The organism is Streptomyces sp. NPDC057137, assembly GCF_042670825.1.
Lineage (GTDB): Bacteria > Actinomycetota > Actinomycetes > Streptomycetales > Streptomycetaceae > Streptomyces.
Map to the genome: position 1 here is coordinate 1 of NZ_JBHUUW010000032.1, position 55,194 is coordinate 55,194.

At 71.3% G+C, this 55,194-nt stretch carries 54 protein-coding genes (1 of these 54 only partly in view); 29 read left to right on the forward strand and 25 right to left on the reverse strand.

Annotation, left to right across the window (positions count from 1 at the left end):
- Positions 1 to 38: 38 nt before the first annotated feature.
- Positions 39 to 317, reverse strand: a complete 279-nt coding sequence (locus ACFT9I_RS23685) for a GlsB/YeaQ/YmgE family stress response membrane protein (RefSeq protein WP_382567192.1) — start codon at positions 315 to 317, stop codon at positions 39 to 41.
- 138 nt (positions 318 to 455) lie between these two features.
- Positions 456 to 3,131 carry a SpoIIE family protein phosphatase gene (locus ACFT9I_RS23690; RefSeq protein ID WP_382567194.1) on the reverse strand — a complete coding sequence of 892 codons (2,676 nt, stop codon included), beginning with the start codon at positions 3,129 to 3,131 and terminating at the stop codon, positions 456 to 458.
- A 179-nt stretch (positions 3,132 to 3,310) separates the two neighbouring features.
- On the opposite strand from ACFT9I_RS23690, the gene ACFT9I_RS23695 reads away from it, so the two are divergent.
- From ACFT9I_RS23695 to ACFT9I_RS23710, 4 genes are all read left to right on the forward strand, one after another.
- Positions 3,311 to 5,500, forward strand: coding sequence for a DUF6351 family protein (locus ACFT9I_RS23695; RefSeq protein ID WP_382567197.1), 2,190 nt, complete (start codon positions 3,311 to 3,313; stop codon positions 5,498 to 5,500).
- Positions 5,497 to 6,354 (forward strand): SMP-30/gluconolactonase/LRE family protein, encoded by an 858-nt coding sequence (locus ACFT9I_RS23700; RefSeq protein ID WP_382567198.1) that lies wholly within the window; start codon positions 5,497 to 5,499, stop codon positions 6,352 to 6,354. Before ACFT9I_RS23695 ends, ACFT9I_RS23700 begins: the two co-directional genes overlap by 4 nt.
- 13 nt (positions 6,355 to 6,367) lie before the next feature.
- Positions 6,368 to 7,036 (forward strand): ThuA domain-containing protein, encoded by a 669-nt coding sequence (locus ACFT9I_RS23705; RefSeq protein ID WP_382567199.1) that lies wholly within the window; start codon positions 6,368 to 6,370, stop codon positions 7,034 to 7,036.
- A 132-nt stretch (positions 7,037 to 7,168) separates the two neighbouring features.
- A complete protein-coding gene (locus ACFT9I_RS23710; RefSeq protein WP_382567201.1) occupies positions 7,169 to 8,956 on the forward strand; it encodes an ABC transporter ATP-binding protein in 1,788 nt (595 codons plus the stop codon).
- A gap of 159 nt (positions 8,957 to 9,115) precedes the next feature.
- Here the strand turns inward: ACFT9I_RS23710 and ACFT9I_RS23715 are convergent, their stop codons facing one another.
- From ACFT9I_RS23715 to ACFT9I_RS23725, 3 genes are all read right to left on the reverse strand, one after another.
- Positions 9,116 to 9,937, reverse strand: coding sequence for an integrase (locus ACFT9I_RS23715; RefSeq protein WP_382567203.1), 822 nt, complete (start codon positions 9,935 to 9,937; stop codon positions 9,116 to 9,118).
- A gap of 81 nt (positions 9,938 to 10,018) precedes the next feature.
- On the reverse strand, positions 10,019 to 10,885 hold the full coding sequence (locus ACFT9I_RS23720; RefSeq protein WP_382567205.1) for an ABC transporter permease: 867 nt from the start codon (positions 10,883 to 10,885) through the stop codon (positions 10,019 to 10,021).
- The gene (locus tag ACFT9I_RS23725; RefSeq protein WP_382567206.1) at positions 10,882 to 11,805 is read right to left on the reverse strand and encodes an ATP-binding cassette domain-containing protein; all 924 of its coding nucleotides are present in this window, start codon (positions 11,803 to 11,805) and stop codon (positions 10,882 to 10,884) included. The genes ACFT9I_RS23720 and ACFT9I_RS23725 overlap by 4 nt, the downstream gene beginning before the upstream one ends.
- A gap of 133 nt (positions 11,806 to 11,938) precedes the next feature.
- Between ACFT9I_RS23725 and ACFT9I_RS23730 the strand changes: the two genes are divergently transcribed.
- The 4 genes from ACFT9I_RS23730 (at position 11,939) to ACFT9I_RS23745 (ending at position 15,829) form a co-directional block, all read left to right on the forward strand.
- Entirely contained in the window at positions 11,939 to 13,156 is a 1,218-nt protein-coding gene (locus ACFT9I_RS23730) for a sensor histidine kinase (protein WP_382567208.1), read from the forward strand.
- A 95-nt stretch (positions 13,157 to 13,251) separates the two neighbouring features.
- Positions 13,252 to 13,893, forward strand: coding sequence for a response regulator (locus ACFT9I_RS23735; protein ID WP_382567210.1), 642 nt, complete (start codon positions 13,252 to 13,254; stop codon positions 13,891 to 13,893).
- 402 nt (positions 13,894 to 14,295) lie between these two features.
- Positions 14,296 to 15,303, forward strand: coding sequence for a non-homologous end-joining DNA ligase (gene ligD / locus ACFT9I_RS23740; RefSeq protein WP_382567212.1), 1,008 nt, complete (start codon positions 14,296 to 14,298; stop codon positions 15,301 to 15,303).
- A gap of 94 nt (positions 15,304 to 15,397) precedes the next feature.
- On the forward strand, positions 15,398 to 15,829 hold the full coding sequence (locus ACFT9I_RS23745; RefSeq protein ID WP_382567317.1) for a VOC family protein: 432 nt from the start codon (positions 15,398 to 15,400) through the stop codon (positions 15,827 to 15,829).
- A gap of 101 nt (positions 15,830 to 15,930) precedes the next feature.
- On the opposite strand, the gene msrA is transcribed toward ACFT9I_RS23745, so the two are convergent.
- Positions 15,931 to 16,458 (reverse strand): peptide-methionine (S)-S-oxide reductase MsrA, encoded by a 528-nt coding sequence (msrA, locus tag ACFT9I_RS23750; RefSeq protein ID WP_382567213.1) that lies wholly within the window; start codon positions 16,456 to 16,458, stop codon positions 15,931 to 15,933.
- Positions 16,459 to 16,561: 103 nt separating this feature from the next.
- Positions 16,562 to 17,542: a helix-turn-helix domain-containing protein gene (locus ACFT9I_RS23755; RefSeq protein ID WP_382567214.1), complete on the reverse strand. Its 981-nt coding sequence runs from the start codon at positions 17,540 to 17,542 to the stop codon at positions 16,562 to 16,564.
- Positions 17,543 to 17,766: 224 nt separating this feature from the next.
- Between ACFT9I_RS23755 and ACFT9I_RS23760 the strand changes: the two genes are divergently transcribed.
- Positions 17,767 to 18,972 carry an MFS transporter gene (locus ACFT9I_RS23760; protein ID WP_382567319.1) on the forward strand — a complete coding sequence of 402 codons (1,206 nt, stop codon included), beginning with the start codon at positions 17,767 to 17,769 and terminating at the stop codon, positions 18,970 to 18,972.
- Here ACFT9I_RS23760 and ACFT9I_RS23765 read toward each other — a convergent pair.
- Complete coding sequence (locus tag ACFT9I_RS23765) at positions 18,918 to 19,544, reverse strand: NADPH-dependent F420 reductase (protein ID WP_382567216.1); 627 nt, start codon at positions 19,542 to 19,544, stop codon at positions 18,918 to 18,920. The two genes, ACFT9I_RS23760 and ACFT9I_RS23765, sit on opposite strands and share 55 nt — an antisense overlap.
- A gap of 282 nt (positions 19,545 to 19,826) precedes the next feature.
- On the opposite strand from ACFT9I_RS23765, the gene ACFT9I_RS23770 reads away from it, so the two are divergent.
- Both ACFT9I_RS23770 and ACFT9I_RS23775 read left to right on the forward strand, forming a co-directional pair.
- Entirely contained in the window at positions 19,827 to 20,255 is a 429-nt protein-coding gene (locus ACFT9I_RS23770; protein ID WP_382567219.1) for a DUF2267 domain-containing protein, read from the forward strand.
- Between the two features lie 57 nt (positions 20,256 to 20,312).
- Positions 20,313 to 21,437, forward strand: coding sequence for an acetate/propionate family kinase (locus ACFT9I_RS23775; RefSeq protein ID WP_382567220.1), 1,125 nt, complete (start codon positions 20,313 to 20,315; stop codon positions 21,435 to 21,437).
- Positions 21,438 to 21,512: 75 nt separating this feature from the next.
- Here the strand turns inward: ACFT9I_RS23775 and aztA are convergent, their stop codons facing one another.
- Positions 21,513 to 22,238 (reverse strand): zinc ABC transporter ATP-binding protein AztA, encoded by a 726-nt coding sequence (gene aztA / locus ACFT9I_RS23780; protein WP_382567221.1) that lies wholly within the window; start codon positions 22,236 to 22,238, stop codon positions 21,513 to 21,515.
- Positions 22,239 to 22,313: 75 nt separating this feature from the next.
- Here aztA and aztB point away from each other — a divergent pair, with 75 nt between their 5' ends.
- The 4 genes from aztB to aztD are packed head-to-tail and all read left to right on the forward strand — an operon-like array spanning position 22,314 to position 26,615.
- On the forward strand, positions 22,314 to 23,192 hold the full coding sequence (gene aztB / locus ACFT9I_RS23785) for a zinc ABC transporter permease AztB (protein WP_382567222.1): 879 nt from the start codon (positions 22,314 to 22,316) through the stop codon (positions 23,190 to 23,192).
- Entirely contained in the window at positions 23,189 to 24,448 is a 1,260-nt protein-coding gene (locus ACFT9I_RS23790) for a hypothetical protein (RefSeq protein WP_382567224.1), read from the forward strand. The genes aztB and ACFT9I_RS23790 overlap by 4 nt, the downstream gene beginning before the upstream one ends.
- Positions 24,445 to 25,386, forward strand: coding sequence for a zinc ABC transporter substrate-binding protein AztC (gene aztC, locus ACFT9I_RS23795; protein ID WP_382567226.1), 942 nt, complete (start codon positions 24,445 to 24,447; stop codon positions 25,384 to 25,386). The genes ACFT9I_RS23790 and aztC overlap by 4 nt, the downstream gene beginning before the upstream one ends.
- Positions 25,387 to 25,418: 32 nt before the next feature.
- Positions 25,419 to 26,615, forward strand: coding sequence for a zinc metallochaperone AztD (gene aztD / locus ACFT9I_RS23800; protein ID WP_382567228.1), 1,197 nt, complete (start codon positions 25,419 to 25,421; stop codon positions 26,613 to 26,615).
- Positions 26,616 to 26,699: 84 nt separating this feature from the next.
- On the opposite strand, the gene ACFT9I_RS23805 is transcribed toward aztD, so the two are convergent.
- From ACFT9I_RS23805 to ACFT9I_RS23835, 7 genes are all read right to left on the reverse strand, one after another.
- Positions 26,700 to 26,882: a hypothetical protein gene (locus tag ACFT9I_RS23805; RefSeq protein WP_382567230.1), complete on the reverse strand. Its 183-nt coding sequence runs from the start codon at positions 26,880 to 26,882 to the stop codon at positions 26,700 to 26,702.
- A gap of 57 nt (positions 26,883 to 26,939) precedes the next feature.
- Positions 26,940 to 27,437, reverse strand: coding sequence for a hypothetical protein (locus ACFT9I_RS23810; RefSeq protein WP_382567232.1), 498 nt, complete (start codon positions 27,435 to 27,437; stop codon positions 26,940 to 26,942).
- Positions 27,421 to 27,912 carry an RNA polymerase sigma factor gene (locus ACFT9I_RS23815; RefSeq protein WP_382567234.1) on the reverse strand — a complete coding sequence of 164 codons (492 nt, stop codon included), beginning with the start codon at positions 27,910 to 27,912 and terminating at the stop codon, positions 27,421 to 27,423. Before ACFT9I_RS23815 ends, ACFT9I_RS23810 begins: the two co-directional genes overlap by 17 nt.
- 156 nt (positions 27,913 to 28,068) lie before the next feature.
- The gene (locus ACFT9I_RS23820; protein ID WP_382567235.1) at positions 28,069 to 28,695 is read right to left on the reverse strand and encodes a class F sortase; all 627 of its coding nucleotides are present in this window, start codon (positions 28,693 to 28,695) and stop codon (positions 28,069 to 28,071) included.
- Positions 28,692 to 29,072, reverse strand: coding sequence for a sortase-dependent protein (locus tag ACFT9I_RS23825; RefSeq protein ID WP_382567236.1), 381 nt, complete (start codon positions 29,070 to 29,072; stop codon positions 28,692 to 28,694). The genes ACFT9I_RS23820 and ACFT9I_RS23825 overlap by 4 nt, the downstream gene beginning before the upstream one ends.
- A gap of 232 nt (positions 29,073 to 29,304) precedes the next feature.
- Positions 29,305 to 30,453 carry an RNA polymerase sigma factor gene (locus ACFT9I_RS23830; RefSeq protein WP_382567321.1) on the reverse strand — a complete coding sequence of 383 codons (1,149 nt, stop codon included), beginning with the start codon at positions 30,451 to 30,453 and terminating at the stop codon, positions 29,305 to 29,307.
- Between the two features lie 8 nt (positions 30,454 to 30,461).
- Positions 30,462 to 30,869, reverse strand: a complete 408-nt coding sequence (locus tag ACFT9I_RS23835) for a YciI family protein (protein ID WP_382567238.1) — start codon at positions 30,867 to 30,869, stop codon at positions 30,462 to 30,464.
- Between the two features lie 188 nt (positions 30,870 to 31,057).
- On the opposite strand from ACFT9I_RS23835, the gene ACFT9I_RS23840 reads away from it, so the two are divergent.
- The 3 genes from ACFT9I_RS23840 (at position 31,058) to ACFT9I_RS23850 (ending at position 36,526) form a co-directional block, all read left to right on the forward strand.
- Positions 31,058 to 31,597, forward strand: a complete 540-nt coding sequence (locus tag ACFT9I_RS23840) for a GNAT family N-acetyltransferase (protein WP_382567239.1) — start codon at positions 31,058 to 31,060, stop codon at positions 31,595 to 31,597.
- A gap of 172 nt (positions 31,598 to 31,769) precedes the next feature.
- A complete protein-coding gene (locus ACFT9I_RS23845) occupies positions 31,770 to 35,837 on the forward strand; it encodes a discoidin domain-containing protein (RefSeq protein WP_382567241.1) in 4,068 nt (1,355 codons plus the stop codon).
- Positions 35,838 to 35,956: 119 nt separating this feature from the next.
- Positions 35,957 to 36,526, forward strand: coding sequence for a DinB family protein (locus ACFT9I_RS23850; protein WP_382567243.1), 570 nt, complete (start codon positions 35,957 to 35,959; stop codon positions 36,524 to 36,526).
- A gap of 107 nt (positions 36,527 to 36,633) precedes the next feature.
- Here the strand turns inward: ACFT9I_RS23850 and ACFT9I_RS23855 are convergent, their stop codons facing one another.
- On the reverse strand, positions 36,634 to 37,269 hold the full coding sequence (locus ACFT9I_RS23855) for a TetR/AcrR family transcriptional regulator (protein WP_382567244.1): 636 nt from the start codon (positions 37,267 to 37,269) through the stop codon (positions 36,634 to 36,636).
- A 90-nt stretch (positions 37,270 to 37,359) separates the two neighbouring features.
- Between ACFT9I_RS23855 and ACFT9I_RS23860 the strand changes: the two genes are divergently transcribed.
- The 7 genes from ACFT9I_RS23860 (at position 37,360) to manD (ending at position 44,398) form a co-directional block, all read left to right on the forward strand.
- The gene (locus tag ACFT9I_RS23860; RefSeq protein WP_382567246.1) at positions 37,360 to 38,328 is read left to right on the forward strand and encodes a zinc-dependent alcohol dehydrogenase family protein; all 969 of its coding nucleotides are present in this window, start codon (positions 37,360 to 37,362) and stop codon (positions 38,326 to 38,328) included.
- Between the two features lie 64 nt (positions 38,329 to 38,392).
- Positions 38,393 to 38,836 (forward strand): SgcJ/EcaC family oxidoreductase, encoded by a 444-nt coding sequence (locus ACFT9I_RS23865; protein WP_382567248.1) that lies wholly within the window; start codon positions 38,393 to 38,395, stop codon positions 38,834 to 38,836.
- 127 nt (positions 38,837 to 38,963) lie between these two features.
- Positions 38,964 to 39,788, forward strand: a complete 825-nt coding sequence (locus ACFT9I_RS23870) for a FadR/GntR family transcriptional regulator (RefSeq protein ID WP_382567249.1) — start codon at positions 38,964 to 38,966, stop codon at positions 39,786 to 39,788.
- 162 nt (positions 39,789 to 39,950) lie between these two features.
- Complete coding sequence (locus ACFT9I_RS23875) at positions 39,951 to 41,267, forward strand: ABC transporter substrate-binding protein (protein WP_382567251.1); 1,317 nt, start codon at positions 39,951 to 39,953, stop codon at positions 41,265 to 41,267.
- The gene (locus tag ACFT9I_RS23880; RefSeq protein ID WP_382567253.1) at positions 41,267 to 42,229 is read left to right on the forward strand and encodes a carbohydrate ABC transporter permease; all 963 of its coding nucleotides are present in this window, start codon (positions 41,267 to 41,269) and stop codon (positions 42,227 to 42,229) included. The genes ACFT9I_RS23875 and ACFT9I_RS23880 overlap by 1 nt, the downstream gene beginning before the upstream one ends.
- Positions 42,226 to 43,089: a carbohydrate ABC transporter permease gene (locus ACFT9I_RS23885; RefSeq protein ID WP_382567256.1), complete on the forward strand. Its 864-nt coding sequence runs from the start codon at positions 42,226 to 42,228 to the stop codon at positions 43,087 to 43,089. Before ACFT9I_RS23880 ends, ACFT9I_RS23885 begins: the two co-directional genes overlap by 4 nt.
- A gap of 94 nt (positions 43,090 to 43,183) precedes the next feature.
- Positions 43,184 to 44,398 carry a D-mannonate dehydratase ManD gene (gene manD, locus ACFT9I_RS23890; RefSeq protein WP_382567257.1) on the forward strand — a complete coding sequence of 405 codons (1,215 nt, stop codon included), beginning with the start codon at positions 43,184 to 43,186 and terminating at the stop codon, positions 44,396 to 44,398.
- Positions 44,399 to 44,452: 54 nt separating this feature from the next.
- Here manD and ACFT9I_RS23895 read toward each other — a convergent pair whose 3' ends face one another.
- The 4 genes from ACFT9I_RS23895 to ACFT9I_RS23910 all read right to left on the reverse strand — a co-directional run bounded on the left by ACFT9I_RS23895 (position 44,453) and on the right by ACFT9I_RS23910 (position 47,680).
- Positions 44,453 to 44,752, reverse strand: coding sequence for a hypothetical protein (locus ACFT9I_RS23895; protein WP_382567258.1), 300 nt, complete (start codon positions 44,750 to 44,752; stop codon positions 44,453 to 44,455).
- Positions 44,753 to 44,814: 62 nt separating this feature from the next.
- A complete protein-coding gene (locus ACFT9I_RS23900; RefSeq protein ID WP_382567259.1) occupies positions 44,815 to 45,504 on the reverse strand; it encodes a DJ-1/PfpI family protein in 690 nt (229 codons plus the stop codon).
- 140 nt (positions 45,505 to 45,644) lie between these two features.
- Positions 45,645 to 46,739: a FecCD family ABC transporter permease gene (locus tag ACFT9I_RS23905; RefSeq protein ID WP_382567261.1), complete on the reverse strand. Its 1,095-nt coding sequence runs from the start codon at positions 46,737 to 46,739 to the stop codon at positions 45,645 to 45,647.
- Positions 46,736 to 47,680 carry a FecCD family ABC transporter permease gene (locus ACFT9I_RS23910; protein ID WP_382567263.1) on the reverse strand — a complete coding sequence of 315 codons (945 nt, stop codon included), beginning with the start codon at positions 47,678 to 47,680 and terminating at the stop codon, positions 46,736 to 46,738. Before ACFT9I_RS23910 ends, ACFT9I_RS23905 begins: the two co-directional genes overlap by 4 nt.
- A gap of 214 nt (positions 47,681 to 47,894) precedes the next feature.
- On the opposite strand from ACFT9I_RS23910, the gene ACFT9I_RS23915 reads away from it, so the two are divergent.
- The 3 genes from ACFT9I_RS23915 to ACFT9I_RS23925 are packed head-to-tail and all read left to right on the forward strand — an operon-like array spanning position 47,895 to position 50,683.
- Complete coding sequence (locus tag ACFT9I_RS23915; protein WP_382567264.1) at positions 47,895 to 48,944, forward strand: ABC transporter substrate-binding protein; 1,050 nt, start codon at positions 47,895 to 47,897, stop codon at positions 48,942 to 48,944.
- A 60-nt stretch (positions 48,945 to 49,004) separates the two neighbouring features.
- Positions 49,005 to 49,925: a hypothetical protein gene (locus tag ACFT9I_RS23920; RefSeq protein WP_382567265.1), complete on the forward strand. Its 921-nt coding sequence runs from the start codon at positions 49,005 to 49,007 to the stop codon at positions 49,923 to 49,925.
- The gene (locus ACFT9I_RS23925) at positions 49,922 to 50,683 is read left to right on the forward strand and encodes a hypothetical protein (RefSeq protein WP_382567267.1); all 762 of its coding nucleotides are present in this window, start codon (positions 49,922 to 49,924) and stop codon (positions 50,681 to 50,683) included. The genes ACFT9I_RS23920 and ACFT9I_RS23925 overlap by 4 nt, the downstream gene beginning before the upstream one ends.
- A 39-nt stretch (positions 50,684 to 50,722) precedes the next feature.
- Here ACFT9I_RS23925 and ACFT9I_RS23930 read toward each other — a convergent pair whose 3' ends face one another.
- Positions 50,723 to 51,769 carry a saccharopine dehydrogenase family protein gene (locus ACFT9I_RS23930; RefSeq protein ID WP_382567269.1) on the reverse strand — a complete coding sequence of 349 codons (1,047 nt, stop codon included), beginning with the start codon at positions 51,767 to 51,769 and terminating at the stop codon, positions 50,723 to 50,725.
- A 102-nt stretch (positions 51,770 to 51,871) separates the two neighbouring features.
- Here ACFT9I_RS23930 and ACFT9I_RS23935 point away from each other — a divergent pair, with 102 nt between their 5' ends.
- A complete protein-coding gene (locus ACFT9I_RS23935; protein ID WP_382567271.1) occupies positions 51,872 to 52,837 on the forward strand; it encodes a helix-turn-helix domain-containing protein in 966 nt (321 codons plus the stop codon).
- A gap of 76 nt (positions 52,838 to 52,913) precedes the next feature.
- On the opposite strand, the gene ACFT9I_RS23940 is transcribed toward ACFT9I_RS23935, so the two are convergent.
- The 3 genes from ACFT9I_RS23940 to ACFT9I_RS23950 all read right to left on the reverse strand — a co-directional run.
- The gene (locus ACFT9I_RS23940) at positions 52,914 to 53,060 is read right to left on the reverse strand and encodes a hypothetical protein (protein ID WP_382567272.1); all 147 of its coding nucleotides are present in this window, start codon (positions 53,058 to 53,060) and stop codon (positions 52,914 to 52,916) included.
- 256 nt (positions 53,061 to 53,316) lie between these two features.
- Positions 53,317 to 54,336: an NADPH:quinone reductase gene (locus tag ACFT9I_RS23945; RefSeq protein ID WP_382567274.1), complete on the reverse strand. Its 1,020-nt coding sequence runs from the start codon at positions 54,334 to 54,336 to the stop codon at positions 53,317 to 53,319.
- Between the two features lie 107 nt (positions 54,337 to 54,443).
- Positions 54,444 to 55,194, reverse strand: partial view of an aldo/keto reductase gene (locus tag ACFT9I_RS23950; protein WP_382567276.1) — the 3' portion only. Its footprint extends 143 nt past the window's final position; only the last 751 of its 894 coding nucleotides appear in the window; its start codon lies off the right edge, out of view; the stop codon is at positions 54,444 to 54,446.

A 55,194-nucleotide genomic window follows, 5' to 3' on the forward strand; every position in this document is an offset into this window, starting at 1 on the left:
GCGGGTGATCCGCCGGCCGCCGCGTACGTGGCCAGGTGTCAGGCGCGCCGGCGGCTCGATGTGCGCCCCGAGACGAGGCGGAACAGTACGAGGAGGATCAGCGAGCCGACAACGGCGGCGATCCAGGTGGAGAGGTCGAAGAATCCGTCGATGGAATCGACTCCGAACATCACCTTGCCGAGCCAGCCGCCGAGAAGTCCACCGGCGATTCCGATGAGCATGGTGATGATGAGGCCACCGGGGTCCTTGCCCGGCAGCAGTACCTTCGCCACGATTCCCGCGAGAAGTCCGATAAAGATCCACGCGATGATGCCCACGAGGCACCTCCCTGTCTTCGGATCGACGACTTCGGTCACGACATCGGGTCACGACTGCGTCTGTTCGAATGACCGGGTTCTCCGTGCGGGGGTTTTCAAACGCCGTGGTTTTCCCAAGAGGCCGTCAAGAAAGGGGAATCAGCCGTCCGCGAGCGGCTGTTCGGTCCAGATGACCTTGCCCTGGGCGCTGTAGCGGGTCCCCCAGCGCTCCGCGAACTGGGCGACGAGGAAGAGCCCGCGGCCCCCCTCGTCGGTGCCGGCCGCCTGCCGCAGATGCGGTGAGGTGCTGCTGTGGTCGGAGACCTCGCAGATCAGGCTGCGGTCGCGGATCAGTCGTACGCGGATGGGTCCGGAGGCGTACCGGATCGCGTTGGTGACCAGTTCGCTGAGGATCAGCTCGGTGGTGAACGCCTCCTCGACCAGGCCCCAGTCCGTCAGTTTGCGCGTGACGTCGGCCCGCAGCCTGCCTACGGCGGCGGGGTCGGCGGGAATCTCCCAGTCCGCGACGTGCGCGCCGTCCAGCACCCGCGTGCGGGCGACCAGCAGGGCGATGTCGTCACGGGGGTGCTCGGGCAGCAGTGCCTGGAGGACGGCGTCGCACGCCTGCTCCGGGGTCCGGTCGGCCTGCGCGGCGAGCGTACGGCGCAGCAGCGACAGGCCGTCGTCGATGTCCCGGTGCCGGTCCTCGACGAGTCCGTCGGTGTACAACACCAGCCTGCTGTTCTCCGGCAGATGGACCTCAAGGGTTTCGAAGGGCAGCCCGCCGAGGCCGAGCGGTGGGCCGCCGGGGACGTCCGCGAAGGCCGCCGTGCCGTCCTCGTGGATGAGGACGGGCTGGAGGTGGCCGGCGCGGGCCATGGTGCAGTTCCCGGACACCGGGTCGTAGATCGCGTACAGACAGGTGGCGCCGGTGACTCCGGCGTCGGCTCCGTCGACGGCCTCGTCCTGGTCGATGCGGGCGACCAGTTCGTCCAGGTGCCACAGGAGTTCGTCGGGCGGCAGGTCCAGGGTGGAGAAGTTGTGGACGGCGGTACGGAGCCGGCCCATGGTGGCGGCGGCGTGAAGGCCGTGGCCGACGACGTCCCCGACGACGAGCGCCACACGGGCGCCGGGCAGCGGGATGATGTCGAACCAGTCGCCGCCGACGCCGCCGAGCCCGCCGAGACCTGCCTGGGCGGGCAGATAGCGGTACGCGACGTCGATGGCGTTCTGGTCGGGGAGACCGCGCGGCAGCAGGCTGCGCTGGAGTGTGACGGCCATGGTGTGCTCGCGGGTGTAGCGGCGGGCGTTGTCGACGCTGACCGCCGCCCTGGCGACCATCTCCTCGGCGACGGTCAGATCCTCGCCCTCGAACGCCTCGGGCTGCACGGACCGCCAGAAGGTGGCGACGCCGAGGATGACGCCCCGCGCCCGCATCGGAACGGTGATCATCGAGTGGAAGCCCTCTTCGTCGACCAGCTTCCTGGCGCGCTGGGGGTGCTGCTTGTGCCAGCCGGCGAACGCGGCGAGATCCGGGACCAGGATCGATTCGCCGTTGGCGACGGCGTCGCTCACGGGAGTCGACGGGGGCAGCTGGATCAGCTCGCCGACCGGGTAGAGCGAGGTGTCCTCGTCCCGGCCGCTGGAGGCGGTACGGCGCATGTCCAGCACCACGGCGGTCGGCTCCTCGCCCCGCAGGACGGCCTCGATCACATCGACGGTGGCGAAGTCGGCGAAGTGGGCGGCACCGAACTCGGCCAGTTCCTCGCAGGTGCGGACCACGTCCAGGGTCGTACCGATCTCCGTACCGGCGTCGTACAGCAGCCGCAGGCGCCCCCGGGCCACGTCGGCCTTTCCGGTGAGCGCCTGGAGTTCGGTGGTGTCCCGCAGAGTGGTCACGCTGCCGGGCGGGCCGCCGTCCTGGTCCGTGGGCCGCTGGCTGATGGCGAGCAGCCGCTCGCCGACGGGATGGACCTCGTCGGTCGCGGTCCGGCCGGAGCCCAGCAGTTTCCCGGTGCTCGGGTCCAGGCCCAGATCGGTGACGGGGCGGCCTTCCACGTCCGCCGGCAGGTCGAGCAGTCTGCGGGCCTCGTCGTTGGCGAGCAGCAGCCTGCCGTCGCCGCCGGCGATGAGCACCCCCTCGCGTACGGCGTGCAGAACCGCGTCGTGGTGCTCGTACATCCGGGTCATCTCGGCGGGTCCGAGCCCGTGGGTCTGGCGGCGCAGGCGTCTGCTCACCAGAGCCGTACCGCCCATGGTCAGGACGAGCACACCGGCCGCGGCGCCGAACAGGAGCGGGAACTCGTCCTCCACGACCGCGCTCACGCGTTTGATGGTGATGCCCGCGGAGACCATCCCGACCACCTTGCCGCGCGCGTCGAAGACGGGGACGACCGCCTGCACGAGCGGGCCGATGGTGCCGGTGATCCGCTCGGTGATCACATGCCCTTCGAGGGCGGGCTTCAGATTGCCGACGAATTTCTTGCCGACCCGGTTGGGAATCGGGTGGGTGTAGCGGATTCCGTCGGTGTTGAGTACGACGATGAAGTCCACGCCCGAGCGCGCTCTGGCCAGCTCGGCGGGTCTGCGCAGGACCTCGGCGGGATCGGGGTTCTTGAGCGCCGCCTGGATGCCCGGCGAGTTCGCGAAGGTCTCGGCCACGGCGACGGAGCGGTTGCGCGCCTCGCGGTCGCTGTCCGTACGGCCCTGGAGTACGAGCGCGGCGGAGGCGGCGGCGACGAGCAGTACGACGATCGCCACCTGAAGGAGAAAGACCTGGCCTGCGACAGTTCTCATCTTCAGAACGGAGCGCCGGCGGCCGTCGCGTCCGGCCATGACCCCTTTCTACACCCCTCTCAGGGGGTGGGCGAGCCGCCGGTGCCGGTACGGGGTCTTGACCCGGCACTTCGCCGCATGAACCATTCTGCGGGTCCGGGAGTGATGGGGAGTGAAGCGGAGTGGGACGAGTGTTCGCCGGCCGGTGCGGCCGGTCGACTGATCTTGGGGGTTCATCGGTGTCCCGTCGGCCCGTCCTCGCCGTCGCGCTCGCCGCCGGCGCGTTGCTGCTGACCTGTCTGCCCAGCGCCGCCGCGCAGCGGCCGGGCGGGGGTGACGCGCGGCTCTCCATCGTTACGCTGTCGACCCGGCCCGACGTGGTCACCGGCGGTGACGTGCTGGTGTGTGTCGGGGTCCCGCGCGGCCTCGACCCCGACGACGTACGCGTCACCCGCGACGGCACGGACGTGACGTCGGCGTTCACGGCCACGGGCGCCACGCCCGGGACCCTGACCGGTCTGGTGACAGCCCTGCGCGAGGGCGGCAACCGGCTCGTCGCGGCCGTCCCCGGCCGGCCAGGCGCGCGGGCCGTGCTCCAGGTGCGCGACCATCCGTCGACCGGCCCGGTCATCAGCGGTCCGCACGAGCGGCCCTTCGTGTGCGGTACGGAGTCGTTCAAGCTGGTCGACGGCTCGACGCTGGGGCCGCCGCTGGACGAGGACTGCTCGATCGCGACACGGGTCGACCACGCGTACCGCTCCACCGACGGGACCGTGAAGCCGCTGGCCGATCCGGCGGGCCGCCCGGCGGACCTCGCGACGACCACGACGACGACCGGCGCCCGGGTGCCGTTCCTCATCCGTATCGAGACGGGCACGCTCAACCGGGGCGTCTACCAGATCTCCATGCTGGCCGACCCCGTCGCGCCCGAGCCGACCCGGACGCGGCCCGCCGAGGGGTGGAACGGGCGGCTCGTGTACACGTTCGGCGGCGGCTGCCGGGGCGGCTGGTACACGCAGGGCGCGGACACCGGCGGCGTACTGGACACCGAGATGCTGGGGCGCGGGTACGCCGTGGCCTCCTCGTCCCTCAACGTCTTCGGCAACAACTGCAACGACCTGCTGGCGTCCGAGACCACGATGATGGTCAAGGAGCACTTCGTGGAGCGGTACGGCGTCCCGCGCTTCACCATCGGCTGGGGGTGCTCCGGAGGCTCGTACCAGAGCTATCAGACCGCCGACAACTACCCCGGTCTGCTCGACGGCATCATCGTCGGGTGCAGCTTCCCCGACGTGACGTCGGCGACCAACACCACGCTGCTGGACTCCCGGCTGCTCGACCACTACTTCACCGCGACGGCGCCGGACGAGTTCAGCGCCGGGCAGCAGACGGCGGTCGCCGGTTTCCGCGAGCGGGCGAGCATCCCGAATCTGAGCGACGGCGCGAAGCGCCTCGACCCGGACGCGGAGTTCCCCGCCGCCCTGCCCGCGGACCAGCGGTACGACGCGCGCACCAACCCCGACGGGGCGCGGGGCACGGTCTTCGACCACACCGTGAACGTGTACGGCACCGACCGGCGCACCGGCGCCGCGCTGCGCCCGCTGGACAACGTCGGTGTGCAGTACGGCCTCGACGCGCTGAACGCGGGCGCGATCGACAAGAAGCAGTTCATCGACCTCAACTCCCGTGTCGGGGGCATCGACCGCGACGCCGAGTTCACCGCGGGGCGGACGGCCGCCGACGCCGAGGCGACCGAGGCGGCGTACGGTACGGGCCGCATCCTGTGGGGCGGCGCCGGTCTGGCGAGCACAGCCGTCATCGACCACCGCTCCTACACCGACGATCTGCCCGGCGGCGACATCCACATGGCGGTGCACGGGTTCTCCACCCGAGCGCGGCTGATCGCGGCGAACGGGCACGCGGACAACCAGGTGATGCTCGCGGAGGACAACCGCCACGGGTTCAGTCTCAGGAGTCCCGCGCTGCGGTACGCCCTCACGGAGATGGACGCGTGGTTGACGTCGCTGACGTCGGACGCCGCGCGGCCGGAGTGGACCGAGTGGACCGCGCGGGACGTCGTCGCGCACAAGCCGGCGGGGCTGACCGACGCGTGCTGGACCAAGGACGCGGAGCCCAAGAAGATCGAGCAGCGGCTCGGTTACGACAACCCCGGCGAGTGCGGCGCGCTGTACCCGGCCTTCCCGACGCCGAGGCTGGTCGCCGGCGCCCCGCTCGCGGACGACGTGATCGCGTGCGCGCGCGAGGCGATCGATCCGGCCGACTACGCGGTGACATTCACCGGCGACGAACTGCGGCAGTTGCGCGCGGCGTTCCCGAGCGGGGTCTGCGACTGGAGCAGTCGCGGTCAGGGGCAGCGGCCGCCCGTGGACACCTGGCAGTCGGTCGAGGACAGGGGTGCGGCTCGATGATCGAGGTCGCCGTACGGGCGCGGGCGAAGTTGGGCGAGGGTCCCACCTGGGATCCCGCGACCGGCCGACTGGTGTGGGTGGACATTCTTTCCTCGCGGATCCACACCTTCGACCCGGCGGACGGCCGTCGTACGGTCATGGCGACCGAGCAGCACGTCGGCGCCGCGCTCCCCCGGGCCGGGGGCGGGCTGGTGGTCAACCTCCGTGACGGCATCGGTCTGTACGGCCCCGGCGGCGACTTCGAGTGGCTGGTGCACGACCCGGTGCCCGGCCGCCGGGGCAACGACGCGGCCGTCGCGCCCGACGGCGCGCTGTGGGCGGGCAGCATGCGCTACGACGAGGCGCCGGGCGGCGGGACGCTGATCCGGGTGGCGCCCGGTCTGTCCGGCGGAGCCGTCACCGACACGCGGCCCGTGACCGTCGGCAACGGCACCGGCTGGAGTCCGGACGGGCGGACGATGTACTACGTCGACACGCCCACCGGCCGTATCGACCGGTTCCGCGCCGACGCGCACTCCCCCGGCGAACCGCTCCTCGACCAGGGCCCGTTGGCGACGATCGAGCCCGGCGCCGGTCACCCGGACGGGCTGACCGTGGACGCGGACGGCTGTGTCTGGGTCGCGCTCTGGGACGGCGCCGCGATCCGCCGCTACACGCCGGACGGCGAGTTGGACCGTACCGTCGAACTGCCCGTAACTCGGCCCACGTCCTGCGCGTTCGGCGGCCCGGAGCTGCGCGACCTGTACATCACCACCGCCCGCGTCGGTGTCGTCGCCCCGCACCCCCTCACCGGCTCGCTCCTGGTCCTGCCGGACGCGGGGCAGGGCGTTCCCGACACCCCGTTCGCCGGCTGAGGTGGGTGCCCCGATGTCCCAACAGGCCGCACGGCTGGTCGTGTTCACCCGGACCGCCGACTACCGGCACGAGTCGATCCCCGCCGGGACCGAGGCTCTTCGGCGCGTCGGCGCCGAGGACGGATTCGAGGTCACCGCCACCGAGGACCCGGCCGTGCTGGAGCGTGAGGTCGCCCGGTCCGGCGTCGCGGTCGTCGTCTTCCTCTCCACCAGCGGGGACGTCCTCACCCCCGGCGCGCGCGAGGCGCTGCGGCTCCATGTGGCGGGCGGCGGCGGGTTCGTGGGCATTCACGCGGCGGCCTGTACGGAGTACGACTGGCCGTACTTCGGCGACCTGCTCGGGGCGCGCTTCGACCGGCACCCCCAACTCCAGCCGGGCACGGTCACGGTGGCCGACCACGACCACCCGGCGACCCGCCATCTCGGCGCGCGCTGGCGGTTCACGGACGAGTGGTACGACTTCCGGAGCGCACCGCGCGGCGTACGGATCCTGGCCCGCGCCGACGAATCCTCCTACAAAGGCGGCGGCATGGGCGAGGACCACCCGCTCGTCTGGTGCCACGAACGCCTCGGCGGCCGGGTGTTCTACACCGCCCTGGGGCATACGGCGGAGGCGTTCGCGGACCGGGACTTCCTCGCGCATCTGCGGGGCGGTATCCGGTACGCCGCGGGGTGGGAGTAGCGCGCGGCCAGGGCGTGTCCGAGCATCGCGGGCCAGGCGGGACTTTGCGGACACGCCCTGGCACCAGGAGTTGGTAAACCCGCAGGAAACAAGGGGGTTGCGGGCCCACGAGGCGCGGGATTTGCTTGGCCCATGCAGCGACCGGTCTCCACCACCCCGTCATCGGCGGCGCTCGACCACCGCTACCGGGGTGAGCATCCCGTACGGACCCTCGGCTATCTCTTCCGTCCCGACCGCCCCCGGCTCGCGGTGGCCGTCCTCGCCTTCATCGGAAAGCACAGCCCGATCTGGCTGCTTCCCCTCATCACCGCGAACATCATCGACACCGTCGTACAACACGGCCCGGAGTCCGACATCTGGATCAACGCGGGCGTGCTGCTCGTGGTCCTGCTGCTCAACTTCCCGCTGCATCTGCTCTATGTGCGATGTCTGGCCGGGAGCGTACGGCGTGTGGGCATGGCGCTGCGCGACGCGCTGTGCCGCCGGATGCAGCAGCTCTCGATCGGCTACCACTCGCGGGTGAGCGCGGGTGTGCTCCAGGCCAAGGTGGTCAGGGACGTGGAGACGGTGGAGCAGATGGTGCAGCAGTCCTCGGACATGGGGCTGGCCGCCGTCATCACGCTCGTCGGCGGACTCGTCGTGATCGGGGTGCGGGTGCCGTCGTTCCTCCCCGTCTTCCTGCTCGTCGTCCCCGCCGCCGGTTTTCTGATCGTGCGGCTGCGCGGCCGGCTCCAGAGCCACAACGCGGCGTTCCGCCACGAGGTGGAGCGCATGTCGTCACGGGTCAGTGAGATGACGTCGCTGATCCCGATCACCCGCGCGCACGGACTGGAGGGCGCGGCGATGGTCCGTATCGACGGCTCGCTGCGCCAGGTACTCGCGGCGGGGGTGCGGCTCGATCTGCTCAACGGACGCTTCGGCGCGCTCGCGTGGATCCTGCTCAACTCCCTTGGTGTGGCGTGTCTCGCGGGCTCGGCGCTCGTCGCGTATCACGGTCTGCTGCCCATCACGGCGGGCGACGTCGTCATGCTGAGCGCGTTCTTCACCACCCTGACCAGTTCCATGGTGACGCTGCTCGGTCTGGCGCCCGTCATCAGCAAGGGACTTGAGTCCGTACGGTCGGCGGGCGAGGTCCTGCAGGCTCCCGACCTGGAGAGCAACGCGGGCAAGGAGCAGGTCGGCTCGGTCGCCGGGCGCATCGACTTCCAGGATGTGGGCTTCCAGTACGACAGTTCGCCCGATCCCGCCGTGGAGGGCTTCACCCTGTCCGCGCGTCCCGGCCAGACCATCGCCCTGGTCGGCGCGTCCGGCGCGGGCAAGTCGACGGTGCTCAACCTCCTGATCGGCTTCATCCGCCCCACCTCCGGCCGCATCCTGCTGGACGGCACGGACATGGCCACGCTCGACCTGCGCAGCTACCGCCGGTTCCTGTCCGTCGTCCCGCAGGAGTCGATCCTCTTCGAGGGCACGATCCGCGAGAACGTCACGTACGGGCTGGACGACACGGACGAGACGACCGTACGGGGGGCGCTCCGGGACGCGAACGCCCTCGAATTCGTCGACCGGCTGCCGGACGGTCTCGACACCGTCGTCGGGGAGCGCGGCGCGCGCCTCTCGGGCGGCCAGAAGCAGCGGCTCGCGATCGCCCGCGCGCTCATACGCGACCCCAGGGTGCTTGTCCTGGACGAGGCCACGTCCGCGCTCGACACCCGCTCGGAGGCACTGGTGCAGGAGGCGCTGGCGCGACTGGTCGACGGCCGCACGGTCTTCGTCGTCGCCCACCGGCTGTCCACGATCCGGGGCGCGGACCGCATCGTGGTGATGGAGCACGGCCGGATCGCCGAGGTCGGCACGCACGACGCGCTGATGACGAGCGGCGGGGTGTACGCCGGCCTCCAGCCGGCGCACCGTGCCTCCTAGGTCCTGTCCGGGCGATCTTGTCGGATAGCCCGGGGCGTCTGGTGCGGTGCATCGCAAGGCGCCGAAGTGCCCTCAGGGTGGTTTCCTGTGGGCATTTCGGCAACGCGGCGAGGTGCCGTGCCAGGCGTTCCGGGCCCGGCAAGATCGCCCGGACAGGGCCTAGTACGGGCCGGGTGTCGAGTACGGACCGGCTGACGGCCGGGCCTCGCGGAGTTCGGTGCAGTGGGCGATCGTCGCGTCGTCCGCCGCCACGGCGTGGCGGGCCTCCGCCCGCCGGACACGCCGGATGATCTCGGCGGGTCCGTCCGACGCCAGGAGGGCCATGACCCCCGGCCAGTCGGTGAGTCCGAACCGGTCGACGATACGGCCGGCCCCGTTGCTGAGCAGGGCGGCGCCGGTCAGCTCGGAGACCGGGCAGCTTCCGGTGATCGCCTCGTCCGCCGCGCGTGGGTCGTCCTTGGCCACCCAGAAGCCGCCCGGTCCGTTCCGGTTGGCGCGCAGGTCGCGGAGGATTCGGTGGTATTCGTCGCTGCCCTCCGCGACGGCCTTGAGCGCGGCCTCGTACCGTCGGCTGATGATCACCTCCCGGGGGTCGGTCACGACGAGCGGAGCACCGTCCGCCCGGTCGAGTACGAGGGCCGAGTCGCCGAGCACCAGGTACTCGGCGAGGCCGTCGGACAGGCGCAGGACGGCCACGGTCGCCGACGGGCTGATGGGGTCGGTGACGGCACAGGTGTCCCGGTGATCGTCCGTCACGCGCTCGATGCCCGCGGCGAGCAGCGCCGCGAGGCCGCGGTCCGCCTCCAGTGCCAGGAGACCGAGGAGGGTGCCTCCCAGACGGGAGGCGTACCAGGCGACGCCGTGCCGGCAGGTCGATTCGGCGCCGGGGATGCCGGCGCCGTCGATGAGCACCGCTGCGGTCGGTACGGCGCCGGTGAAGTCCTCGTTCACGCGGCCGGGCCGCTTCGGAACGCTCGCCATCGACACCCGCATGCCCTACCGCCGCCTCTCCAGCGGTCAAGACGTCGAGGGTAGAACAACCCCGGCGCGCCCCCTGCGTGACTAGGGCGCGGGGTCGCGGTGGTGGACGAGCAGCATCGCGATCGCCAGCGCCATGATCGACCAGAGCCCGTACACCGCCCACGAGCCGGCGATCGTCGCCGGATAGAGCTCGCGGACCGGGGATTCGCCCACCTCCACCAGTTCGGACCAGGCTCCCTGGGGCAGGGCGTGCTGGATGGAGGCGGCCATGTGGTTGCGCTCGTTGAGGAGGGACGGCAGGACCAGAAGGATGAAGGTGAGGGTGACGATCGTCGTCGCGGTGTGCCGGATGAGGGCTCCGACGCCCATACCGACGAGCGCGCACACCGGGGCGAGCAGCGCCGACGCCACCATGACGCGTGCGGCGCCCGGGTAGTCGAAGGGCAGGCCGACGTGCCGGCCGGACAGGATCGCCTGGGTCACGGCGAACGAGGTCACGGCGGCGACGGCGCCGAGGGCGGTGGTGACCGCCGTGACGACGACGGTCTTGGCCGCCAGTACCGAGCGGCGGGCCGGGACGGCGGCGAACGTCGTGCGGATCTGGCCGGTGCTGTACTCCCCCACCAGCGTCAGCGCGCCGATGCTCGCGGCGGCGAGCATGAGGACCATCGCCCCGCCGATGGTGAAGGCGTCCCGCATGGCCCAGATCGGGACGAACAGCTCCCGGATCCCCTCGGGGTAGCCCGGCCAGTTGTTGTGGTCGGCGACAGCGGCGTTCGTGTTGATCAGGATGACGAGCAGCGCGCTCACCGCGAAGGCCCAGGGCGTGGAGCGGAGCGACCACATCTTGATCCACTCGGCGGCGACCAGGTCGTGGAACCTGGCGCGGGGCTCGGGCGCGGGTTCGCTCCGGTCGGCGGTGACGGGTGTCCTGGTCTGCGTGGTCATCGTGGGTCCCCCGCGCCGTATTCGACGCTGTCGGCGGTGAGTTCCATGAACGCCTCTTCGAGCGAGGCGGAGCTGGTCGTCAACTCGTTGATCCTGATGCGGTGTTGGTGGGCGAGTTCACCGATGCGCGCCGCGTCGGGGCCGGTTACGGCGAGCTGGTCGCCCGGCCCGCCGGCGGCGGGCGGTCGTACGTCCGCGCCTTCGGCCGTCAGCAGCGCGGTGAGCGCCGCGGCGTCCGGTGTACGGACGGTCACGCTCGACCGGGTGCCTCGGGCGGCGAAGTCCACCAGGCTCTCGGCCGCGATGAGTTCGCCCCTGCCGATGACGACGAGATGGTCCGCGGTGTTCGCCATCTCGCTCATGAGATGGCTGGAGACGAATACCGTGCGCCCTTCGGCCGCGAGCCGCCGGAACAGCCCGCGTACCCACAACACCCCTTCCGGATCAAGGCCGTTGATCGGCTCGTCGAACAGCAGCACCGGCGGATCGCCGAGCAGCGCGGCGGCGATCCCCAGCCGCTGCTTCATCCCGAGCGAGAACCCGCCGATCCGGCGCCGGGCGGCGGCGGCAAGTCCCACCTCCTGGAGGACGTGGTCCACCCGGCTCTTCGGCAGGGCGTTGCCGCGCGCGAGGGCGGCGAGATGAGCGCGCGCGGTGCGCCCGCCGTGGATGTCGTGGGCGTCGAGCAGCGCGCCGACGTGCCGCAGCCCGCGCGGGTGGTGGTGGAAGGGGCGGCCGTCGATGGTGGCGGTGCCGGCGGTGGGCCGGTTCAGGCCGATGAGCAGCCGAAGCGTGGTGCTCTTGCCGGCGCCGTTGGGGCCGAGGAATCCGGTGACCCGGCCGGGGTGGACGGTGAAGCTGAGGTCCTTGACGGCGGTGGTGCCGCCGTAGCGCTTGGTCAGTTCGTTGACTTCGATCACCCGGCCAACAGTGGCCGGGCACCCGGCCGTTCGGCATCGGGCGGTCGGCCACATCGGCGGCGGCGGGGGTGGCCCGTGGGCGTACGTCTCCCGGCCAATACCCCTGCACGGAGGCGGCGGTTACGATCGGCGTATGTCGGCCACTCCGCTCTTTCCGCAGCTCAGACGCCTGGACGAGCTCTGGCGCCCGCTCGCGGCCTGGTGTGGGGGCGTCGCCTATCCGTACGCGCTGCTGCTCGCGGTGCGGAGCGGTCCCGACAACTCCACCAATCTGCGGTTCGCCCTCTGCGCGGTCGCCACCGTGCTCCCGGTGGCTCTGCTGCGACGCCACCCCCTGCCCGCCACGGCACTGATGCTGATCGGCACGTTCGCCGTCCTGGCGCAGCGGCCTTCGTGGGAGGTCGTGTATCTGCTGGTGCTGGTGAACGATCTCGCCGTCCTGTCCGTCGTGGCCTCCCGTGCTCGCCGTGTCGCGCTCGCCGCCGCCGTGCCGACGCTCCTCGTGCAGATCGCGTCGGCCGGTTACTTCACGTCCGGGTCGGACGTCTACCTCCGGACGCTCGTCGTCCTCGGTCTGGCGCTGGTCGCCGCCTGGATGATCGGGCTGTCGATCCGGGAGCGCCGCGAGCACGCCGTGGTGCAGCGCACCCAGGCGGCGGCCCAGGCGGTCGCCGCCGAACGGCTGCGCATCGCGAGGGAGTTGCACGACATGATCGCCCACAGCATCGGCGTCATCGCCATCCAGGCGGGGGTGGGCAGCCGGGTGATCGGCACCCAGCCGGACGAGGCCCGCAAGGCGCTCGTCAGCATCGAGGCCACCAGCAGGGAGACGCTCGCCGGTCTGCGGCGGACGCTCGGGACGCTGCGCCGTACGGAACCGGTTCCCGGCGCGGAGCCCGTATCCCTCGATCCCGCACCGGGGCTGGCGGATGTCGAACGGCTGGCGGCGTCGACATCGGCGGGGGCGGGTGTCCGGGTCGAGCTGCGATGGCGTGGCGTCCGCCGGGCGATTCCGGCGGACATCGACCTGTCCGCGTACCGCATCGTCCAGGAGGCGGTCACCAATGTCGTACGCCACGCGGGAACCCGGTCCTGCCGGGTGACTGTCGAGTACGGGGCCGAGGAGGTGTCCGTCGAGGTCGTCGACGACGGGTGCGGGTGCGAGCCCGCCGACATCGACCGGGCCGGGGGCTGGGGGCTGGTCGGCATGCGGGAGCGGGTGGGGCTGCTGGACGGGCGGCTGACCGCCGGGCCGCGCGCGGAGGGCGGCTTCCGTGTGGCGGCGTGGCTGCCGGTGCCGGTGCCGGTCACGGGGACGGACGTACTCGTGCGGACGGATGTGGCCCGGTGACGGCCGGAACGCCGGCCGGCGACGCGGCTCCGACTCCCGCCCCGGCTCCTACCCCGGCTCCCATCCCAGCTCCGGTTCGCGCTCCGGTTCGCGTCGTGCTCGCCGACGACCAGCCGCTGATCCGCTCCGGGCTGCGCGTCCTGATCGCCGACCACCCCGACCTGGATGTCGTCGGTGAGGCCGGGACCGGCGCCCAGGCGGTCCAACTGGTAAGGGAGTTGCGGCCGGACGTCGTCGTGATGGACATCCGGATGCCCGGCATGGACGGTATCGAGGCGACGGGACTGATCACCGCCGGTGCCGGGTCGTCACGTGTCGTCGTCCTCACGACGTTCGACGACGACGAGTACGTGTACGCGGCGCTGCGCGCCGGGGCGAGCGGCTTCCTCATCAAGGACATGTCCCTCGAAGACATCCTCTCGGCGATCCGGGTGGTGGCCGCCGGTGAAGCGCTCATCGCGCCGAGCGTCACACGCCGGTTGATCGAGGAGTTCGCCGCCCGGCCCGAACCGGCCCCGCCCGCACGGGCGGTGGCCGGCATCACCGGGCGGGAGCGCGAGGTGCTGGTCCTCGTCGGACGCGGCATGTCGAACGGGGAGATCGCCGACCATCTCTTCATCAGCGTGGCGACCGCCAAGGCGCATGTGGCCCGGCTGTTCAGCAAGCTCGGCGCGCGTGACCGCGTCCAACTCGTCATCATGGCCTACGAGATGGGGCTGGTGTCGCCGCCCCGGTGAGGCCGCCCGCCCGCCAGGGCGCCCGTCAAGGCGCCCGTCAAGGCGCCCGTCAGGTTTCGGCCAGGGCCCGTAACGCCTTCTCCTCCGGCGTCCCCGGCGCCGCCGTGCGGACAAGGAGACTCAGTCGCACCGCGAGCGTGGCGGGCGGCCACGCGTTCGCGGGCGGCGCAGCGACGGGAACAGTAGCGGCGCGGCGGGGCCGCTCCCCCGGGCGAGGTGGACGTTGCGGCAGCTCGTACGGCTGCCTCGTCCGCCCCTAACGGGTGATCAGCCGTGCCCGCAGGCGCACCCCGCGCCCCTTCCCGGGGAGCCTCCTTCCATGGCCGCTGACGCTGCTGAAGCCCCTGAAGACGACACCGGAGGCCCTGACGTGACAGACCCGACAGAAGGAGGCGAGGACCGATGAGCGGCCTCCTGGACACGCTGCCCCCCGACGAGCGGGGCAGACTGGGCCACACCCGGTCGGGCGCCGTTCTGGCGTCCGCGCCGATGCTCGCCACCCTGAGCGACCGGCGGATCTTCGGCGACGGCTGGATCTTCGAACGCAAACTGGACGGCGTCCGGGTACTCGCCGTGCGGGACGCCTCGGGAGTACGGCTGCTGTCGCGCACCGGACGGCGGCTGAACGCCACGTATCCGGAGATCGTGGATGCCCTCGCCGCACAGGACTGCCCCGACTTCACGGTGGACGGCGAGGTCGTCGCGTACTCCCACGGCCGTACCGACTTCGCCCGGCTCCAGCGGCGGATGGGGATCAGCGACGCCCGCCGGGCGCGCGCCAGCGGGGTGGCCGTCACGTACTACCTGTTCGATCTGCTGCGGCTCGACGGTGCCGATCTCACCGCGATCTCGCTGCGCTCGCGCAAGTCGCTGCTGCGCAGGGCGCTGTCCTTCCGGGCGCCGCTGCGTTTCACGCCGCACCGCAACGCGGGCGGTGAGGAACTGCTGGAGCGGGCGTGCGCCGACGGCTGGGAGGGGCTGATCGCGAAACGCGCGGCGGGCCGGTACGAGCCCCGGCGCTCATCGGGCTGGCTGAAGCTCAAGTGCGAGCGGGGGCAGGAGTTCGTCATCGGCGGTTACACGGAGCCGTCCGGTTCCCGCGTCGGTTTCGGCGCGCTGCTCCTCGGTCACTACGAGGGCGGACGGCTGCGGTACGCGGGCAAGGTGGGTACGGGGTACGACCACGCGACGCTGGTGGACATCCACCGGCGTCTGGACGAGGCCGCGACGCCCCGGTCGCCGTTCGCCGACGTGGTCAAGGAGCGGGCTCCGCACTGGTCGGAGCCCCGGCTCGTCGCCCAGATCGCGTTCACCGAGTGGACGCGGGACGGGATGCTGCGTCACCCGCGTTTCGTGGGGCTGCGGGACGACAAGGACCCGACGGATGTGGTGCGGGAGAGACCGGCCTGACGGGGCAGTACTCGTAGGGCGGCCGTACGCACTGTCTCGCACCATCCGTACGGCGCCCGTGAACCCGACCGCGACGAAGGGCGGCGACACCCCCATGACCACCCCCGACTCCCGTATACCGCGCTTCCACCTGGCCGTGCCCGTCGACGACCTCGCCGCCGCGCGCCGCTTCTACGGCGACGTACTCGGCCTGTCGGAGGGCCGCAGCTCGGACACCTGGGTGGACTGGAATCTGCGCGGTCACCAGTTCGTGACGCATCTGGCGCCGCGCCGGAGCGAAGGCGTACGCAACGCCGTCGACGGGCACGACGTGCCGGTACCGCACTTCGGCCTGCTGCTGACCCCAGCGGAGTTCCACGAGCTGGCGGACCGGCTGCGGGCGGCCGGGACGACGTTCGTCATCGAGCCCTACGTCCGTTTCGAGGGGCTGCCGGGCGAACAGTGGACGATGTTCCTGCTCGATCCGGCGGGCAACGCGCTGGAGTTCAAGGCGTTCGCGGACGACGCGCAGGTCTTCGCGACCTGACGTGTGTGACGTGTCTGGCCTGTCCGACCTGTCTGACGTGTCGGATCGCCGGCCGGGCCGCGGTCTGCGGCCCGCCCGGCGATCGAGGACTCAAGCGTCCGTCAGTGCGCCTGTCGCTCGCTGCGGGCGGGCAGTTTCCAGCCCGGCCGGATGAAGTGGCAGGTGTACCCGTCGGGGTAGCGGATCAGATAGTCCTGGTGCTCGGGCTCCGCCTCCCAGAAGGCGCCCGCCTCGGCCACCTCCGTGACGACCTTCCCCGGCCACAGGCCGGAGGCCTCGACGTCGGCGATGGTGTCCTCGGCGATCCGCTTCTGCTCGTCGCCGATGTAGTAGATGGCCGAGCGGTAGCTGAGGCCGATGTCGTTGCCCTGACGGTTGAGCGTCGTGGGGTCGTGGATCTGGAAGAAGTACTCGAGGATCTGGCGGTAGCTGGTCTTCTCGGGGTCGAAGACGATCTCGATCCCCTCGGCGTGCGTTCCGTGATTGCGGTACGTCGCGTTGGCGACGTCACCACCGGTGTAACCGACCCTGGTGGAGACCACCCCCGGCAGACCGCGAATCAGATCCTGCATGCCCCAGAAGCAGCCGCCCGCGAGGACCGCCTTCTCCGTTGCCGTATCTGTGCTCATGTATAACTCCCTCCTCTGTTACACACGGTACTGCGCCGACACCGCCGAAGGGCCTCGGCCGGGGGCGGCCCAGCTCGTGGGCCGGACAGCGGATCATCACTGGTCAGCCAGTCAGCCGGTCACCGAGCGGACTGCGGCGGTACAGGACCTGACGACCGTCGCGCGCCCTGGTCACCAGCCCGGTCGCGTGCAGCACCCGCAGATGCTGGGAGACGGCACTCGGAGTCACCCGGAAACGGCGGGCGATCTCGATCGTAGGCAGCGGTTCGCCGAGGAGGTCGAGCAGCCGTGCGCGCGACGCGCCCAGGAGCGAGACGAGAGCGGTTGCGTCGGCGGTGGGCGCCGGGGTCCAGAGCGTGGCCACGCCCCGGCTGGGATAGACCAGCAGCGGCGGCTCCTCGGCGCTGACCGGCGGCGCCGGCTTGTGGGCGAAGGCGGACGGCACCAGCAGCAGTCCCCGGCCGGATGCCGCGGCGTGGTACCGGCTGATCATCTTGTCGATGCGCAGGACGCCGTCCCGCCAGCGGAGATTCGGATGCATGTCGGCGAACAGCAGGCGCGCGCCGCCCACGGCCAACTGCCGTGCGCGGTAGGTCATGTCGGCTTCCAGCAGCAGTCGCATCCGCGTCCACGCGGGCTCGACCGCGAGGTGCCAGTACTCCCGCAGGAGCGCGCAGAGCGCGTCGCGGAGTGCGGCGACGGGCGCGTCGTCGGCGGCGGTGCCGTCCCGCAGGGCGTCGGGGAGCGGGCCGGGCGCGTGGACGGCCGTCAGGTCACGGCGGACCAGGGCGGGCGAGGTCCGCCGTACGACGGCCAGCTCCTCGTCGAAGGACGGGGCGAACGTCGTCGGGCGCGGGGTCAGGAAATCGGGGAGGGTCAGCCGGTCACCGACCAGGGACATCAGCAGGTCGGTATCGAGTGCCGCCCCGCCCAGGCTTTCGAGCACCGATCTGCGCCACGGCAGGTGCAGCGCCGACAGCCCGGGATCGCGCAGCACCCGCAGGCTGCACACCGTCTCGTGCAGGGGCGAGAGCGCGAACCGGGTGTCCGCCAGGTCCTCGACGCCGAGCTCGTAGTGGATCATTTAGCCATACGCTACATCTGTTGGCCGCCGGGTGGCGATGCCGTGGACTGCCCGCATGACATCAACAGCGAACGGGCGGGGCGGCACGGCGCACGGACAACCCACGGCACCGGCGACGGCCGTGGGCGCGGACACCAGCGGGGACGTCACCGGCGGGCCGGTCGACTGAGGTGGCTGCCGAGCTGAACCGTCGTACGGTCCTGATCCTCGCCGTCACCTGCGGCATGGCCGTGGGCAACATCTACTTCCCGCAGGCGATCGGCCCACTGATCGCCGCCGGTCTCGACGCCTCCCCCGAGTCCGCCGCGCTCGTGGTGACCGCCACCCAGGTCGGCTACACGGCCGGCATCTTCCTGCTGGTGCCGCTCGGCGACCGGCTCCCGCACCGTCCGTTCCTCGTCACGCTGCTCGCGCTCACCGGCGTCGGCCTGCTCGTGGCGGGCTGCGCGCCCGCGCTGCCGCCGCTGGTCGCCGCGGGCGCGCTCGTCGGCGTCACCTCGGTGGCCGCCCAGATCATCGCGCCACTGGCGGCGGGGCTGGTGGCGCCCGAGCGTCGCGGGGCGGTGATGGGCACGTTGCTGAGCGGTTCGATCGGCGGCATGCTGCTGGCCCGCACCTTCAGCGGGTCGCTCGGCGAGTGGCTGGGGTGGCGTGCTCCGTATCTGGTGGCCGCCGTCCTGGTACTGCTGCTCGCCGTGGTCCTGGCCCACACGCTGCCGACCACGGCACCGTCCTCGCGGGAGCCGTATCCGGCGCTCCTCGCCGCGTCGGTACGGCTGCTGCGTACGGAACCCGAGCTGCGCCGCTCCTGCCTCTACCAGGCGACCGTCTTCGCCGGCTTCTCCGCCGTCTGGACCTGCGTGGCGCTTCTCCTCAGCGGCCCGGCCTACGGCATGGGCGGGCAGGCGGTCGGGGTGCTCGCCCTGATCGGCGCGGCGACGATGGTCTGCACCCCGCTGGCCGGCCGGCTGGTGGACCGCCGGGGGCCGGACCCGGTGAGCCTCGTCTGTCTGCTCGGGGTCCTGGTCTCGGCCGCGCTCCTCGTACCGGGCGACCGGGGCGGTACGGCGGGGCTGACCGCCCTGGTCGTCGGGACGCTGGTGCTCGACGTCGCGATGCAGTCGGGCATGGTGGCCAACCAGGCCCGGGTCCTGGCCTTGCGCCCCGATGCCCGCAGCAGGCTCAACACGGCGTACATGACGTGTACCTACCTCGGCGGCAGCGCCGGCTCCTGGCTCGGGGTGCAGACCTACGGCCGGGCCGGGTGGCGGGGGGTGTGCGCGCTCGTGGCGCTGCTCGCGGCGGTCGCGCTCGTACGTCACCTGAGGACGCTGTACGTCCGCAAGGGTCCGCGCCCGCGCTCCGAGGCGGCGTCTCAGGAGGGGTGCAGCCGGGCGTCCAGCTCGTGGGCGGACAGCTCCACGACGTAGGCGTCGGAGCCGGGCTGGTGCTTGCGTCCTCCCCCGCCGAGGTGGCCGGCGTTCACCGGGTCGAAGCCGATGTCGCGGATCAGACCGGCCACCACGGCCACGGCCTCCTCGTCGTCGCCGGAGATCGGGATGGCCAGGCGTGCCGGGTCGCCCTTGGGGCGGCCGCGGCCGCGCAGGGTCTGCCAGTTGATGGCGTTGAACGCCTTGACCAGGTTCGAGTCCGTCAGGGCCCGGACCTTCTCGCTGGAGGTGGTGGAGTCGTCGTCCAGGTCGGGCTCGTGGCCGTCGCGTGCCGGGTAATAGTTGCAGGTGTCGATGACGACCTTGTCGCGCAGCTCGGCGGCGGGCAGCTCGCCGACGCGCCCGTACGGAATCGACACCACGACCACCTGGCCGAACCAGGCCGCCTCCGCCGCGTCGACCGCCCGAACGGGACCGTCGATTCCCTCGACCAGCTCCGTGAGCGTCTCGGGGCCGCGCGAGTTGGCGAGAGCGACCTCGTGGCCGATTCCGGCGAAGTGCCGGGCGAGCGTCGAGCCGATGTGGCCCGCTCCGATGATTCCGATACGCATGGTGCCTCTCCTGCCTGCGCGGTCGTGGGTGGTGGTGGACGCGTCGGCCCGCCGGCGCCGATCGCCTCCATGGGTAGCCGAATGACGGCGCCCCAAACTTGCCGGAACGCGGGCCCGGACTCACCCTGAGGCTGCGGGCCACGGCCGATGCGCACCATTCGCCCACGGCGTCCGCCCGTGGGTGGCTGCCGTGCGGGGCCTGGTCGACACCCCCGTTTCGCGGCCCGTACGCCGTACCGGGGACGGGCGCCGGGATCCGTGGCGTCCGGAGAGGAGCACGCCATGCACCACGACGAGATGGTCGGCAAGATTCAGGCGCTCGCCCAGCTGCCGGACCGTGGATCCACCGAGCGGGCGACCCAGGCCGTGCTCCGGACGCTGGGCGAACGGCTGCCGGCCGGGCTCGCCGACCATGTGGCCGCGCAGCTTCCGCCGGAGCTGGCCGCCTGTCTGCGGCTGCCGGCGGAATTCGCCGCGGCGGATGGGCGGGACACGGGCTCCGGCGAGCGGTTCGACCTGATCGCCTTCACGGGGCGGGTCGCGGACCGCGCGGGCACCACGGAGGATGCCGCGCTCCGCGAGTCGGCCGCCGTGCTTGAGGTGCTGGACGCCGCTCTCGCACCCGAGCTGATGAACAAGATCGCCGCCGCGCTGCCCGTCGACATCGGCGCGCTGCTGCCCGCGGGCCGCGCCACCGGCGACCTGGGCTGACGCACGCCCCAGGAGCCCCGGGAGCGGGCAGCCAAGAGCCGAGAGGAAGGGCATGTCGTGGCCGATCGTGAGCATGAACCCGTGCTGGTGGCGGACGCCGGGTCGTCCAGCGTGCACCTGACCGTCTTCGCGAACGACGGCACGGCGCTCGCCTCGTACGACGACACGTCCGCGCCGGGCGACAACATGTCGGGGCAGCTCCGGGAACTGCTCAGATACGCGCCGGCCCCCACGGCGGTCGGGCACCGCATCGTGCACGGCGGTCCGGAACTGCGGCGGCACACCCTGGTCGACGACGACGTGCGGGACGCCCTTCAGCGCACGGCCGATCTGGCCCCCTCACATGTCCCACCGGCACTCCGTGTACTCGACGCGGCCCGTGAGCTGCTGCCCAACGTGCCGCACGTCGCCTGCTTCGACACCGTCTTCCACACCGGTCTGCCCCCCGCCGCCCGGGAATTCGCCGTGCCCGAGACATGGCGCGGCGAGTTCGGCGTACGGCGCTACGGCTTCCACGGCCTGTCCTACGCCTGGGCACTGGCCCGTACGGCCGAGCTGCTCCGGCGGCGACCGAAGAGGCTGCGGATCGTCATCGCCCATCTCGGCGGCGGCTGCTCGGCGTGCGCCGTACGCGACGGCACGAGCGTCGACACCACCATGGGTTTCACCCCGCTGGACGGCCTGGTGATGAGCCGTCGCAGCGGCGCCGTCGACCCGGGCGCCCTGACCTGGCTGCAGACGCGGCACGGCCTGTCCGCGCAGGACATCGACGACGCCCTGAACCACCGCTCGGGACTGCTGGCCCTGTCCGGGACCTCCGGCGACACTCGTGACCTGGTACGCGACCGCGGGGCCGGCGACGAGCGGGCCGCCCTGGCGCTGGACGTCTTCACCCACCACTGCCGTCGCGGCATCGCGGCGATGGCGGCTTCCCTGGACCGCGTCGACGCGCTCGTGTTCACCGGCGAGATCGGCGAGGACCAGCCGGAGGTACGCGAGGAGATCTGCGCGGGCCTCGGGATCCTCGGCGTCACCGGCGGCCTGCGGGTGCCCGAAACGGACGACGACGCCCCCGCCCAGCTGGTCAGCGCCCCGGAGGCGGCGGTCCCGGTGGTCGTGGTGCCCACGGGGGAAGCACGCCAGATCGACAAGGAGACACGCAGGCTCCTGCGCGCCCACTGAACCGCTGAACGCCGAACGCCGAACCGCTGGACGCCGAACCGCGGATTACGTAACCCGTAACCCTTCAGGGTCGGTTCAGACACGTCGGGGCAGCCGCCAGACCTCCTCGACGACCCGGTCGGTCAGCGTCTCGCCGGGAGTCCCCTCTCCCCACAAGCGCCCCTCCTGGAGCAGCAGGACATGCCCCGCCGCCCGGGCCGCCGTCAGATCGTGCGTCGCGAGGACGACGGTGCCCCCTTCCGCCGTGACCTCGGCCAGGACGTCGGCGATCAGGCTCTGCGCCGCCGTGTCGAGTCCGGTGGTGGGCTCGTCGAGCAGGAGCAGATCGGCCTCCTGGGCCAACCCCTGCGCCACAAGCGCTCGTTGACGCTGACCGCCGGACAGCTCCCCCAACTGCCGATCGGCGAGAGAGGTGATGCCGAGCCGCTCCATGCTCAGCTCCACGACGTCCCGGTCGCACCGCGACAGCCGCCTCCACAGCCCACGGCGCTCCCATCTCGCCATGGCCACGGTGTCCCGCACGGTCATCGGCAGCGTGTCGGCGGCCCGGCTGCGCTGCACAACGAAAGCCGCGCGCCGGTCGGTCCGGTGCTCCATCGTTCCCGCCGTCACCGGGATCACACCGGCCATCACGGCGAGCAGCGTGGACTTGCCCGAACCGTTCGGACCGACAACGGCGGTCGTGGTGAACGCCGGTACGCACGCGGTGAGTTGGCTCAGCACCGAACGGTTCGCATAGCCGGCCGACACCTCGTCGAGCCCTATCTGCCGCCCTGGCCGCCGTCCTGTCTGTCGTCCCATTTGTCGCCGCATCTTCGGAGCACTCCCCTTAGCTAGATTGAAACGATAATCATTTTCATTGTAGTGTCCCGTTCCATGGAATGGCTGGTGGGTCCCTTCGAGGTGACCTTTGTGCAACGCGCCCTGTGGGGCGGCATCCTCGTGTCGCTGATCTGCGCCCTGGCGGGCACCTGGGTCGTGCTCCGAGGCATGGCGTTCTTCGGGGACGCCATGTCGCACGGCATGCTCCCCGGCATCGCGCTGGCCTCCCTGCTGGGAGGCAATCTGCTCGTCGGCGCGGCCGTGAGCGCGGCGGTCATGGCCGCCGGTGTCAGCCTTGTCGGCCGGTCGCCGCGGCTGTCCCAGGACACCAGCATCGGGCTGCTGTTCGTGGGAATGCTGTCGCTGGGCGTGATCATCGTCTCCGGTTCGGAGTCGTTCGCCGTCGATCTGACCGGCTTCCTCTTCGGTGATGTGCTCGCGGTCCGCCCGGCCGATCTCGCCTATCTCACAGGCGCGTTGGGCGTGGCGCTGGTGATCTCCGTACTCGGCCACCGGCCGTTCGTCGCGCTCGCCTTCGACGAACGCAAGGCGCACACCCTGGGGTTGAGGCCGCGCGCCGCGCACTCGGCACTGCTCACTCTGCTCACCCTCGCGATCGTCGCGTCGTTCCACATCGTGGGAACGCTGTTGGTCTTCGGTCTGCTGATCGCGCCGCCCGCGGCGGTGCTGCCGTGGGCCCGACGGATCCCGACGGTGATGGCCGGGGCCGCCTGTCTCGGGATGAGCGCGACGTTCATCGGCCTGTTGCTGTCGTGGCATCTCGGCACCGCCGCCGGGGCGACGATCGCCGCGACGGCGGTCCTCCAGTTCCTGCTCTCCACCCTGATCGCCGGCCTCCGTCACCGGTGGACGCGGTCCACCACCACACCCACGGCCGACCGCCCGCACATGGAATACGGACATCCGTCATGACACCCAGAGCGATCCAGCAGAACCGAACCACCACCGCCCCTGCCGCCCTGTCCTGCGCCGCACTCGTCGGCGCGGGGCTGCTGCTCACCGGCCTCGTGGGCTGCCAGAACGACAGCGGCGGGCAGCGGCCCACCTCGAAACCGCGCACCTCGTCAGCGCCTCACGGGTACGTCGAGGGGGCCGAGGAGACCTCCGAGCAGCAGTCCCGTCTCGTACTGGCCGACGCGGGCACCGGCGCGGTCGGCGTTCTCGACCTGATCAGCGAGGACATCACACCGTTGAAGCGAATCGACGGCATCCGGGGGCTGCGCGCCGACGGCCGGTTCGCCTACCTGCGCGCCGGCGACGCGACGTACGCCGTCGACTCCGGCACCTGGACGGTGGACCACGGCGATCACGTGCACTACTACCGGGCCGGGATCCGCCAACTCGGCCCGATCGGCGGACCCGACGCCGCTCATATACACAGCGACCCGGCCGTCACCGCGGTGTCGTCCGCACAGGGCGACACCGAACTGTTCGACCGGAAGAAGCTGGAGAACGGCACCGTCCCACGCGGCCGGGCACTGGGCGGGGCCGGCGACGGAGCGGACACCGGAGCTGTCGTCCCCTACGAGGAACACCTGTTGGTCGCATCGGCGGGGGCCGAGCGGGAGACCGTGGAAGTCCGCTCTCGGGACGGGGCAGTTGTGGCCTCGATGGACAAACCGTGCGCCGAGGCGCGCGGCGAGGCCGTCACCCGACGGGGCGTGGTGTTCGGCTGCGCCGACGGCGCTCTGCTGGTGAGCGAGGACAAGGGCACGTTCACCGCCGTGAAGATCCCCTACGGCAGGGCCGTGAGCGCCGGCGGGCGGGCCGTCGACTTCCGTCACCGGGCGGGCAGTACGACTCTCGCGGCCACGTCCGGCGACGAGGCGGTCTGGGTCCTGGACGTCACCGACCGGACGTGGACGCGGATGGAGACCGGCCCGGTCGTCGCCGCCAACACCGCCGGGGAGGGTGCGCCGTTGCTCGTACTCGGGGAGGACGGCGCCCTCACCGCGTACGACATCGCCACCAAGAAGCGCGTCGCCCGCACGCAACTCCTTCCGAAGGGCGCCGCTTCCGCCGTCATCGAGGTCGACACCTCGCGCGCGTACGTCAATGACGCCACCGCGGAGAAGGTCTACGAGATCGACTACAACGACGGTCTACGGCTCGCCCGGACCTTCCCGCTCGACTTCGCCCCGACGCACATGGTGGAGACGGGACGATGACGACTCGGCCCCTCCCCCTGCCTATCCTCCGGCCTCTTCTCCTTTCCCTGCTCTGCGCGTTGGCGCTAAGTGTCGGTGGCTGTACGGCGAACGGTGCGGACCGTCCCACCGTGGTCGTCACCACGAACATCCTCGGTGACATCACCCGCAACATCGTCGGTGAAGAGGCCGATGTGACGGTGCTGATGCGGGCCGGCGCCGATCCGCACTCCTTCGGCGTGTCCGCTCCCCAGGCGGCCTCCCTCGAACGGGCCGATCTCGTCGTCCACAACGGGCTCGGGCTTGAGGAGAACGTCCTGCGGCATGTCGAAGCCGCGAAGGAGACCGGCGTCGCCACGCTGGCCGTCGGGGACGCCGTCGACCCGATCGCCTATGCGTCGGGCGAGAGCGCGGACGAACCGGATCCGCACTTCTGGACCGACCCCGAGCGGGTCCGCCGGGCCGTCGGCCTCATCGCGGATCAGGTCGTCGAGCACGTGCGGGGTGTCGACAAGAAGGCTGTCGAGAAGAACGCGTCGGCGTACGGGGCGAAAGTCGCCGAACTCAGCTCCTGGATGCGGACGACGTTCGACGAAATACCCGTGCGGAACCGCCAGTTGGTGACCAACCACCATGTCTTCGGCTATCTGGCGCAGCGTTTCGGATTCCGGATCGTGGGCGCCGTCATCCCGAGCGGCACGACCCTCGCGTCGCCGAGCGCCTCGGATCTCAAGGCCCTGGCCACCGCCGTCGAGAAGGCGGGTGTGAGAGCTGTCTTCGCCGATTCTTCCCAGCCGGACCGGCTGGCCCAGGTACTGAAGCGCGAGAGCCGAATCGACGTCGATGTCGTGCCGTTGTTCTCCGAATCCCTCACCGAGAAAGGAAAAGGCGCGGCCACCTATCTGGAAATGATGCGCGCCAACACCGGGTCCATATCGATGGGCCTGGGCACCGAATGACCCGGAATGACCCACGAGAGGAAAACCGCGTAATGAAACACCGAGCACGCCCCCGGGCGACGATCGCCCTCACCGCCCTGCTCACGGCCTGCGTCACGCTCACCGCGTGTGGCGGCGGCGACGCGTCGGAAGCCGCGGCGGAGAAGTCGTCGGACGCGTCGGACACGTCGGCGACACCGGTCAAGGACCCGATCGTCGCGACGTACGACGGGGGCCTGTACGTACTGGACGGCGCGACGCTGAAAGTCGCCGAGGACATACCCCTGAAGGGGTTCAACCGGGTCAACCCGGCGGGCGACGACCGTCATGTGATGGTCTCGACCGCGACGGGCTTCCGGGTCATGGACGCGGTCGGCCGGCGGCTCACGGACGTCGAGTTCAAGGGCCCCAAGCCGGGCCACGTGGTGCGCCACGCGGGCAGGACCGTCCTCTTCTCGGACGGCACCGGCGAGGTCACCGTCTTCGACCCCGAGGAACTGGGCGACGCCCGGCCGAAGATCACGACGTACGACTCCGCCGCCCCGCACCACGGGGTCGCCATCCAACTGGCGAACGGCGAGTTGGTGACCACCCTCGGCACGGAGGAGAAGCGGATCGGTATCACCGTGCTCGACAAGGACCGCGAGGAGATCACACGGAGCGAGAAGTGCCCCGGCGTCCACGGCGAGGCCACGGCGGAGGACGAGGCGGTCGTCATCGGCTGCGAGGACGGCGTCCTCGTCTACCGGGACGGCGCGATCAAGAAGGTCAAGAGCCCTACGCCGTACGGCCGGATCGGCAACCAGGCGGGGTCGGACGAGTCGCCGGTCGTCCTCGGCGACTACAAGAAGGACAAGGACGCCGAGTTGGAGCGCCCGGAGCAGGTGTCGCTGATCGACACGGAGTCGGGCAGGATGCGGCTCGTCGACCTCGGCACGAGCTACACCTTCCGTTCGCTGGCCCGCGGCCCGCACGGTGAGGCACTCGTCCTCGGCACCGACGGCAGGATCCACGTCATCGACCCGGCGACGGGCAGGATCACCAAGCGGATCTCCGCGCTCGGTTCCTGGCAGGAGCCGCTGGACTGGCAACAGCCGCGACCGGCGCTGTTCGTGCGCGACCACACCGCGTACGTGTCCGACCCGTCGAGCAGGAAGCTCCTGGCGATCGACATCGAGTCCGGCGAACGGCTGGCCTCTACGGAACTGCCCAAGTCCCCGAACGAGTTGAGCGGTGTGAAGGGGCACTGATCCGACCTCGGGCGGTAGCCGAACCGAACGAACGGGCCGCCCCGGAAGGGCGCGTCGCCGCGACGCGCCCTTCCGGGTGCTGCTTCACGGCCGCCGCTCGTCCTGCCCGCTGCGGCGGATGCGTACCACTCCCGCGTCCAGGTCCACGCGAAAGGGCGGTTCCTCGGCGAACTCCTCGGCGCCGGGTTCGTACTGGAAGCGCTGGTGGAGCCGCGGGCCACCGAGGAGGCCCGGCAGGTCGACGCGCGCCGGTACGCCAAGACCCACAACGCGCCGACCTTCGTGGGCGTCAGGCTCCGCAGCTGACCGGCCGGGGATCGCGGGCTACGGCCGGTACTTCTCGGGTGCCGCGTCCGTCGGGGCGGTCCCGCTCTGGACCGCGGACGGTCCGACGGAGACCCCGCCGGGTTGCGGCATCGGCGCGTCGCTGGGGACGGCGGTCCCGGGTTCGCGGTCGCTCGGGGTGGGAAACTCCCCCGGCTCGGTGCTTCCGCTCGGGCTGGGGGTGACGACGCCGGGCGACGGTGGTGCCGTGGGCTCCGGCGAGTAACTGCTCGCGGGCGGTGGGGCGAGAGGCACCGTCGGGGGCGCGGGGCCGTCGGACGTCGTCGCGAGGTGGAACGGCAGCGCGACAAGAGCGGCGGCGGCGCACGACAGGCCGACCCCGGCCGCGGCTCGGAGCAGCCGACGGCGGGAGGCGCTACGGCGGATCGTCTCGTAACGGCGCGGCGGCGGACCGAGGCAGTCGGACGGCGGTCGCAGGATCACGGCCAAGGGGTCGTCGGGGTCGAACTCGGGCCCGTCGTCAGCGCGTGTGGTCAAGGCTTCTCCTCAAATGGGCGCGGAGCAGTTCGCGGGCCGCGTGGAGGTCGGCCTTGACGGTTCCTTCCTTGCGTCCGGTCAGCACGGACACCTCCCGGATCGGCATGTCGGCGTAGTAGTGCAGCAGGATCGGGACGCGCAGTCGTTCCGGCAGCGACTGTACGAGCAGCCGTACGGACGGATCCGCCTGCTCGATGTGCGGGCTGACAGCGGCCTCCGAGGTGATACGGCGCATGGCCTTGCGTTCGCGCTCCAGTTTGCGCCAGTGGTCCCGGACGAGGTTGGCCGCGGTGACGTACAGGAAGCCGCGCGGCTCCTGCACGGATGTCCACCGGGACCAGAGCCGGGTGAACGCCTCCGAGGCGATCTCGTGGGCCGTCTCGTCGTCGTCGACCAGACGGCGGCACCAGCCGGCGAGGCGCGGGTAGAGGGCGGCGAACAGGTCGGACGCTGCCTTGTCGCGGGACCGTTTCAACGCTCTCCATGGTCGTGGCCGCACTGCGGGGGGTCGTGGGGCTCATAGGGGAGGAGCCCGGACCGGGGGCGTACGTTCCCTCGGCCCGGGATCCACATCGCGTCGGCATCCGTATCCGTATCCGGATCCGGATCCGTATCCGGGACGGTGGGTCGGTCAGTCGCTGCTCGCGGACGTCATCGAGGCGAAAACGATGACGTTGTCGACGTAGCCGTCACCGGTAAGCCGGCCGCCGCAGGTGATGAGCCGCAGCTCCGGACGGTCCACATCCCCGTAGACGTCGTCCGCCGGGAAGTCCGCCTTCGCGATCTTCTGTACGGCGCTGACGGCGAACACCGCCGCCGTGCCGTTCTCCAGACGCGCCGTGATCCGGTCGCCCCGGCGCAGCCGCGCGAGATGCCGGAAGACCCCGTCGCCGTGAGTACCGACCGTCACATGGCCGACGATCACCGACGGGCCCACCTGACCCGGCGTCGGCGAGTGCCGGTACCAGCCCGCGCGGTCGTCCGCCGTGATCGGGGGCACCTGCATGGTGCCGTCCGATGCCAGCCCCAGCCGCATGACGGGCGTGTCGACCTCGATGGCGGGGATCTGGAGTCCGACCGGGACGGAACGCCCGAGAGCCTTCCCGTCCCCCGTCGCTTTGTCGGCGGGCGGCGCGGGCGGTGGCGTACCGCCGTCGCGATCCTCGTTCGCGGCCCGGTCGGCATCGGGGCCGCCACAGCCCACGAGCAGCGAGGCCAGCGCGCCGGCGGTGAAGGCGCGCCTGGAGAGCGGGGTCACGCCCCGGTCGCTCGCCGACGGCGTACGACGAAGACCGCCGCACCGCCGGCGAACAGGGCCGCGGCGCCCGTGCCGATCAGCGCGCCGTCGGCCAACCCGGACTGTGTGGACGTGGAAGCCACTCCGGTGTCGGGCGCCCCCTCCGGTACGACGGCGACCTGGCCGGGAGTCTTGGCCGGGGCGGGCGCGTCGCTCGGAGCCTGGGTGGCGGTCGGCTCCGACGAGGCGTCGCCGGGAGCGGCGGAGGGCGTGGCCGAAACGGACGGGCGGGTGCTGGGGGCCTTGCTCGGGGCCGCGTCGTCGGCGAACGCGGGCAGCGCGCTCGCCAGTACGGCGGTGCTCGCGAGTGCCATGGCACTGAGGACAGTTCGGCGCATGAATCGCTCTCTTTCGTCGTCCGCCTGCCCGGGGACTCGACGGGCGGGGCTTGCAGATCGGAGGGAGAGACGAGGCAGCGACGGGACGGGTTGTAAAGGAATGGCAAAGTCGCGAGAGGGGTCCAGCAGGGCGTACGCGGGGCGGGTGAGCGGTACGCGGCCGCCAGGTCGCCGGGCGCTCAGCGCCCGGCGGATGACCGCACCGCACGACCCGGCAGCGTCACCGTCACCGTCACCGGCGGGCGTTGAGCCGGGCGGCCTGGCGTGTCAGGTGGTCGCGCTCGGCGAGGTTGGGCGCCTTCCGGGCCGCCTCGGCGTACAGCCGCGCCGCCGTCGCCAGATCGCCGTCACGCTCGTGGAGGTAGGCCGCCACCGCCGCGTGGCGGGGCAGCGAGTCGTCCAGTGCCGCGAGCGCCGCGAGGCCGGCGCGCGGTCCGTCGGCCTCACCGACGGCCACCGCGCGGTTGAGCCGGACGACCGGGTTGTCGGTCAGGCGCGCGAGTTCGTCGTACCACTCGACGATCTGCACCCAGTCGGTCTCCTCGGCGGCGGGCGCGTCGGCGTGGAGTGCCGCGACGGCGGCCTGGGCCTGGAACTCGCCCAGCCGGTCGCGGGCGAGGGCCGCCTGCAGGATCGCGACGCCCTCGGCGATCGCCGCGGTGTCCCACAGGCCTCGGTCCTGCTCGGCGAGCGGCACCAGTCTGCCGTCGGGCGCGGTCCGGGCGGCGCGCCGGGCGTGGTGGAGCAGCATGAGGGCGAGCAGCCCCGCCACCTCGGGGTGGTCGATCGCGGCCGAGAGCTGCCGGGTGAGCCGGATGGCCTCGGCGGCGAGGTCGACGTCGCCGGAGTAGCCCTCGTTGAAGACCAGGTAGAGGACGCGCAGCACCGTGGCGACGTCGCCGGGCCGGTCGAACCGTACGCCGGACACGGTGCGCTTGGCCCGGCTGATGCGCTGCGCCATGGTCGCCTCGGGCACCAGGTAGGCCTGGGCGATCTGGCGGGTGGTCAGCCCGCCGACGGCGCGCAGCGTGAGGGCGACCGCGGACGAGGGCGTCAGCGACGGGTGGGCGCACAGGAAGTAGAGCTGGAGCGTGTCGTCCACCTCGGGCGCGGGGCCGGGCGCCGGGTCCTCGTCCACGCGGTCCACGCGGTCCTCGCGCCGACGGCGGGCGGCGTCCGCCCGGGTCGCGTCGAGGAATTTGCGCCAGGCCACCGTGACCAGCCAGCCCTTCGGATCCTCCGGCGGATCGGCGGGCCAGCCGCGGACCGCCTCGATCAGCGCTTCCTGTACGGCGTCCTCGGCCGCCGCGAAGTCGGCTCCGCGGCGGACGAGGATCCCGAGCACGCTCGGCGTGAGGCTCCGGAGCAGGACCTCGTTCATCTGAGAGGTCACTCGGTGATGGTGTGCGACGCGCCCAGGAACGGGCGCAGTTCGAGCCACTCGTGGATCGGCTTGCCGCCCGCCCCGGGGGCGGCGGACAGTTCCCCGGCCAGCTCGACGGCGCGCTCGTAGCTGTCGACGTCGATCACCATCCAGCCGGCGATGACGTCCTTGGTCTCCGCGAACGGTCCGTCGGTGACCGGCGGGCGCCCCTCGCCGTCGTACCGCACGAACGTCCCCTCGGGGGCGAGCGCCTGGCTGTCGACGAACTCGCCGGTCTCCACGAGCCGGGCGGCGAAGTCGTTCATGTACCCCATGTGGGCCGAGATCTCCTCGGGCGTCCACCGGTCCATGGGGACGTCGTTGACGGCGGCCGGGGCGCCTCGGTAGTGCTTGAGCAGCAGGTACTTGGCCATGGTGTTTCTCCTCGGTGCTGGTGGGACCATTGTGGTCGCGTTCACTGCGGGGACGGAGCCGGCCACGGGTTCTCGACATCTTGGTCCAAGATTCTTTCGGCTTTCGTGAACGAGCCCGCCCGCCGGGGCACATCCCCGCAGGTGCGGGCGCCCGTCGGCCCCTGCGCACGGACTGAGATACTCCGGCCATGGATGACGGGTCGACCGGAAGCGGGGCGCGATCGGACGTGGCGCTGCCGGTACGGACCGGGTCGGCGCACGGCACGGACTGGACGCTGCGTGCCGCGTCGGCGGCCGACATCGAGGTGATCGCGGAGCTGCGGGCCACGGTCATGCGCCCGGACCTGGAGCGCCTCGGCCGCTACGACGAGCACCGGGTGAGGCAACGGCTGCGGGACTCCTTCTCCACGCGGCACACGTCGATCATCCTGATCGACCGCGAACTCGGCGGACGCGAACTCGTCGGATGCGTCACGGTCCGGCCGGCCGAGAACGGACAGGGCAGCCAGTGGCTGGAGCACTTCTATCTCGCTCCGCACTGTCAGGGCCGAGGCCTCGGATCCGCCGTCCTGCGCACGGTGCTGGAGCGGACGGACGCGCGAGGCGTGGCCGTGAGTCTGAACGTCCTGCGGGGCAGCGCCGCCCGTCGGCTCTACGAGCGCCACGGTTTCGTGGTGGCGGCCCAGGACCCGATCGACGTCTTCATGGTGCGCCCGCCGAGGGCGTAGACCGAACCTCGACGGTCCCCGGGAGGCGGTCCCGACCGCCATCCCCCGACTGCGGGAAATGTCCTGGCTCTTGACAGAACCCGTGGCGAATTACAGCCTATGGCAACGTTGTCAAACGGCCTGTGCAGGCCGTTTGCTCTTGAGGGCTCGCCTGAAATGGATCACGTCACTCATGCCGAACCAGTCATCTCACCCTTCCCGCAGGGCAGTTGTCGCCACCGGCTCGACCTTGCTCGCCGGCTTCGGCCTCGGGGTCGCACTTCCCGGAACGAGCCACGCCGCCGGCGCCGCGGGCGCCGCCGGCAGCCGGGGCGAACTCGCCGCGTACCGCCCGGTCCAGGTGTCGTCGGTCGACTACGCGCCCACCCCCGCCGAGTTCGTGGTGGACAAGCTCAACTCCCCCGGCGTGAAGGGCAGCGGCTGGCGCGCCGCCGCGGGCGACCCGCAGTGGATCTCCGTCGACCTCCAGGCCGAGTGCACCGTCGACTCCGTCCGGCTCACCTTCGAGGCCACGGCGGACGACCCGGTCTTCACCCCGTCCCCCAGCGGCAGTCCCCGTGACAACACGACCGGGCAGGAGATCCTGTCCAGCTGCGCGGTGGCCTTCACCATCGAGACCTCCCGTGACCGCCGCACCTGGACGACGGTCCACCGCACCACCGCCGGCACCGGCGGGGTGGCCGAGATCAAGCTGGACAAGGCCACCACGGCGCGCTGGGTGCGGATGACGGTCACGAAGCGCTCGAACGCCAACCCGCTGGGACTCAACGGTTTCGAGGTGTACGGCTCCGCCAAGGGCCACCGCCCCGCCGCCACCGGATGGACCGACTGGGGCACCAACGACCACAAGGCCCCCGCCCTGAAGGTCGCCGAGGACGGCACCGTACCGCTGGAGTCCGGCTGGACCCTGACCATGGACGACTGGGCCGGTGCCGAGGGCGCCGAGCTGTCCCGGCCGAAGGTCGACACCAGCCGCTGGCTGCCCGCGACCGTCCCCGGTACGGTCCTCGGCTCGCTGGTGGACCAGGGCCATCTGCCCGACCCCGTCGAGGGCATGAACAATCTGCACATCCCGGAGGCGCTGTCGCGCCACTCGTGGTGGTACCGCCGCGGTTTCCGGCTGCCGCACGGTCTGCGCACCGGCGCCGGGCGCCATGTCTGGCTGGAGTTCGACGGGGTTAACCACCAGGCGGACATCTGGCTCAACGGCGAGCGCGTCGGCGACGTGACGTATCCCTTCGCCCGGTCCGCGCACGACGTGACGCCCCTGCTGGCGGCCGACGGCGAGCAGACGCTGGCCGTACGGATCACGCCCATGCCCTTCCCCGGCAGCCCCGGCGACAAGAGCGAGGCCGGCCTCGCCTTCGTGGACGCCGGCGCCAACATGATGAACCGCAACTCGCCGACTTACCTTGCCGCTTCGGGCTGGGACTGGATGCCGGCCGTACGCGACCGGGTCTCCGGCATCTGGAACCATGTGCGGCTCCGTTCGACCGGTCACGCCGTCATCGGCGACCCGCGCGTCGACACCGCCCTGCCCGGCCTGCCCGACACGGGCACCGCCGAGGTGACGGTCGTCGTTCCGGTGCGCAACGCCGACACCAGCGAGCGGCGCGTGACGGTCACCGCGTCGTTCGACGGTGTACGGGTCTCCCGCACCGTCACCGTGCCGGGCGGCGGGAGCACCGACGTCGTCTTCGCACCGGCCGACCACAAGGAGCTGCGGATACGCAACCCCCGGCTGTGGTGGCCCAACGGCTACGGCGAGCCCACGCTGCACGACCTCACTCTGGTCGCCGCCGTCGACGGGAAGGAGAGCGACCGGCGCACCACACGCTTCGGTATCCGGCAGTTCGGCTACGAGTACGCGGTGCCGCTGCCCTTCGGCGGCGGGACCGACGCGTACACGCAGACGGTCGAGCTGGGCGCGCGGAAGGCGCGCTACGTACGGGTCCGGTGTCTGACGCGCGCCACCGAATGGGGCTCCTCGCTGTGGGGTCTGTCGGTGATCGACAGCGCCGCGCCGGGTAACGACCTCGCCCTGCACAAGAAGGCCACCGCCTCGTCCGTGGACGAGCCGGGACATGAGGCGGCGAACGTCACCGACGGGGACGCGAAGACGCGCTGGGCCTCGGCGTTCGAGGACGACCACTGGATCCAGGTGGACCTCGGGGCGTCCGTCTCCTTCGACCGGGTGGACCTGGTGTGGGAGCAGGCGTACGCGAAGACGTACGTCGTCCAGGTCTCCGACGACGGTGAGACATGGACGGACGCGGAGTCGGTCGACAACTCCGCGGTGCCGCTGCCGTTCAAGAACGCCAACGCCAGTCTGCAGAGCGTCGACATCGACGCCCGCGAGGCCCGTTACGTACGGCTCAACGGCGGTGAGCGGGCGACCAGTTGGGGCAACTCGCTGTGGAGCCTGTCGGTCATCGACAGTACGAGGCCGGGCACCGACCTCGCCCTGCACCAGAAGGCCACCGCCTCCACGGAGGACGGCGACAGCAAGGCCGCCAACGCCACCGACGGCAAGGCCGACACCCGCTGGTCCTCCGCCTACGAGGACAACCAGTGGATCCAGGTGGACCTCGGCGCGTCCGTCCCCTTCGACCGGGTGGTCGTCGTGTGGGAGCCCGCCTACCCCAAGACGTATGTCATCCAGATCTCCGACGACGGTCGGACGTGGACGGACGTGAAGTCCGTCGACAACACCCCGGAGCCGCTGAAGATCAGCGTGAACGGTGTACGGGTCTTCTGCCGGGGCGGCAACTGGGGCTGGGACGAACTGCTGCGCCGGATGCCCGCCGAGCGGATGGACACGGCGGTGCGCATGCACCGGGACATGAACTTCACCATGATCCGCAACTGGCTCGGCAGCAGCAACCGCGAGGAGTTCTTCGCCAGTTGCGACGAGTACGGGCTGCTCGTGTGGAACGACTTCCCCAACGCGTGGGCCATGGACCCGCCGGACCACGACGCGTTCAACACCCTGGCGCGCGACACCGTACGCCGCTACCGCATACACCCCAGCGTCGTCCTGTGGTGCGGTGCCAACGAGGGCAACCCGCCCGCCGCGATCGACGACGGCATGCGGGAGGCGGTCCTGGCGGAGGCGCCGGGCGTCTTCTACCAGAACAACTCGGCCGGCGGCATCATCTCCGGCGGCGGTCCGTACGGCTGGGTGGAGCCGGAGCGCTACTTCTCCCGTTCCACCTACGGCGGGGGCCACTTCGGCTTCCACACGGAGATCGGCATGCCCGTGGTCTCCACGGCGGAGAGTGTGCGCAATCTGGTCGGCGACGAACCGGAGTGGCCGATCGGCGAGGCGTGGTACTACCACGACTGGAGCACCCGGGGGAATCAGGCCCCGCAGAACTACCGCGCCGCCATCGAGGCACGGCTGGGCACGGCCGGGGGCCTGGACGACTTCGCGCGCAAGGCGCAGTTCGTCAACTACGAGAACACCCGCGCCATGTTCGAGGCGTGGAACGCCAACCTCTGGAAGGACGCCAGCGGCCTGATGCTGTGGATGTCCCACCCGGCCTGGCACAGCACGGTGTGGCAGACGTACGACTACGACTTCGACGTCAACGGCACGTACTACGGCGCCCGCAAGTCCTGCGAGGCCGTTCATGTGCAGGCGGATCCGCAGAAGTGGGACGTCATCGCCGTCAACCACACCGCGCGCGGGCTCAAGGGAGTCACCGTCACGGCGCGGCTGTACGACCTGTCCGGCCGCCAACTCGGTTCGACCCGTCGTACGAAGGTGGACGTCGCCTCGTCGAGCACCGCCGCCGCGTTCACGGCGGCCTTCGGGGCGGAGCTGCCGGATCTGCATCTCCTGCGGCTGAGCCTGGAGGACAGCGGCGGCAAGTCGCTGTCGGAGAACACGTACTGGCGCTACCGCCAACCGGCCGACATGCAGGCGCTGAACAAGGCCAGGCCGGTGAAGGTCACCGCCGACCTCGGTCATGTCTCCCGGTCGGGCGAGCGGCGCACGATGACCGTGACGGTACGCAACCGGGGCGCGGCGGTCGCGTCGATGCTGCGGCTGTCACTGCTGGACGCCAAGGACGGCCGACGGGTGCTGCCGACGCTGTACGGGGACAACTACCTGTGGCTGCTGCCCGGTGAGTCGCGGACGGTGACGCTGAGCTGGCCCGCGAAGGCCCTGCGGTCGGGGCGCCCGGCGCTGCGGATCGAGGGGTACAACAGCGCGGAGTCGGTGGTGCGGGCGTAACGGCGAGGTCTTACCACGGTGCCCGGGCGCGACGGATGTCGCGGCCGGGGCACATCCGCTGTACGACGGGTGGCGCACCGGGCGTAAAGAACTGGCGGGCTCGGACCGTACCGACGACCATGGCCCGCATGAGTGACCAACCCGCACGCTGGACCCAGGCCACCGTCCACCCCGACATGTGGGCCGATCCGGACGACGACCCCCGCGACAGCGAAGGGCCCGGTCCGGAGGGTGAACTCGCGACGCTGGTGGACTTCCTGACGGGCTACCGCATGACCCTGCGGATGAAGTGCGAGGGCCTGGACGCGGAGCAGTTGGCCCGCCGGTCGGTTCCGCCGTCGACGATGTCGCTGCTCGGTCTGGTTCGCCACCTCGCCGAGGTGGAACGGGACTGGCACAACTGGATCCGCGAGGGTGATCCGCTGCCGAAGCTGTACGGCGACCCTGACGGGGACTTCGACGGGGCCCTCGCCGAACAGGCCGAGGTCGACGCCGCGTACGCCGCTCTGGCGCGCGAACAGGCAGCGACCGACGCCGCGTTGGCCGAGCACCCCGATCTGGGCGAGCGGCTGGGGAAGGACCGGATCGCGGTTCGGGAGCTGATGGTGCACAGGATCGACGAGTACGCCCGGCACTGCGGGCACGCCGATCTGCTGCGCGAGTGCGTCGACGGCAGGGTGGGCCAGTGACGGGCGCCGGGGGCTCGTCCGGATCGCGGTGACGGACGCTCCCGGCGTACCCGAACGGGTGGCCAAATCGGTGGCCGAGCCGGTGGTCAAGCCGGTGCCCGAGCCCGTCAGAGGCCCTTGCGTGCCGCCACGGACACCAACCGTGCCGGTGGAGGTAGCGGCGCGTGTTCCGGGGAAGCCCGGAACGCCTGGATCACGAGCGCGGCGAACCGCCGGGAGGCCGTGACCTGGTCGGTCGTCGATGTGGCATGGATCCCTCTGTTGGCCATGAGCATGACGATCAGATCGTCCAGGACGAAGTCGGCGCGCAGGCGCCCGGTCTCCTTGGCGCGGCCGGCCAGCTCGGCGACCGAGCGCAGCGTGTACTCGCGGCTCGCGGCGACTTCCGTCGCTCCGGGGAAGGCCGACAGGAAGGTCTCGGTGAAGCCCCGGTTGCGTGCGTGCAGCTCACAGGTCTTCTCGATCACCAGACAGAACCCCTGCCACGGATCCGGGTGGGCGAGCCCCTCCTCGACCAGGGCGCGGCAGGCATGCACCTCGTCCGCGAAGGCTTCCGTGACCAGCAGCTGTTTGGTCGGGAAGCGGCGGTAGAGGGTGGCCGGGCCGATCCCGGCGCGCCTGGCGACCTCCCTCATCGGCACGTTCAGCCCTTCGGCGGCGAACAGCGCGCGGGCCACTTCGAGGATGCGGTCGCGGTTGTCCCGGGCGTCGGAGCGCAAGGGCTGAGGCAATCGGTCGGTCATCGCTCTCACTTTAGCGAAACGGACGGTGGCGTCCGTTACCGTCCGGAGGCGGAGGGGCCGTCCCGATCGGCCCCGGAGCGAGGAGACGGCATGAAGGCGGTAGCGATCCGGACGTTCGGAGGTCCCGAGGGTCTGGAAGTCATCGACCTCCCCGCCCCCGCTCCCACCTCCGGGCAGGTGCTGATCGCCACGGAGGCGATCGGCGTCAGCGGCGCCGACACCCTGATCCGAAGCGGCGCTCTGGCCGGCTACGGCTTCCAGGAGGGACACATCCCCGGCAGCGAGGTGGCGGGCACGGTGACCGCGGTCGGCGCCGGCGTCGACACGTCGTGGCTCGGCCGGCGCGTATGGGCCTTCACCGGTGGGGGCGGCGGTTACGTCGAACAACTGGCCGTACCGGTCGAGGAGGCTCTTCCGCTGCCCGCGGATCTGTCCGCCGTCGACGCGGTGACGCTCGGCAGCTCCGGCGCGGTCGCCCACTTCGGGCTCGCCCATGCCCACTTCGCTCCCGGCGAGTCGGTGCTGGTACGTGGAGCGGCCGGCAGCATCGGGATCATGACGGTCCAGCTCGCCGCTCGTGGTGGTGCGAGCGCGGTCGCCGTCACGACGTCGTCGGCCGAGCGCGGTGAGCGCCTGCGCGAGCTGGGCGCGACCCACGTACTGGACCGCTCCGGAGAGTCGGCGGAGGCCGCTCCGGAGAGCTACGACGTGATCATCGACATCGTGGCCGGTGCGGACATGCCTTCGTTCTTCGACAAGCTCAGCCGCAACGGTCGCCTGGTGGCCGTCGGCGCGGTCGGAGGCCCGCCGCCGGCGGACTTCGGTATGAGGATGATGGCGGCGTTCCAGAGGTCGCTGTCGTTCGCCACCTTCAGCGCCGCGACCGTGGGCCCGGCCGATCTGCGTACGGTACGGACCGAGCAGTTCGCGGCGGCGGGCCGCGGCGAACTGCGAACGGTGGTGCACGGCCGTCTGCCGTTGGAACAGGCCGCGCTGGCACACGAGTTGATGGATGCCGGGGACGTGTTCGGCAGGATCGTACTGACTGATCATATTTGAGAGGGTGGTCGGAGGCGGGCCGCGTCCGGCGGACCGGAGTCTCGGCAAGGGAAGTGAGTCACCGATGGATCAGTCGGTCGAAGCGATGGGTGCGATCTCCGCGCGGATGGAGGACGCCTGGAACCGGGGTGACGCCACGGCCTTCGCCGCCGACTTCGCGGAGGACGCCGAGTTCGTCGCGTTCGAAGGGACCGTCCTCAAGGGACGCGACGCGATCGTGGCCTTTCACCAGCCGCTGTTCGACACCGCGCTGAGGGGCTCACGCCTGGTGGACGGCCGGGTGGTGTTCGCCCGGGTCGTCGGGCCCGACTGGGGTGTGGTGCACTATCGGGTCGGTGTGGTGATGCCGGGCGAGGACACACCGCTGCCGAGCCGTGACTCCATGCAACTGCTCGCCGTCCGGTGGCAGGACGAGGGCTGGCAGGCCGTGGCGCTGCAGAACTCGCGCGTGATCTCACTGGACCACCAACTGGCCCTCGACGCCCTCGCGTCAGCACCCGAGGGGTAGGGCGGCGCACACCGCGTCGCACCGGCCGTGGCCTGCGGGAGGGCGGGGCGGCCGGGGGCGGGCCGGGTGCCGTACGCAGCCGAGCCGGGGTCGCGTACCGACCGCGACCGGCCTGTACGCTGCGACCATGCAGCCGTCCGCCCCCTCCTCCCCGGCGGGTTCCGCGCGGCCGGGTCCCGCCGCGGCCCCCGCCCAGCGCGGACTCCTGACGGAGCGCATCGCCCGTCGGCTGGAACACGACATCAGGTCCGGCGAGATCGCCGTCGGGACGAAACTCCCCTCGGAGCGCGAGCTCGCCGCCCAGTTCGGTTCCAGCAGGAATGTCGTACGCGAGGTGCTGAGGCGCCTGGAGGCCCAGCATCTGATCGAAGTCGCCCCGGGACGGGGCTCCTTCGTCCGTGAACAGTCCTCGGGGCAGGCCAGGGGGTACGACGCGCTGTACCGGGCGGGGCGCCCCACCGTCCGGCAGCTCATCGAGGCGCGGATCCCGCTGGAGGTCGAGATGGTCCGGCTGGCGACCCAGCGGGCCACGGACGAGGACATCGCGGCGATGCGGTCCGCCCGGGACGCCCTGGAGTCGGCGACCGACGTCGTCGTGAAGGCCCAGGCCGACATGGACTTCCACGACGCCGTCGCGGTGGCGAGCAAGAACCCGGTCCTGCGGATCATGCTGTCCTCGATCAGCGGGATGATGTTCGAGATGATGCTCCGCTCGAACTCCGATCCGTCGATCGGTGAGCCCGGTGTGCCGCACCACCCGGAGATCTTCGAGGCGGTCGAGGCGCGGGACGTGGACCTCGCCTGCGAGCGGATGCGGGAGCATCTGATGCTGGGGCTGCGTACGTACGGGCCGGATCTCGACGTGCAGGTCGACACGATGGCGCGCAACCACATCGAGACGCTGCTGGGCCAGACCGAAGGGCGCCAGGGCAGCGGCAGAACGGGTGAATAGCCGGCCGACGGGTCCGGCAAAACTTCTCCTCAGGGGCTGGTCGACATACCTGTTCTGCTGTTACGGTCCCGTCTGAACCAACTGGTCCTACCAGTTGGACCAGGCCGGCGGGACCGGCACGCGACACGCACCACGCGACACCGCAGAGAGACGAGGACGAGGATGTCCACGAGCAGCCAGCCACTGAGCCGGCGCGCCTTCGGCAGACTGGCCGCAGGGGTCGTGGGGGCCGCCGGGGTGGGGGCGCTGAGCGCCTGTTCGACCGGGGGCGCCAAGCCCTCGGCCGACACCCCGTTGCGGATCATGGCGATCAACCATGTGTGGTCCCAGGCGATCCAGCGCCGTACCAAGGAATTCGAGGAGCTGATCGGCCGGCGGGTCTCCATGACCCTGCTCACCGCCGACCAGCTCGCGAGCAGCTACAACGTCAAGCTGAACGCCTCCGGCACCGACGTGGACGTGATGATGGTCCGCGCGCTCCAGGAGCAGCTGCTCTTCGGCCACAACGGCTGGCTCGCCGACCTCAGCGACCGGGTCAGGGACACGGAGTTCAACTGGCCGGACTTCCAGAAGGCCCCGCGCGAGGCGTCCATGACGGCGGGCAAGGTACTGAGCGTCCCGGTGGTGACCGAGCGCCCCGCGCTCTACTACCGCAAGGACCTGGTCGAGGACCTCGGCGGGCCGCCGAGCACCCTGGACGCGCTGATGGACGCCGCGCAGCGGCTCACCGACCGGAAGAAGGGCTTCTACGGCTATGTCGGCCGGGGCCAGCGCAGCGGCGCCGTGTCCCAGTGGTCGAGCTTCCTCTACTCGCACGGCGGTGACTTCGTCGTCGGCGGGAAGTCCGGCATCGGCAGCCCCGAGGCGCTTGCCGCGTACGAGTACTACGGCGGTCTGCTGGCCAAGGCCGGGCCGCCCGGGGCGACCAACATGAGCCTCGAACAGGCGATGCCGATCTTCGCGCAGGGCAAGGCGGCGTTCTACATAGACGCGGACGCGATCTACAGCAGCTTCCTGGACCCGAAGGTGTCCAGGGTGGGCGAGACCATCGGCTTCGCCCCCTTCCCCGCCGGGCCGGCCGGTGCCAGGCCGCACAACATCCCCTCGTGGAGTCTGGGCATCAACGCGTTCTCCCTGCTGCGCGACGACGCCTGGGAGTTCATCAGGTGGGCCGCGGGTCCCGAGATGTCGACCGCCCTCCAGTCGGACGGCATACCCGGCGCCCGCTCCTCGGTGTGGTCCGACCCGAAGACGCTGGCCTCCTTCCCGCCCGACCTCGCCGAGGCCATGCGGATCAACGCGGAACGCGGCCTCGGCTACGACCGGCCCCGGGTCCTCCAGGTGGGCCGGGCCCGGGACATCGTCGGCCGGCCACTGGTCGCGGGGATCCTCGGCGAGTCCGTACCGCCGGTCGCGCGTGACGCGGACGCGGAGTTCGCCGAGTTCCTCGTACGCGACAACCGCCACAAGGAGTCCTGATGTCCACCACCGAGGTCTCCACGGCCCGTACCGACGCCCGCCCGCCGGACACGCCGTCGCCCCGCGTACGCCGGCCGCGCACCTTCGAGCAGGCCAACCGGCGGCTGAAGTGGGCGATGCTCACGCCGGCGCTGCTCTTCGTCGGCCTGATGATCGTCTTCCCGCTGGCCTTCACGCTCGACCTCAGCCTGACCGACGCCTTCGGCGCGGTGAACGCCGACAAGGCCCACATCGGCCTGCGCAACTTCACCGAGGCGCTGGGCGACACCCGCAGGTTCTGGCCGGCCGCCCGCCGCACCCTGATCTTCACCGTCGGCGCGGTGCTGCTGGAGACGGTGTTCGGCCTCGCCCTGGCGATGCTGATGCGCAAGGCATTCCGGGGGATGCGCTGGGTGCGCACCGTCCTGATCATCCCGCTGCTCACCACGCCGGTCGCGATCGGCATCCTGTGGCTGCTGATCCTCGACCCGACCAACGGCATAGCCAACCATCTGCTCGCCTCCGTCGGCCTGCCCCGGCAGGAGTTCCTCGGCTCGGTGAGCCAGTCGCTGCCGACCCTGATGCTCATCGACGTATGGCAGTGGACGCCGATGATGACGCTGCTGCTGCTCGCCGGGCTGACCACGCTGCCCGAGGAGCCGGAGGAGGCCGCCCTGGTCGACGGGGCGAACAGCTGGCAGCGTTTCCGCTACGTCATCCTGCCGATGCTCGGGCCGACGCTCGTCGCCGCGCTGGTGCTGCGTTCCGTCGACGCGCTGAAGACCTTCGACATCCTCTACGCCACCAAGGGCCCCGGCGGCGGTTCGGACTTCGAGGTGGAAACCCTCAACGTCTACGCCTACGGGCTCACCTTCGACTACCAGGAGTACGGACTGGCCGCCGCCGTCCTGGTCCTGTTCACGCTCTTCATCATCGGTGTCGTGGTGCTGCTGCGCCGCCGGGGCGGAAGGAAGAACGCATGAGTGCCACCGTCTCCCCCGCCGCGCGCCGGCCGGCCACCCCCCGGGCGCGCAGGCGCAGGAACTGGTCGTGGCTGCGCGGCACCGCCATCGCCGTCGTGACGCTGATCTTCGCGCTGCCGATCGTGTGGATGTTCGCCGCGGCCTTCAAGACCAACGTGCAGGTCACGGACCCGTCCGTCGGCCTGTGGTTCAGCCCCACCCTGGACAACTTCCGGGGCATCGTCGAGGACGGGCAGATCCTGCGCTCGATGGGCAACTCACTGCTGATCGGGCTGGTATCGACGGTGCTCTCCGCCGTCATCGCCGTACCCGCCGCCTGGGCGGTGGGCCGGTTCAACATGCACCGCACCGGCTCCCTGATCCTCGTCGCGCGCATCGTCCCGGCGATCTCGCTGCTCGTGCCCTGGTACTACCTGTTCGCGCAGATGGGGCTCGTCGGCTCCTACACCGTGCTGATCCTGAGCCATATGTTCGTCTCCGTCCCGCTGATCATGTGGATCATGATCAGTTTCTTCGCGGGACTGCCGGTCGAACTGGAGGAGGCCGCCCGCACCGACGGGCTGAGCGCCTTCGGCGCCTTCTGGCGCATCTCGTTGCCGCTCGCGGCACCGGGCACCGCGACCGCCTCGCTGCTGGCCTTCGTCTTCAGCTGGAACAACTTCATGTTCGCGCTGGTCTTCGCCGACGACCGGACCCAGACGGTGCCGGTGGCCCTGTTCAACTTCATCTCCTACGCGAGCACCGACTGGGGCGGCCTGATGGCCGCCGCCACCCTCATCACCGTGCCGGTCGTACTGGCCGCCGTCATCGGACAGAAGTACCTGGTGGCCGGGCTGACCTCCGGCGCCTCCAAGGGCTGACAAGCCGCCGCCCGGCGGAAGCCGCACCCCGGCCTCCGCACCACCGGTCCAGGGCCGACCCCACGCCCCCGACATCCGGAAAGAGAACACACGCATGAAGATCGTCGACGCGAAGGTCGTCGTCACCAGTCCCGGCCGCAACTTCGTCACCCTGAAGCTGACGACCGACGAGGGCCTGACCGGCCTCGGCGACGCCACCCTGAACGGCAGGGAACTCGCCGTCGTCAGCTACCTCCGCGACCATGTGGCACCGCTGCTCGTCGGTCTCGACCCGCACCGCATCGAGGACACCTGGCAGTCGCTGTACCGGGGGGCGTACTGGCGGCGCGGGCCGGTGACGATGGCCGCCATCGCCGCCGTCGACGTAGCACTGTGGGACATCAAGGCGAAGGCCGCGGGGCTCCCCCTCTACCAGTTGCTGGGTGGCGCCAGCCGGGAACGCGTCGGCACCTACGGCCACGCCAACGGCCGGGACATACCCGAACTCCTCGACTCCGTACGGGCCAGGCTGGCCGAGGGATACCCCGCCGTCCGCATCCAGTCCGGCATCCCCGGTCTCAAGGCCGTGTACGGGGTGTCCGACACCGACAACGCCGGTGCGCGGATCCTCCACCAGCAGGCCCGCCCGCTGGTGGAGGACTGGGACACCGCGGCGTATCTGCGCCACATCCCGGCCGTCTTCGACGCGGTACGCGCCGAGTTCGGCCCCGAACTGCCGCTGCTCCACGACGCCCACCACCGGCTCACCCCGATCCAGGCCGCCCGGCTCGGCAAGGACCTGGAGCCCTACCGGCCGTTCTGGCTGGAGGACTGCACGCCCGCCGAGAACCAGGAGGCCCTGCGCCTGGTACGCCGTAACACCACGACACCGCTGGCCATCGGCGAGGTGTTCAACACGGTGTACGACTACCAGGCCCTGATCACCGAGCAGTTGATCGACTACGTACGGTCGGCGGTCACCCACTTCGGCGGCGTCACCCCGCTGCGCAAGCTGTTCGACTTCGCCGCCCAGTACCAGATCAAGAGCGCCGTGCACGGGCCGGAGGACATCTCCCCGGTCGGGATGGCCGCCGCCGTCCATCTCGACCTCGCCGTGCACAACTTCGGCATCCAGGAGTACTCGGGCCACACGCCTCTCACCGAGGAGGTCTTCCGCCACTCGTACTCCTTCACGGACGGGTACCTGCATCCGGGCGAGGCGCCCGGCATCGGTGTGGAGCTGGACGAGGAGCTGGCCGCGGCCCACCCGTACGACCCTGCGTATCTGCCGGTCAACCGGCTCCACGACGGGACCGTCCACGACTGGTGAGCCGCCCCGGCGGCTCACGACCGCCACTCCGGGGCGGTGGGGGCGGTGGGGGCGCTACGAACGACGCTCGCCGGTGACCTTCGAGGCCGGCAGCCGGCCGGCCTTGGCGGTGCCCTTCAGCATGTCGCCGTAGACCGTCACGTCGAAGGCCAGGTTCAGCCGCAAGGGCTTGGTGACGGCCTGCTTCCAGGTGACCCGGTCGCCGTCGAGGACGACATCGTCCAGCGGCACCTCGTCGCCGGCCGCGCGGGCGGTCCCAGTCAGGACACCGCCCTGCCGCCGGAGTTCGGTCACGGCCTTGATCACTCCGACGGGGGTGGAGATGGACAGGTTCCAGACGCCTTCTGCGGTCATGCCGATGTTCTTCCTGCCAGAGGGATTTCGGGGATGGTCGACGAAGATCGTGGGGCCGGCGGTCAGAGGGTGGCGGGCACCGGGCCCTGCGCACGCCAGACGGTGCCGCGTCGTTCGTGGGCGAACAGTTCCTCGACGGCGTGCGCGATGCGGGGGCCCACCTCGCGCTCCAGCAGGTACAGCCCCAGGTCGAGCCCGGAGGTGACACCGGCGCCGGTGACCAGGTCGCCGTCGTCGACGACGCGGGCCCGGACCATGTGGACGCCGGTGGCGTCCAGCATGTCCAGCCCCATGTGGTGGGTGGTGGCGTAACGCCCCTCCAGCAGGCCGGACATGGCCAGGACGAGCGAGCCGCCGCAGACGGTGGCGACCGTCGTCCCCGGGTCCTCCATCGCCTGCTTCAGCAGCGCGGGCAGTTCGGTGCTCAGCGTGCGGCCCAGCAGTACGGGAATGAACTCGTCCTGCTTCCACCCACCGGCCCCCAGGTCGTCGTCGGGAACCTCACCGGGCTCACCGACGCGACCGGAGGCGCCGGGGACCAGGATCAGGTCCGCACGCCTCGGATCGAGAGCGGCGGTGGCGCGCAACGCCAGCCCTCCGGTGCCACTGATCACCTCGCGGGGACCCTCCGCGGACACCAACTCCACGCTCACCGCGCCCTCGGAGGCGACGCCGCCGGCGTACAGCACCTCGTAGGGGGCGATGACATCGAGCGGGTCGAAGCCGTCGAAGAGGACGATCTGGGTGTGCATGAATGTTCCTCCGGAGTGTCGATCTCTGTCGCACGTTCCGAAGTCAACCGGCCGGCGCCGTGTTCTCCCAGTGGCATGAATGACAGCTTTCAACGGGATATCGCCAGGGGTCGGAGGAGGCGACCCGCCGTACCGAAGAATCACGCACGTCGCGCGTCGCCCCTCTTCTCCTGCCAGAGCAGTCCGAGCAGATAGAGACCGCCGAGGGCTCCGGTGACCAGCCCGACCGGAATCTGGAAGGGCGACAGCACGCGCTGCGCCGTCGCGTCGGCGACGGCGAGGATCAGCGCCCCGACGAGCATGGCCGAACCCGGTGTGACGCCGGTGCCGCGTGTGACGCGACGGGCCAGTTGGGGTGCGGCGAGGGCGAGGAACCCTATCGGGCCGGCCACGGCGGTCGCCGCGGCGGCCAGGGCGACGCCGAGCAGGAGGCTTGTCGCGCGCACCCGTTGGACGTTCACGCCGAGTGCGCCGGCGGTGTCGTCGCCCATCTCCATCATTCTCAGGGGCCTGCCCGCCGCGAGGGCCGCCGCGGCCGGCACGGGCAGCGCGACCAGCAGCGGAACGACCTGGGTCCACGTGATGGCGTTGAGACTTCCGTACGTCCACGCCTTCGCGCTCTCCGCGGATTCGAGATCGGCCCGCGTGATGAGGAAGGCGTTGAACGAGGCGAGCATCGCGCCGACGGCGATACCGGCGAGGACGAGTCTGTTGCCCGAGACACCGCGTGGGGAGGTGAGCGCGTACACGACGACGGCGGTCACCAGGCCGCCCAGGACCGCCCCCGTGCCGACACCCACGCCGGTACCGCCACCGCCCGCGAGGATGACGGTCAGGGCGCCGCTGGTGGACCCGGTGGTGAACCCGATGACGTCCGGGCTGGCCAGCGGGTTACGGGCCAGGCTCTGGAAGAGGGCCCCGGAGAGTCCCAGGCACGCGCCGACGAGCAGCGCCGCGCAGATACGGGGCAGCCGCTGGTCCACCACGATGAACCGGTCCGCGCCGGAACCTCCCCCGGTCAGCGCGTTGAGCACCTGACCGCCGCCGATGCGGTACGTGCCGGTGAACAGTCCGAGAACGGCCGTTCCGAAGCAGGCGAGCAGCAGGACGACGGTGACGGTCACCGTGCGTGCGGAGTACCGCAGCGTGATGTCTCCGGGCAGCCGCCGGGCCCGGAGTCGCCCCGGCCGACCGCCGCTCGCGGTACGGGTGTTGTTCCGGTGCCGCTCGCTCACAGGGCCGTCCTCCGTCGGCGGACGATGAACCACAGCAGTACCGGTGCGCCGATGAACGCCGTGACGATACCGACCTCCAACTCGCCCGGCGGCGCGACGACTCGTCCGACGATGTCGCTCAGGAGCAGCAGGATCGCGCCTCCGGGGAGCGCGTAGGCGAGCAGCCATCGGTGGTCGGGGCCGAGCAGCAGTCGCAGCGCGTGCGGCACCGCCAGGCCGACGAACGCGATGGGGCCCGCGGCGGCGGTCGCGGCGCCGCAGAGCAGCATGACGGCGCAGAAGCCGGCGGCCCGTACCCAGCTCACACGCAGGCCCAGCGCACGGCCGGTCTCGTCGCCGAGCGCGAGGGCGTTGAGGGCGGGACCGAGGAGGAGAGCGACGACCGTTCCGGTGGCGACGAACGGAGCGACGGCGACGAGCGCGTCGGTCCCCCGGTTCTGGAGCGAGCCGACGACCCAGAACCGGTAGGAGTCGAAGGTGGTCGAGTTGAACATGGTCAGGATGCCGGTACAGGCGCCGAGGCTGGCCGACAGGGCGGCACCGGCGAGTACGAGACGGGTGTGCTGCTGACTCCTGGCGGAACCGGCCGCGAGTGTGTGGACGAGTGACGCGGCCAGAATCGCGCCGACGAGTGCGAACCAGATGTAGCCGGACACCTCGGTGACGTGGAACGCGGCGACGGCGATCACGACGGCGAGCGAGGCGCCGGCGTTGACGCCGACAAGGCCGGGCTCCGCGAGGGGATTGCGGGTGATCGCCTGCATCACGGTCCCGGCGAGGGCCAACGCGGCGCCCACGAGGACGGCGAGAGCGGTGCGCGGCACCCGTAGCCGCCAGACGATGAGGGCTTCCGGGCTGCCGTCGTCGTGCAGCAGTACGCGCCACACCGTGCCCAGCGGGACGGTGCGGGCGCCCACGGCGAGACTGACGAGAACCAGCACGACCACGAGGACAAGACAGCCCGTCAGGACCAGGAGGCGGCGTGGCGCGAGGCGCGGCGAGCCCGGCCCGCGCTCCGCCCCCGGAGCCGGCTCGGGAGTCGGCCCAGGACTCGGCTCGGGACCCGGCTCAGGAGTCGGCTCGGGAGGGATGTGAGCGACGGCACGGTGGTGATCCTTACTCAATGACACTTAGGTGAGCCTAAGCTAATCCACCGTGTACCGCTTCCGTGACTTTCCCCTCACCCGTCCCATCGCCGGCCCCCTCGTGGCAAGTGCCCTGCTGCTCGCGGGCTGTTCGGCGGATTCCACCTCCACCGCCTCCTCCGACAGCGGCCCAGCCCCGCAGCCCGGAGCCACCACTCACACCGCCCCCAGGTCCGTGCCCGCCGGTATGGGCAGCGGCCTGGACGACGGTCAATTCCCCCGTACCGTCGCGCACTTCCAGGGCAGGACCACGATCAGCTCCGCCCCCGAGAAGGTGGTCGTCATCTCCACCGGGCAGGCGGACGCGCTGCTCACTCTCGGGGTCGTACCGGCAGGATCGACTCGGGGCGAGGACGCGGGGCTGATACCTCCGTACCTCTCGGCGGGCTTCCCTCAGCGGTCGGCCGCCCTCGCCGACGTCGCGGACGTGGGCTCCCGGACCGACCCGAGCCTGGAGGCGATCGCGAACATCAAGCCCGACCTGATCCTGATGAACACCGCCGGAAAGGACGGCGGCAGCCTCTACAAGGCGCTGAGCGAGCTGGCGCCGACGGTGGCCACCCAGGGCACCGGCCTCTACTGGAAGCAGGACTTCCTGCTGGTGGCGGACAGCATCGGCAGGACGGAGCAGGCACAGAAGTTCCTCGACGCCTTCCACAAGGACGCCGAAGAACTGGACAAGGCCGTGGAGAAGCCGGTCAGCGTGTCCTTCCTGCGGCTGAACGGTGACCGCCTGCGGGTCTTCGGAGTGCCCTCCTTCACCGGGAGCATCGCCGAGGACGCGGGGTTCGGCCGCCCCGAGAGCCAGCGGTTCGACGAGACCTCCGAGGACATCAGCAACGAGCAACTGGACCGGGCCGACGCCGACTGGCTCTTCTACGGAGTACAGGGCGGCGACGGCGAGACGACCGCCCTCACCCGGGCGCCGCTCTGGCCGACACTGTCCGCCGTCGCCTCCAAGAAGGCCGTCTCCGTCGACGACGACGTCTTCTACCTCAACACCGGCCCCACCGCGGCACGCGGCGTCCTCGCGGAACTCGACAAGCGCCTGCGGCCCTGAGCTGCCCGGCAGGCATCGCCAGGCCCTGCGGGTGTGTGCCTGCCGTGCTGTACTGGCCAGATGGAGCGCAAGCACACGCGAGCCTTCGTCACACGCGCCGTGCAGCCCGGCAGGGCGGCCGCCGATGGCGTCGACGCACAGCGGGCCGAGCGGGCCGAAGCGGTACGCACCAGGGTGCGGCTCATGATCGAGATCACCGCGCGGGCCGGGTCGTACCGGAAAGGCCTGGTCAAGGCCGCCGAACACCTCAGCCCGGAGGAAGCGGAGATCCTTGCCGATCTGGAGGCGCACGGGCTGCAGGTGCCGCAGTTGCGGGACGTGCTGCGCGGCGGCCATGTGCTGGTGGACGATCCACGGCTGTACGAGAAATGGCGATCCGCGAAGGGCAGTCATCCACGCCTGTCCAGCCACCACCGCGACATCGACAAGAAGCTCTACCCCGACATCGGGATGCGCGGACGTGTCGTACGGGAGAAGCTGCACGGCCGCACGGCGCAGGGCACCTGGGTGCAGTTGGAGAAGACCCCGGCCGCGTTCGGCGGGTCCAAGCTGCCCCGGCCGAGCGACCTGCGGCACCTGATGGATTACGTGGTGTACAGGTTCACCGACAGTAATGTCGGGCCCTGGGGTCTGTCGCGGATGACCGAGCGGCGCCCGCTGTATCTCGCGCCGGTCCTGGCGATGCCCACGTCCCTGTCGCCGCCGATCGCGCGGTCCCTGACGCAGGCGCTGCGCCGGATCGAGGCGAACGACGACGTCACGGCCGTGTCCCAGGAACTCGCGGCCCGGTTCCCGCCGCCGGACCGGCCGGATCTGGCCGGCGAGCTGGGCCAGGCGCTGTCCGGCAGGGCCGGCCGGGGCCTGTTCGGCAACTCCGACGTATGGGTGACGCAGACCCCGTCCCGTACCGCCGCCGCGGTTCTCCGTGAGAGCCGCTCGGCGCCCGCCGTGGGCGGATGGGCGACAGGAGATCCGTCATGAGCGACGATCAGCGCAGTACTTCTTCGGCGTCATCGCCGGGGCCGGGCGAGGCGTCCGTCCCCGAGGGGCTGGTCTCGGCCGTGGTGCATCTGGTGGACACCGGGCCGGTGCTGCTCGGCGCGTACACCATCGCCGAACTCACCGCCGTGGACGCGATCGTGGACTTCCTGGAGGCCCGGCCGTCGGACGACGAACTCGCCGAGGCCGTCCGCTCGTTGGCCGCACGCCAACTCCTCCTGGCGGGCTCGTCGAGCGACGAGGTCGAAGTACGGGGAGACCTCGGCATCGCCGTGGCGTTCCAGCAGCGGGCCAGGAAGGTGCTGGACGCCCGTACGACCGGAACGGAACCGGGCGAGCCGTGGCGGATCCTGCTGCTCCCCCAGCCCGAGCGGATCTGCCTGATGGTCCGCATCGACGCGCTCGGTGTCCACCAGATCGGCCTGTACAAGCTCGACGAGGGGCTCCGGGCGCTCACCGACTGGCTGCCCCGGGGTTCGTCGACGGACATCGATCCGTCGATGGACGCCGACGCCGTGCTCACCGGGTCGGAGCGGTCGGCGCTGGTGACCGTCACCGAGTACACCGCGCAGGGCTCGGCCGAGACCGCGGGCACCAGTACCGACCTGATCCTGGCCCGTAACGACGGCCGGCTCCACCTCCTTTCCCGGGACCCGGAGGACCGCGACAGGCTGGTGCCGATCCCGGCGGGCGGCAGGGACGGTGTCCGCGACAGGCTGGAAGACCTGCTGGCCGTGTAGGGCCCCCAGACAGCCCCTGGACGCTCCGACCCCTCCTGCCTACTGCCGCAGTTCGAGGGAGACGTGCGCGGACAGCGCGCGGAGGAAGTCGGCCGCGTCGAAGATCCCGCCGGCCGAGGAGACACCGACCGTCCTGGTCCGTCCCGTGAGGATGCGGCGAACCGCCTCCACCGCGAGCGGCGCGGTGACGGCGTAGATGTCCCGGCCTCTCGCCACGGCACGCCGTTCGGTGCCGCCGGAGCGCACGACGACATCGACGAGGAACGTCTGCGCGGACCGCCCACGCTCGTCGACCGCGGTCGGCGCCGGTGTGTCCGGGGCCGACAGATCCCTGGCCGCCTCGATCGTCATGTAGGTACGGACCTCGGGGACTGACAGATGGCTGGGTACGGTGACGACGTCGGCCATCGTGAACTCTCCGATGACGGCCCGGGTGCCCAGAGGGTCGGGAAAGTGCCAGTCCAGGGTGGGCGGGGCGTCGTCGCGATACTCCAGCCGCCCGTTGGCGTAGCGGACGCGTTCGCCGTTCCGCCGCGTCCGGGAGACCTGGCCCGCGACGCGCGTTCCGGCCGTGGGGTGCCAACTGCTCAGCCCGTACGCGATGTGCGCCTCGTCGGCGGCGGTCCAGTCGCCCATCGCGGCCGTGACCAGCAGATCGCCGAGGCCGCCGAAGAAGGCCATCGCGGGGACGATCACCGCTCCGGTGGCGCGGGCGCGGTCCGTGAAGTGCGCGAACGTGTCCACGTTGGCCTCGACCTCGGCCGCCACATCCACGTACGGGATCCTCGCGCGCAGGGCCGCCTCGATCACGGGGGCCGCGGTCGTGGCGAAGGGCCCGGCACAGTTGATCACGGCCGCCGCGCCGGCCAGTGCGCGGTCGAGCGAGGCCGGATCGTCGACGGACGCCGGCCTGACGTCGAGTCCGGGACGGTCCGCCGCCGCCGACTCCTCCGCCAGTTCCTTCAACTTGCCGGGGTCACGGCCGGAGAGAACCGGAATGAACCCGCGTTCCCGCAACTGCGCCACGACAAAGCGCCCGGTGTGTCCGTACGCGCCGTACACCGCGACCGTGTGTCCCGATTCCATGGGTTCTCCTCCTGTGATCGAAAGATCCGCTGAGGACAGCTTGTCGATGGCGGGGCCTCGTACACGAGTGTCCGGAACGCCACGCCCCGTACAATTCCGGACGTGAACACTGTCGCGCTGGCCGTCACCGACGGGATGCTGCACTACGAACTGTCCGTCGCGTACGAGGTCTTCGGCACCGCCCCGGACGGCGTGGCCGCCCCCTGGTACCGCCTCGACGTCTGCGGGCCGGCCGCCGTGCGGTTCGGCCGGTTCCTGCTGGAGCCCGACCACGGCCTCGACCGGCTCCGGTACGCGGACACCGTCATCGTCCCCGGCTGGGACGACGTGGACGGGGACCCACCGGCCGACCTGGTCGACGCGGTGCGCGCGGCGCACGAGGCGGGGGCGCGCGTGGCCTCCCTGTGCACGGGCGCGTTCGTGCTGGCCGCCGCCGGCCTGCTGGACGGAAAGCGCGCGACCACGCACTGGGCGCACACCGAGGCCCTGAGCGCCCGTTACCCCCGGGTGACGGTCGACCCGGACGTGCTCTACGTGGACAACGGCAGCGTGCTCACCTCCGCCGGCAAGGCCGCCGCGATGGACCTGTGCCTGCACCTCGTACGCCTCGACCACGGCTCGTCGATCGCCAACACCGCCGCCCGCCGACTGGTTGTGCCACCACACCGGGCGGGCGGCCAGGCCCAGTTCGTCACCACCCCGGTACCCGACCGGGCCGACCACCCGCTCGCGGCGCTGTTCCCCTGGGTGCTCGAACGCCTCGACCATCCACTGACGGTGGAAGACCTGGCCCGCCAGGCGCGGATGAGTTCACGCAACCTGGGCCGCCACTTCAGGTCGGTGGCCGGTACCACCCCGCTGCAATGGCTGCTGACCCAACGAATCCGCCACGCCCAGGAGTTGCTGGAGACCACCGACGGCACGGTCGACGCCATCGCGGCGGCCACCGGCATGGGAACGGCGACGACACTGCGCCGACACTTCAACCGCACCGTCGGCGTGCCCCCGGACATGTACCGCCGTACCTTCCGCGCCCAGATCCATCCCGCCGCGAACGACGGGCCGTGAACCGGCCGACGGACCGTGAACCGGCCCTCGGAGTATCGGAACGGGAATCAGCGGTAGCCGCTGACGCGGCACAGCGTCAGTGAGCGACCTCCTTCGTTGCCGCACGAGGCCCCGGGACTTCGCCGGCCTGGAGGACGGCGAAGTCGGCGTGGGCCTGTTCGACGGCTTCGGGGTATGCCTCGCGCTTGGCGTGTTCGGCGAGTGCTCGGTAGATGCCGGCCACTGAGGGGTTCTGGCCCTTACGTCTGCCGGTCCAGGCACCTTGGTGAAGCGGCCGGTGTGGTAGGCGCCGGCGGCCATACCGCCGCGCGAGCGGTACGGCGATCCGGGATCGGCGCCGCGGCGCGGACACGGGTGGCGTTCGATGTCGTCCGCGTCGGACGCGGGTGCGGTCCGGAGGACGGGGTGACGCCGCCCGCGACCGCCCAGGCCGGGTGCCTCGGGGCGGCCGCGGCGTGCGCGCGGTGGCCGACTTGGCGTCAGGAGGTGATGTCCACCAGGACCTTGCCGACCGCGCGGCTCTCGACCGCGCGGTGCGCGTCGGCGGTGCGGTCGAGGGGGAAGCGGATCAGCGGCAGGCCGTGCTCCTCGCCGACCGGCAGCGCGCCGTCGCCTACCGCGGCGGCGACGTCCTGGGCGGCCAAGGCGCGTGCCTCCGGACCGGCCGTGAAGAGCACCAGGAACTGGAAGCGTGTGTTCAGCACCATGTTCTGCGGCACGTTCAGTTCGACCGGCTTGCCACCGTCGTTGGCATAGGTCGAGATCGTGCCGCAGGTCCGCAGCACGGCCAGGTCCAGTGCGAGGTTCGTGCCCAGCGCCACCTCGGCGACGATGTCGACGCCGTCCGGGGCGATCTCGCGGATCCCGGCGGCCGGGTCGCCCTCGCGATAGTTGATCACGTGGTGGGCTCCGGCGGCGGTGGCCAGCCGGGCTTTCTCCGGGCTGCTGATCGTGCTGATCACGGTGGCGCCGGCCCATCGGGCAAGCTGGATCACCGCGTGCCCCACCGCCCCGGCCCCGCCCGCGGCGAGCACCACCTTCCCGTCGAGTGCCCCGGGCCGCAGCCGACGCGGCCCGTCCTCGGCGACGGTGAGCGCGCGGTGCGCGGTCAGCGCGGGAACTCCGAGTGCGGCGCCGACGTCGAAGCCGGCCTCGTCGGGCAGCGGCACGGCCTGTTCGGCGGGCACGACGGTGAACTCGGCGGCGGTGCCGGTGGGTCGCCCGGCGGCGGCCATGAACAGCCAGACCCGCTGACCGACCCGGCTCTGGTCGACACCCTCACCCACGGCGTCGATCGTGCCGGCGCCGTCGAGGTGCGGAGTGACCTCGAAGAAGTGCTTGGGGTGGCCGGCGCCGGAGCGTGCCTGCCAGTCGGTCGGGTTGACCCCGGACACGGCGACCCGGACGCGAACCTCGCCGGGGCCGGGCGCGGGCAGGTCACGGTCGACGAACCGGAGAACGTCGGGGGCGCCGTTGTCGCGGTAAATGATGGCCTTCATGATTCGTCCTTGGAGCTTGGTACAGCGCGGTTTCCCGGCATGGCGCGGCGATTCGTCAGGCTGTCCGGCGTGGGGTGTGGTCACGACCCGGGCCGCTCTGATTCCGCTCAGCCGATGGGGACTTCGTTGGAGCGGGACTCGATGCCATCGAGGGTGGCGGCGGTCGCGGTGTCGAGGGTGATCCCGCTGACCGCGATGTTGGCCTCCAGGTGGGCGGCGTTGGCGGTGCCGGGGATGAGCAGCACGTTCGGGGCGTGGTGCAGCAGCCAGGCGAGGGCGACCTGGGAGGGCGTGACGCCCAGGGACTCGGCCACGGCGTGCACAGCCGGCTCGTCGGTCGCTTTGGGCAAGCCGGGGAAGGCCCCGCCGAGCGGGAAGAACGGCACCCAGGCGATGCCCTCGGCCGCGCACAACTGCAGCATGTCCTCGTCGTCGCGGGAGACGAGACTGTAGGCGTTCTGCACGCAGACGACACCGGCGGGCAGGGCACGGCGCAGGCCGTCGAGGGTGACGCTGCTCAGGCCGATCGCGCCGATCTTGCCCTCGTCGCGCAAGGCGGTCATCACCGCGAGCTGGTCGTCGAGATCGACGACCTGGTCGCCCTCGGGACGCAGGCCGGGGCCGGTGTCCAGGCGGCGCAGGTTGACGACCGCGAGCCGGTCGACGCCGAGGCTGCGCAGGTTGTCCTCGACGCTGGCGCGCAGCTGCTCGGGCCGCTGTGCCAGGCGCAGCGGCAGGGGCCCGCCAGGGTTGGGGTCGGCGCCGACCTTCGTGACGACCAGGACGTCGTCCTCGGGGCGCAGTGCCTCACGGATCACGTCGTTGGCGTAACCGAAGCCGTAGAACTCGGCGGTGTCC

Bases quoted from the DNA above. Each gene is read 5' to 3' on its own strand.
- aztA (WP_382567221.1), bottom strand. From the start codon at position 22,238: ATGGGACGACAGACAGGACGGCGGCCAGGGCGGCAGATAGGGCTCGAC.
- ACFT9I_RS23885 (WP_382567256.1), top strand. From the start codon at position 42,226: ATGAGTGCCACCGTCTCCCCCGCCGCGCGCCGGCCGGCCACCCCCCGG.
- ACFT9I_RS23755 (WP_382567214.1), bottom strand. From the start codon at position 17,542: ATGATCCACTACGAGCTCGGCGTCGAGGACCTGGCGGACACCCGGTTC.
- ACFT9I_RS23715 (WP_382567203.1), bottom strand. From the start codon at position 9,937: ATGGCGAGCGTTCCGAAGCGGCCCGGCCGCGTGAACGAGGACTTCACC.
- ACFT9I_RS23745 (WP_382567317.1), top strand. From the start codon at position 15,398: ATGACCACCCCCGACTCCCGTATACCGCGCTTCCACCTGGCCGTGCCC.
- ACFT9I_RS23865 (WP_382567248.1), top strand. From the start codon at position 38,393: ATGGATCAGTCGGTCGAAGCGATGGGTGCGATCTCCGCGCGGATGGAG.
- ACFT9I_RS23850 (WP_382567243.1), top strand. From the start codon at position 35,957: ATGGCCCGCATGAGTGACCAACCCGCACGCTGGACCCAGGCCACCGTC.
- ACFT9I_RS23790 (WP_382567224.1), top strand. From the start codon at position 23,189: ATGACACCCAGAGCGATCCAGCAGAACCGAACCACCACCGCCCCTGCC.
- aztD (WP_382567228.1), top strand. From the start codon at position 25,419: ATGAAACACCGAGCACGCCCCCGGGCGACGATCGCCCTCACCGCCCTG.
- ACFT9I_RS23835 (WP_382567238.1), bottom strand. From the start codon at position 30,869: ATGGCCAAGTACCTGCTGCTCAAGCACTACCGAGGCGCCCCGGCCGCC.
- ACFT9I_RS23845 (WP_382567241.1), top strand. From the start codon at position 31,770: ATGCCGAACCAGTCATCTCACCCTTCCCGCAGGGCAGTTGTCGCCACC.
- ACFT9I_RS23700 (WP_382567198.1), top strand. From the start codon at position 5,497: ATGATCGAGGTCGCCGTACGGGCGCGGGCGAAGTTGGGCGAGGGTCCC.
- ACFT9I_RS23765 (WP_382567216.1), bottom strand. From the start codon at position 19,544: ATGCGTATCGGAATCATCGGAGCGGGCCACATCGGCTCGACGCTCGCC.
- ACFT9I_RS23860 (WP_382567246.1), top strand. From the start codon at position 37,360: ATGAAGGCGGTAGCGATCCGGACGTTCGGAGGTCCCGAGGGTCTGGAA.
- ACFT9I_RS23920 (WP_382567265.1), top strand. From the start codon at position 49,005: ATGGAGCGCAAGCACACGCGAGCCTTCGTCACACGCGCCGTGCAGCCC.
- aztC (WP_382567226.1), top strand. From the start codon at position 24,445: ATGACGACTCGGCCCCTCCCCCTGCCTATCCTCCGGCCTCTTCTCCTT.
- ACFT9I_RS23760 (WP_382567319.1), top strand. From the start codon at position 17,767: ATGGCCGTGGGCAACATCTACTTCCCGCAGGCGATCGGCCCACTGATC.
- ACFT9I_RS23945 (WP_382567274.1), bottom strand. From the start codon at position 54,336: ATGAAGGCCATCATTTACCGCGACAACGGCGCCCCCGACGTTCTCCGG.
- ACFT9I_RS23880 (WP_382567253.1), top strand. From the start codon at position 41,267: ATGTCCACCACCGAGGTCTCCACGGCCCGTACCGACGCCCGCCCGCCG.
- aztB (WP_382567222.1), top strand. From the start codon at position 22,314: ATGGAATGGCTGGTGGGTCCCTTCGAGGTGACCTTTGTGCAACGCGCC.
- ACFT9I_RS23730 (WP_382567208.1), top strand. From the start codon at position 11,939: ATGTCGGCCACTCCGCTCTTTCCGCAGCTCAGACGCCTGGACGAGCTC.
- ACFT9I_RS23710 (WP_382567201.1), top strand. From the start codon at position 7,169: ATGCAGCGACCGGTCTCCACCACCCCGTCATCGGCGGCGCTCGACCAC.
- ACFT9I_RS23720 (WP_382567205.1), bottom strand. From the start codon at position 10,885: ATGACCACGCAGACCAGGACACCCGTCACCGCCGACCGGAGCGAACCC.
- ACFT9I_RS23925 (WP_382567267.1), top strand. From the start codon at position 49,922: ATGAGCGACGATCAGCGCAGTACTTCTTCGGCGTCATCGCCGGGGCCG.
- ACFT9I_RS23930 (WP_382567269.1), bottom strand. From the start codon at position 51,769: ATGGAATCGGGACACACGGTCGCGGTGTACGGCGCGTACGGACACACC.
- ACFT9I_RS23770 (WP_382567219.1), top strand. From the start codon at position 19,827: ATGCACCACGACGAGATGGTCGGCAAGATTCAGGCGCTCGCCCAGCTG.
- ACFT9I_RS23895 (WP_382567258.1), bottom strand. From the start codon at position 44,752: ATGACCGCAGAAGGCGTCTGGAACCTGTCCATCTCCACCCCCGTCGGA.
- ligD (WP_382567212.1), top strand. From the start codon at position 14,296: ATGAGCGGCCTCCTGGACACGCTGCCCCCCGACGAGCGGGGCAGACTG.
- ACFT9I_RS23900 (WP_382567259.1), bottom strand. From the start codon at position 45,504: ATGCACACCCAGATCGTCCTCTTCGACGGCTTCGACCCGCTCGATGTC.
- ACFT9I_RS23825 (WP_382567236.1), bottom strand. From the start codon at position 29,072: ATGCGCCGAACTGTCCTCAGTGCCATGGCACTCGCGAGCACCGCCGTA.
- ACFT9I_RS23855 (WP_382567244.1), bottom strand. From the start codon at position 37,269: ATGACCGACCGATTGCCTCAGCCCTTGCGCTCCGACGCCCGGGACAAC.
- ACFT9I_RS23690 (WP_382567194.1), bottom strand. From the start codon at position 3,131: ATGGCCGGACGCGACGGCCGCCGGCGCTCCGTTCTGAAGATGAGAACT.
- manD (WP_382567257.1), top strand. From the start codon at position 43,184: ATGAAGATCGTCGACGCGAAGGTCGTCGTCACCAGTCCCGGCCGCAAC.
- ACFT9I_RS23870 (WP_382567249.1), top strand. From the start codon at position 38,964: ATGCAGCCGTCCGCCCCCTCCTCCCCGGCGGGTTCCGCGCGGCCGGGT.
- ACFT9I_RS23705 (WP_382567199.1), top strand. From the start codon at position 6,368: ATGTCCCAACAGGCCGCACGGCTGGTCGTGTTCACCCGGACCGCCGAC.
- ACFT9I_RS23840 (WP_382567239.1), top strand. From the start codon at position 31,058: ATGGATGACGGGTCGACCGGAAGCGGGGCGCGATCGGACGTGGCGCTG.
- ACFT9I_RS23830 (WP_382567321.1), bottom strand. From the start codon at position 30,453: ATGAACGAGGTCCTGCTCCGGAGCCTCACGCCGAGCGTGCTCGGGATC.
- msrA (WP_382567213.1), bottom strand. From the start codon at position 16,458: ATGAGCACAGATACGGCAACGGAGAAGGCGGTCCTCGCGGGCGGCTGC.
- ACFT9I_RS23875 (WP_382567251.1), top strand. From the start codon at position 39,951: ATGTCCACGAGCAGCCAGCCACTGAGCCGGCGCGCCTTCGGCAGACTG.